General features: G+C 71.5%; 27 protein-coding genes (1 of these 27 only partly in view). 7 read left to right on the forward strand and 20 right to left on the reverse strand.

All coding sequences use genetic code 11. The features are described from left to right. From RM704_RS23895 to RM704_RS23920, 6 genes are all read right to left on the reverse strand, one after another. A protein-coding gene (locus tag RM704_RS23895; protein WP_078936948.1) for a serine/threonine-protein kinase crosses the window boundary here: on the reverse strand, positions 1 to 1,750 show its 5' portion. Its footprint begins 80 nt before the window's first position; 1,750 of the gene's 1,830 nt are visible here — the first part of the coding sequence; it begins with the start codon at positions 1,748 to 1,750; its stop codon lies off the left edge, out of view. A 60-nt stretch (positions 1,751 to 1,810) separates the two neighbouring features. Beyond that, positions 1,811 to 3,202, reverse strand: a complete 1,392-nt coding sequence (locus tag RM704_RS23900; RefSeq protein ID WP_033525365.1) for a diacylglycerol/lipid kinase family protein — start codon at positions 3,200 to 3,202, stop codon at positions 1,811 to 1,813. Between the two features lie 131 nt (positions 3,203 to 3,333). Continuing rightward, positions 3,334 to 3,645, reverse strand: coding sequence for an immunity 53 family protein (locus tag RM704_RS23905; protein WP_033525366.1), 312 nt, complete (start codon positions 3,643 to 3,645; stop codon positions 3,334 to 3,336). Beyond that, positions 3,632 to 10,450, reverse strand: a complete 6,819-nt coding sequence (locus RM704_RS23910) for an RHS repeat-associated core domain-containing protein (RefSeq protein WP_078936949.1) — start codon at positions 10,448 to 10,450, stop codon at positions 3,632 to 3,634. Before RM704_RS23910 ends, RM704_RS23905 begins: the two co-directional genes overlap by 14 nt. 236 nt (positions 10,451 to 10,686) lie before the next feature. Next, positions 10,687 to 14,319, reverse strand: coding sequence for a LamG-like jellyroll fold domain-containing protein (locus RM704_RS23915; protein ID WP_033525367.1), 3,633 nt, complete (start codon positions 14,317 to 14,319; stop codon positions 10,687 to 10,689). Positions 14,320 to 14,387: 68 nt separating this feature from the next. Continuing rightward, the gene (locus RM704_RS23920) at positions 14,388 to 15,887 is read right to left on the reverse strand and encodes an FG-GAP repeat domain-containing protein (RefSeq protein WP_033525368.1); all 1,500 of its coding nucleotides are present in this window, start codon (positions 15,885 to 15,887) and stop codon (positions 14,388 to 14,390) included. A gap of 398 nt (positions 15,888 to 16,285) precedes the next feature. Here RM704_RS23920 and RM704_RS23925 point away from each other — a divergent pair, with 398 nt between their 5' ends. Both RM704_RS23925 and RM704_RS23930 read left to right on the forward strand, forming a co-directional pair. Next, positions 16,286 to 17,191 (forward strand): alpha/beta hydrolase, encoded by a 906-nt coding sequence (locus RM704_RS23925; protein ID WP_033525369.1) that lies wholly within the window; start codon positions 16,286 to 16,288, stop codon positions 17,189 to 17,191. Positions 17,192 to 17,196: 5 nt separating this feature from the next. Further along, the gene (locus RM704_RS23930; protein ID WP_033525370.1) at positions 17,197 to 19,407 is read left to right on the forward strand and encodes a glycosyltransferase family 4 protein; all 2,211 of its coding nucleotides are present in this window, start codon (positions 17,197 to 17,199) and stop codon (positions 19,405 to 19,407) included. A gap of 12 nt (positions 19,408 to 19,419) precedes the next feature. Here the strand turns inward: RM704_RS23930 and RM704_RS23935 are convergent, their stop codons facing one another. The 6 genes from RM704_RS23935 to RM704_RS23960 all read right to left on the reverse strand — a co-directional run bounded on the left by RM704_RS23935 (position 19,420) and on the right by RM704_RS23960 (position 32,767). Continuing rightward, on the reverse strand, positions 19,420 to 21,171 hold the full coding sequence (locus RM704_RS23935; protein WP_033525371.1) for a serine/threonine-protein kinase: 1,752 nt from the start codon (positions 21,169 to 21,171) through the stop codon (positions 19,420 to 19,422). A gap of 92 nt (positions 21,172 to 21,263) precedes the next feature. After that, on the reverse strand, positions 21,264 to 23,141 hold the full coding sequence (locus RM704_RS23940) for a serine/threonine-protein kinase (protein WP_311591176.1): 1,878 nt from the start codon (positions 23,139 to 23,141) through the stop codon (positions 21,264 to 21,266). 171 nt (positions 23,142 to 23,312) lie between these two features. After that, positions 23,313 to 25,244: a serine/threonine-protein kinase gene (locus RM704_RS23945; protein ID WP_033527120.1), complete on the reverse strand. Its 1,932-nt coding sequence runs from the start codon at positions 25,242 to 25,244 to the stop codon at positions 23,313 to 23,315. A 200-nt stretch (positions 25,245 to 25,444) separates the two neighbouring features. Continuing rightward, positions 25,445 to 28,162 carry a serine/threonine kinase C-terminal domain-containing protein gene (locus tag RM704_RS23950; RefSeq protein WP_033527121.1) on the reverse strand — a complete coding sequence of 906 codons (2,718 nt, stop codon included), beginning with the start codon at positions 28,160 to 28,162 and terminating at the stop codon, positions 25,445 to 25,447. 399 nt (positions 28,163 to 28,561) lie between these two features. Further along, positions 28,562 to 30,748 carry a serine/threonine-protein kinase gene (locus RM704_RS23955; protein ID WP_033527122.1) on the reverse strand — a complete coding sequence of 729 codons (2,187 nt, stop codon included), beginning with the start codon at positions 30,746 to 30,748 and terminating at the stop codon, positions 28,562 to 28,564. Positions 30,749 to 31,060: 312 nt separating this feature from the next. After that, complete coding sequence (locus RM704_RS23960) at positions 31,061 to 32,767, reverse strand: glycerol-3-phosphate dehydrogenase/oxidase (protein WP_033527123.1); 1,707 nt, start codon at positions 32,765 to 32,767, stop codon at positions 31,061 to 31,063. A gap of 293 nt (positions 32,768 to 33,060) precedes the next feature. Between RM704_RS23960 and RM704_RS23965 the strand changes: the two genes are divergently transcribed. Then, a complete protein-coding gene (locus tag RM704_RS23965) occupies positions 33,061 to 34,269 on the forward strand; it encodes a nucleotide sugar dehydrogenase (protein ID WP_033527124.1) in 1,209 nt (402 codons plus the stop codon). Between the two features lie 557 nt (positions 34,270 to 34,826). Here the strand turns inward: RM704_RS23965 and RM704_RS23970 are convergent. From RM704_RS23970 to RM704_RS23985, 4 genes are all read right to left on the reverse strand, one after another. Continuing rightward, positions 34,827 to 35,951, reverse strand: coding sequence for a GuaB3 family IMP dehydrogenase-related protein (locus tag RM704_RS23970; protein ID WP_033527125.1), 1,125 nt, complete (start codon positions 35,949 to 35,951; stop codon positions 34,827 to 34,829). Positions 35,952 to 36,055: 104 nt separating this feature from the next. Beyond that, a complete protein-coding gene (guaB, locus tag RM704_RS23975; RefSeq protein ID WP_033527126.1) occupies positions 36,056 to 37,561 on the reverse strand; it encodes an IMP dehydrogenase in 1,506 nt (501 codons plus the stop codon). 190 nt (positions 37,562 to 37,751) lie between these two features. Next, positions 37,752 to 38,327 (reverse strand): sigma-70 family RNA polymerase sigma factor, encoded by a 576-nt coding sequence (locus RM704_RS23980; RefSeq protein ID WP_005481141.1) that lies wholly within the window; start codon positions 38,325 to 38,327, stop codon positions 37,752 to 37,754. A gap of 268 nt (positions 38,328 to 38,595) precedes the next feature. Further along, on the reverse strand, positions 38,596 to 39,207 hold the full coding sequence (locus RM704_RS23985; RefSeq protein WP_003948568.1) for a response regulator transcription factor: 612 nt from the start codon (positions 39,205 to 39,207) through the stop codon (positions 38,596 to 38,598). 392 nt (positions 39,208 to 39,599) lie between these two features. Here RM704_RS23985 and RM704_RS23990 point away from each other — a divergent pair, with 392 nt between their 5' ends. Continuing rightward, complete coding sequence (locus RM704_RS23990; RefSeq protein ID WP_033527127.1) at positions 39,600 to 39,929, forward strand: WhiB family transcriptional regulator; 330 nt, start codon at positions 39,600 to 39,602, stop codon at positions 39,927 to 39,929. 86 nt (positions 39,930 to 40,015) lie between these two features. Here the strand turns inward: RM704_RS23990 and RM704_RS23995 are convergent, their stop codons facing one another. After that, complete coding sequence (locus RM704_RS23995; RefSeq protein WP_033527132.1) at positions 40,016 to 40,912, reverse strand: LysR family transcriptional regulator; 897 nt, start codon at positions 40,910 to 40,912, stop codon at positions 40,016 to 40,018. Positions 40,913 to 40,992: 80 nt separating this feature from the next. On the opposite strand from RM704_RS23995, the gene RM704_RS24000 reads away from it, so the two are divergent. From RM704_RS24000 to RM704_RS24010, 3 genes are all read left to right on the forward strand, one after another. Further along, on the forward strand, positions 40,993 to 41,658 hold the full coding sequence (locus RM704_RS24000; protein ID WP_192829648.1) for an MOSC domain-containing protein: 666 nt from the start codon (positions 40,993 to 40,995) through the stop codon (positions 41,656 to 41,658). 134 nt (positions 41,659 to 41,792) lie between these two features. Then, positions 41,793 to 42,569 carry an SDR family NAD(P)-dependent oxidoreductase gene (locus RM704_RS24005; RefSeq protein ID WP_033527128.1) on the forward strand — a complete coding sequence of 259 codons (777 nt, stop codon included), beginning with the start codon at positions 41,793 to 41,795 and terminating at the stop codon, positions 42,567 to 42,569. A gap of 102 nt (positions 42,570 to 42,671) precedes the next feature. Next, positions 42,672 to 43,379 (forward strand): ester cyclase, encoded by a 708-nt coding sequence (locus RM704_RS24010; RefSeq protein ID WP_033527129.1) that lies wholly within the window; start codon positions 42,672 to 42,674, stop codon positions 43,377 to 43,379. A gap of 95 nt (positions 43,380 to 43,474) precedes the next feature. On the opposite strand, the gene groL is transcribed toward RM704_RS24010, so the two are convergent. From groL to RM704_RS24025, 3 genes are all read right to left on the reverse strand, one after another. After that, positions 43,475 to 45,103 (reverse strand): chaperonin GroEL, encoded by a 1,629-nt coding sequence (gene groL, locus RM704_RS24015; protein ID WP_033527130.1) that lies wholly within the window; start codon positions 45,101 to 45,103, stop codon positions 43,475 to 43,477. Positions 45,104 to 45,233: 130 nt separating this feature from the next. Continuing rightward, positions 45,234 to 45,542: a co-chaperone GroES gene (groES, locus tag RM704_RS24020; RefSeq protein ID WP_033527131.1), complete on the reverse strand. Its 309-nt coding sequence runs from the start codon at positions 45,540 to 45,542 to the stop codon at positions 45,234 to 45,236. Between the two features lie 262 nt (positions 45,543 to 45,804). Next, positions 45,805 to 46,517: polysaccharide deacetylase family protein (locus RM704_RS24025; RefSeq protein ID WP_311591181.1), on the reverse strand; the 713-nt coding region annotated here is incomplete at its 5' end.

Genomic DNA, 46,517 nt, shown 5'->3' on the forward strand with positions numbered 1-46,517 from the left:
TGTCCACCCGCAGTTCGTACATCCGGTCGTCGTCGGTGCGGACGATCAGTTCCAGGACGCGGGTGGGGGTGCCGTCCAGGTAGTGGGTGGTGTCGGCGAGGACGGCCTCCTGGTCGTGGAAGCTCGTGGTGGTGTAGTTGGCGGTCGACTTCACGTCGCCCGCCACGATGTCCGTGGAGTCCTTGGCCTGTTCCATGGGTGAGGCGGGCGCCTCGTCCCACTGCGTCAGCCGCACCCGGACGACCTTCTCGCCCCCGTAGGTGACCGCACGGGGCTGCTCGCCGTCGCCGCCCTCCGCGCGGATCCGTTCGTAGGGCCCGGGGAGGGTGAGGACGGCGTCCATGGCCTCCTCGCGGTGGGCCACCCAGCGGGTGCCGGAGGTGGCGCCGGGGGTGGCGCCGGGACTGGGGGACGCGACACGGGCGTCCACCCACCCGACCTTGGGCTCGGCGACCTCGGTGACATCGTCGCCCGTGTCGAACGCGACCCCGGCCCAGGCTCCCCCACCGGCCAGCAGGAGCCCGGCGGCGGTCGCGACGGCGAGGCGGCCGGCACGCGCCCTGCCCCGGGGGCGCACGGTCCCGGACCGCACGACCTCGGTTTCCTGAGCGCCGTGGGTCTCCTCATCCCGTACGGCCTCGCGCTCCGCACGCCGTACGGCCCCGGACCCCACATCCCGTACGCTCGCGGGCTCTGACTCCGCCACGGCGGCACCGTGCGGCTTTCCGCCGAGCCGTAACGTCCCCGCGTCCTCGCCCAACTCACGCAACCCCGACGGGGTCTGGGTCTCGGGTGTCCGGTCCTCCGCCACGTCGCGCAGGAACCGGGCGGTCTCCTCGGCGTCCGGGCGCAGCGCCGGGTCCTTGGCCAGCAGCCGTACGAGCAGGGGGCCGAGGGGTCCCGCCCGCTCCGGCTCGGGGGGCTCGGCGGCGAGGATCGCGGCGAGCGTGGACTCCAGGGTGGTGCGGCGGAAGGGGGACCAGCCCTCGACGGCGGCGTAGAGGAGGACGCCGAGCGACCAGAGGTCGGAGGGCGGGCCGGCGGCTCCGGGACCGGCCATCCGCTCGGGGGCGACGCATTCGAGCGATCCGACGAACTCCCCTGTCACAGTGAGCGATTCCTCGCCCTGGACGTGGGCGATGCCGAAGTCGGTGAGGACGACCTGGCCGTGCGGCCCGAGGAGGACGTTGGCGGGTTTGACGTCCCGGTGCACGATGCCGACGCCGTGCGCGGCGTGCAGCGCGCCGACGACGGCGAGGCCGATGCGTGCGGACTCCACGGGGGTGAGGGCGCCTCGCTTGAGCACCTCGTGGAGCGACTCGCCCCGGACCAACTCCATGACGATCCACGGGGCCCCGTCCTCGACCACGACGTCGTGGATGGTGACGGCGGACGGGTGGTCGACGCGGGCGGCGGCGCGGGCCTCGCGGTAGAGCCGGTTGGCGGCCCGCCGGCGGGCGTCGTGCTCCGGGCCGTCGGGCCCCCCGTCCGGGTCGTCCGCACTGTCGGGGCCGTCAGGGCTGTTCAGGGCGTGCGGGTCACCGGGCAGCCTGGGCTGCTTGACGGCGACTTCGCGGTCGACGAGTTCGTCGACCGCCCTCCACACGGTGCCCATGCCGCCCGATCCGACGCGTTCCGCGAGACGGTAACGGCCGCCGACCAGACGCCCGGTGGCCGGACGCCCGGTGGCCCGGTACGTCCTGACACCGGACGGGAGTTCGTCGCGCGGATGCTCGCCCTCGTCGCTCATGCCCCATCAGTACCGTGCGGGGGCGGAACTTGTCGACGCGGATCCGGCGGACCGGCGGTGCTAACGCCGCCGGTTCCACAACTCATGGGCCCAGCCGTACCGTTCGCGGTGCTTGGGCAGGGCGGTACGGCCGACGGCGGCGGCGAGTTTGCGCAACCGGCGCCAGTCCAGCGGCGGTTTGGGCTCGGGGACGCCCGGGCGGTCACGGGGCACCCGGACGCGGACGGCCTTCGGCGAGACCCGGCAGTGGACGGGGGTGGGCAGGACGAGCGCCTCGCCGTCGACGCCGACCTCGATCTCCGGCCGGTCGGCCTCGACGACGATCTCGTCGGCGACGAGGAGGCTCAGGCCGGGGGCGTTCGGGCCGAGGACCAGTCCGGCGGCCTCGGCGGCGCTGTCGACGCGGATGCCGACGACGCCGAGCACCCCGGCGTCCAGCCGTTCGCGGCGGCCGAGGCCGACGAGGTCGTCGCTGCGGTAGACGTTGTTGCTGACGAGGACGGCCTGGGGCGCGTCGATGACGGCGTCCCCGATGCGGGCCGTGAGCCGTGGGCCCCGCTGGTGCGTGAGCAGTTCGGGCAGCAGTTCCAGGGTGGTGCGGACCTTGTCGTCGCGGTAGGCGGGGCTCTGCACGACGGCCGCGTACGCGCCGAACGAGGCGTTGTTGACGAAGGGGTGGCCGCTGGCGTAGCCGAGGTCGACGTGGAGTTCGACGCCCTTGTCGGTGAGGGCGTCGAGGCAGGCGGCGGGATTGTCGCGGTCGAGGCCGAGGTCCATGGCGAAGTGGTTGCGGGTGCCGGCGGAGATGACGAGCAGCGGGACGTCGTACGCGGCGGCGATGGCGGCGACCTGGGCCTGGGTGCCGTCGCCGCCGGCGACGCCGAGGAGATCGGCGCCGTTCCTGACGGCGTCGCGGGCCAGGACGGCGACGTCCTCGTGGCGCGCGGGGTCGAGCAGGTGGACGGTGGCGCCGAGCCGTTCGGCGCGCTCCTTCAGCCGGAAGCGTTCGACCTTTCCGCCACCGGACTTGGGGTTCATGATGAGGAAGGGGCGCATGGGGGCGGGGACGCGGTGCTCGGGGACATGCATCTGGTGCGACTTGGTGCTGCTGAGGGCGAACTTGCCGGACCAGACGGCGACGCCCCACAGGGCGGCGGAGACGATCACGACCCAGAGCAGGTTGACGACGGCGAACCACCAGACGACGCCGACCGGCGCGGCCACGGCCAGCGTTCCCGCCGCGATCCGGGCGGCGCCGCGCCGGGTCAGTACCCACCAGAGGGCGGCCACGGTGAGGCCGGCGCCCAGCACGACACCGGCGACGAGCAGGAGGCTCGCCCCGCGCGCGTAGCCGAGGGGCAGCAGCACGGCGAGGACCGCGCAGCCGAGGGCGGCCCTGGCCGCCCAGCGTTGTCTCGCGTGTGCCCGTACGTCCAGGTGTTCGATGCCCACGCTCGCTCGCCCTTCGCGCCGATCATGCACTTGACACGGCATGTTAGGGGCTGCGGGCGGCCCAGAGCGACGATCCCCGGGGAGTCGGACTCCCCGGGGACCATGGCCACCCCTACACCTGCCGACTGCGCTCACGCCTGCCGGGAGACGAACTCCTGGAACTGGGCCAGCGCTTCCACCAGTGACTCCGGGTCGCACGTGACACGGAACACCTCACCGTCGGACGAGGCGATGAGCCAGCGCCCCTGGCCGTCGTCCGTGTGTCGCTTGGGCATGGTCCGCCCCTCGACAGGTGTCTCGGCGAGGTCCACCTGAAGGTGCCAGCCGGGATTGTCCAGGGTGGCGATCTGCACCCCGAACTCGTGCTCCCAGTCGCCGTCGCACTGCGACCGGTACCACCGCACGAGGGCGTCGAGCGGTCCCTTCTCGTCACGGGCAACCATCGGGCTTCTCCCAGTCGTCCAAGGGCCTGGCGCTGCCGTCGGCCTCGTTGATGTGAGGCGTCGGAACCACCGTGCCGTCGGCGTTCGTGTGCGCGGGCCCGAACCGGTCGAACCGCTTTTGGAGCGACCACGGCGCCGGGTCACGCGGATTCGTCTGCTCCACCCAGGTGGCGTACTTCTTGATCGCGCCGCTGGATCCGTCCCGCATGAAGGTGGTGTGGGGTCCCTCGGCGTCCGGGTGGGGGCGCTGCCGCTTGGGCCTGGCGTTGTGCACCAGGACGTCGCCCGCGGCGCCGGCCACATAGTACGTGTGGATGTTGGCGACGGTGATGTTGTGGACCGTGGTCCGCTGGTCCCAGCGCTCGACGGCGGCGATGCGCACCCGGTCGCCCTCGCCGTTGGTGAGCCACTGGCCGGCCTTCAGGTCGGTGGCGTCGGACCAGAGGCCCAGTTCCTCGACCCAGAAGGGGTGGCCCGCCGTGGCCGTGACGGTCGCGGTCCTGCCGCCCTTCTCGCCGTCGGATTCGAGGGTGAGCCTGACCAGGTGCTTGAGGCCGGTGCCCTTGATCTCCGCCGCCACCGTCTCGATCCTGGTCACTCCCGACTCCGGGTCGGTCGCCACGACTTCGTCACCGATGTCGACGTCGTCGATCCGTTTGGTCGAACCGTCGGCCATCAGGACCCTGGTCTCGGCGGTGAAACTGTTGATCTTGCAGGTCGCGCCGACCTCGTCCGCCGCCTCCTGAGCCTCCTCCGCGGCCTTCTTGTTCTTGCGCCAGCCCTTGAACGAGCCCCACAGCTTCTTGCCCAGGCCGACGATCCGCTTGCCGAGGGCGTAGGCCTTGTCGACGCGGTACCAGTACTTGGAGACCAGTCGACCGACGGGGCCGCCGCCGATGAGCGAGGTGACGACGTTCGCGGCGGTCGCCCCGCAGGAGCCGAGGCTTCCCGTGGTGAAGCAGTCCAGCGCGTCCGTGATGCCCAGCTCGTCGGCGATGATCTTGCCGAGCTCCTTGGCGATGGCGATGGCGCGCTGCTTGGCCGCCTCCTCCTCCGCCCGTGCGTGGTCCGCCTTCGCCTGGGCGGCCGTGTAGGCGTTGCCGGCGGGGGCGACACCACCCGTGCCGTCGGCGTTGGCGGCCACCGCGCCGCGCTTGTAGCCGGTCGGCCACGGGCCGCACTCCTGCCAGCCGCCCACACACTCCGCGAGCCGCAGACCCGACGCGTCGCTGTAGGTGACGGGACTGTTGTTGGCGTAGGCGTAGCCGTTGATCTGCTGGGGGTCGCTGTAGTCGATGACCGGGTCCGCCGAGACGAAGCGGCCCGTGTCGGCGTCGTACTCGCGCGCCCCCAGCGTGATCAGGCCCGTGGACTCCTGGATCGTGCCGCCCACGAAGCCCTTGTCGTTCACCCAGCCCGTCGAGGTCGACGCGGACTCGTCGCGGGTGATGCCGAACGGATCCGTACGGCGCCGTGTCGTCTGCCCCGTCGAGGCTTCCACGGCCAGTTCGGCCGTGCCCTGGTGGTCGGAGAGCAGGAAGTGGACACCGGCCGCCTCGCGCATGGCCACCGTCGTGCCGGCGAACGTGTAGTAGCGGGTCGCCGTCACCTTCGCGGTCGACTTGTCCAGGTGCAGTTCCGTGCCCGGCAGGTAGAGCGTCTTCTCGGCGGGGGTGTCCCGCACGATCCGCTCGCCGGCGGCGTCGTACTTGTACGACGTGACCTCGCCGTCGGCGTTGGTGACCTTGGTCAGCTCGCCCTGCTTGTCCCACTCCATCGTCTGCGTGTCGCCGGAGAGGACCCGGGTCCTGGTGTTGCCCGACGCGTCGTAGGTGTATCTGTCCTCGGCCGTGACCGCCGGCGTGGTGGCCGTCGCCTCGGTCTTCTCCACCACCGACGACACGGTGTGCGGGCCGGAGTCCGCACCGCCCGGGCCTGATCCGTCCCCATAGGTGTAGGTGCGGGTCGAGGTGCCCTTGCCGTTCACCCCGTGGCGGACCTCGCTCGTGCGGTTGCCCGCGGCGTCGTAGCCGTACTCGACCCAGTACGGGGCCGCACCTCCCACCGTGGAGGCCGAGGCACCCGAGGAACAGGCCGCGTCGGTGCCGCCTGTGCCCGACGCCCCGTCCGGAGTCACCGACGACGTCCACATGTCCGTCAGACGACGCAGTCCGTCGTAGGTGAAGCACTGGACGTCGTTCGTCCCACCGCTCGGGGTCTCGGCGAGGGAGAGGACGTTGCCGGCGGCGTCATAGGTGTAGTCCGCGTCGTACGCGACGGCGGCGGCACCCTCCACGTGCACGCGGGACCGGGTCAGACGGTCCGTACCCGGCTCGAAGGTGTTCGTGAGCCATGTCTTGGGCGCGGAGGTGTTCCCGGTGGACAGCTCCAGCTGCTCCAGCTGGGAGGTGGGCGAGTAGGTGACGTCGGTGACGTAACTGCCTCCCGCCAGGGAGGTGTTGAGCGCCGTCGGCCGCTGCAGTTCGTCGTGGACGTACGAGAGCGCCTCCGCGCCGAGGTCGCCCACCGCCGGCAGGCCCTGACCCTGCACCGTGCCGTCGTCGTTGTACTGGGTCGTGAACTCGTAGGTACCGCCGAGTTCCGGTTCGGCCGTCTTCGACACGAAGTACTTGGTCGAGACCGGCTTGTAGTCGTTCTCCGGGTCCAGCGTCGGGTAGGTGACGGACGAGTAGACCGCGCCGTCCTTGTAGGTGTAGGTGCCGTACAGCTCACCCTTGGCGACGGTGTCGTAGCGAGTGAGGGAGAGCCTGGTGCCGCTGTCGACGTCGCCCTGCCAGGTGGAGATCTCGCGGCCGAGTTCGTCGTACTTCGTCGACGTCTTGTTGCCGCGGTTGTCGGTGACCGAGATCTGGCGGTCCATCGCGTCGTAGGCGAACGTCGAGGTACCGGTGTCGGGGTCCACAGCCCGGTCCTTGCGGCCCAGCTGGTCGTAGGAGTACGTCCACACGTTCCCGGAGTGGTCGGTGACCTTCGACAGCAGGCCCGCGTCCGTGTAGCCGTAGGTGGTGGTGACCGTCTCGCCGCCCGCCGGGTACTGGATCATCGACGTCGTCCGGTCCCTGGCGTCCTTCACGACCGTCGTCCTGGTGCCACCGGACGGCGGGATCGTGGTGACGCGGTCGCCGCCGTACGTGTACGACGTGCGGTACTTCTCACTGCCCGCGACCTTGAGGATCGAGGCCGTGGCACGGCCGACGCCGTCGTACTCCGTCACCGTCTGCGCGTCGAGATCGGCGTTGACGGGCTCGAAGAGCGTGGAGGTCGGGGCGCCCGAGGCGTAGTAGGTGTCGTTGACCTTCACCACACGGCCGGAGCCGTCGTGGAGGGTGTCCGCGATGAGCCGTCCGCCGTCGGCGCCCTCGGTCTGTTCCTGACGGGGCCTGAGCAGGCCGTCGTACAGGGTCCACTCGCTGCCGTACGAGGTGCCGTCGTTCTCGATCTTGCGGGTCTGGACGGCGGTCGGGCCGTCGTCGCCCCGGACCAGGTAGGTGTACTTGATGGAGGGAGTCAGTCCGATGCGGTCCGGGAGCCACACCGAAGTGAGCCTGCCCAGGCCGTCGTAAGCCAGCTCGGTCCGCTTGCCGTTCTGATCGACCTTGGCGGTCGGCACGCCACGCTGCGGCGCGTACTCGGTGGAGGTCGTCCAGCCCAGCGCGTTGGTGACCGTGGACTTCGTCGCGAGCCCGTAGGCGTCCACGTAGTCGGTCTTGGTGGTGCGGGACTCGGCGTCCGTCGCCGTGAGCGGGCGGCCGTAGTCGTCGTACGTCGTGACGGCGGTCGTCCGGTACGTCGCCGTCGTGCCGTTGTGCGCCGACAGCTTCTTGGTCATGGTCGCGTTGCCCTTGGTGGGGGCCACGCCCAGGGTGGTCGAACCGTCGTAGTGGGTCAGCTCGTCGGAGATGACGTCCGTCTTGCGGTTCGGGGTCGTCGAGCAGTCGACGCCGACCTTCTCCACACGCGAGACGTACGAGTAGAGGTGGAGGCTCGCGTTGTCGGCGTACTCCGTGCGGGTGCACTCGTTGTCGGCGACGCCCACCTCGCCGGCGTCGTCCACCCGCACGGCGCGCCCGGTCTTGTCGTCGTAGGACGTCGTGGACCTCAGGTGCCGCCAGTTGCCGGAGCCGAGGGAGATGTAGGTGTCGACGGAGCCCTTGTCGAGGTAGCGCGCCCGGCGGGTGCCCCAGTCCTCGACGCGGGTGGCCGTGACATGGGTCCAGGGCAGGGTGACCGCGCGCTGGGTGATGTCGGAGCCGTTGTAGGTGATCGTCTCCAGCTCCTGGCCGGCCTTCCAGTCGGAGTCCTCGTAGGAGGTGCCGGCGGAGTCCTTGACCGTGGCCGAGCGGGAGTCCCCGTCGGCGTCGACGTCACCGTCGAGCCCTCGGAAGAAGATGTGCTCGGACCTGGTGTTCGAGGCGGAGTTGGTGCCGTCGGAGGTCTCGACACGGACCCGGCCGTAGCCGCGCCAGTCGCCCCAGGTGCGGAACTCGGCGGTGGTGATGCCGTCGGGCCTGACCTTCCGCCAGCCGGCGTCGCCGAGGTAGGTGTACGAGGTGATCTTCTCGGCGTTGCCGCCGGTGAGGTCCTGCTCCACGACGGAGGCGACGACGTACTTGTGGAACCAGTCGACGATCGGCTCCTCGGCGCCCGGCGGACTCCACTTGACCGGGAAGCAGCGCTTGGTGGAGGAGTCCTCGGCGGGCAGGGTGCTCGACGTGCACTGCGTGTCCGCGTAGTTGACGCTGAGGACCCCGCCGGTCTCGTTCTTCACCGCCGACAGACGGAAGCGGTGGAAGGGCTGGAGGTTGTCGCCGGACACGTCGACCCGGCTGGCGAGCTGCTGGCCGTAGAGCTCCACGGACGGCATCGGGACGTCGGTGCCCACCTTGCCGGTGTGGTTGATGGCCTTCAGCCACAGCGACTTGGAGCCGTCACCGTTGTCGGTGAAGTCGTGGGAGAGGGCCCATTCGTCGACCGCCGCGTACGTGGCGTCGCCCGTGCGGATCTGCGTGGTGATCTTCGTGAGCTTCTTGCGGGTCCAGAACGTCGGCGAGTTCTGGCCCGCGCACTTGGTGTCGGCCTTGCAGTTCTGGTCCCACGGCACGTCCGGCCAGTCGGCGGCCGTGGCGTCCGTCAGGTCGCCGGGCTCGCAGTCGGTCAGGTCGCCGATGCAGCGCTCGGCGGTGGTGAAGACGACCCGGGCGGACGGCTCCGTCGAGTAGACCTTGCCGGCGCGCTGCCCGTAGTCGATCCGCTTGAGGTACCCGCCGCGGACGTACGCCTTGCCGTTCTCTCCGGTCTTCAGACCCTGCGTGTAGTGGTTCGTCTCCTTGCCGTAGAAGTACGACATGACGTTGCCGTGCGGGTCGATGACGTGGTCGAGGTTCCAGCGCCAGGCCTGCGCGCAGTGGGCGTTGGCGAACGTCGCGTCGTAGCAGGGCTCGCCCGAGTCGTCGCCGTACACGGGGACGGTCCAGGTGGAGCCGGTCTCCTCCTTGCCGCTGCTGTGACCGGGGAGGCGGTTGAGACCGAAGAAGTACTGGGTGCCGTCGGTCGTGGTGACCTTCCAGTGCTCACCGTTGTTGTCGCCGTTGGTGGCGTCGGTCAGCTTCTCGACCTTGGAGTTGTCGTCACCGCTGACCCGCCACTCACCGGTGGTGTCGTCCTTGACGATCTCGCCGGAGGTGCCGCCGGCGAGGGAGAGCGTGGCGTTGTCGTACGCCCAGCACTGGTCGCCGTACGTGTCCTCGTGACCGTCGTCGGCGCAGGCCTTGTAGCTGCGCTCGATGAAGCCGGGCTCGTAGGTGAAGCCCTGGCCGATCCACGAACCCTGGTTGTTGGTGGCCGCGGTCTGACCGTCCACCGACTGGGAGTTGTAGGAGAGGCCGACCTTGGGTTGCGAGCCACCGGGGACGGGCGGCGTGGTGAGCGGGTACGACCAGGTGAAGGCGCCGGACGAGGTGTCGACGCCCCACTCGGAGGACGCCTTCAGGCTCGTCGCCTTGTAGTCGCCGCCGTCGCCCTCCGCGCCGGCGGTGACCGCCAGCACGGTCGCCGAGGAGGTGCTCGCGGTCGCGGCCCGCATCAGCTGGGTTCCGGTGCCGGCCGTGTCGCCGGCCGCCGTGACCTTGGCGGTGAGGGTCTGCTTCGCCGCGTTGTTGGTGCTCTTCAGGAACGTCGGCGTCGAGCAGCTCTTCTTCTCCGGCGTGGTCAGCACGCACTCCGGGTACTGCGCGAGGCGCAGCCGGGAGCCGTAGCCGCCGCCGAACGCGTCCGCGAAGGCCGAGTAGTCCAGGGCGACCTGGGCGGTTCCCCTGCCGTCCTCGCCGTCGGCGCGGGCGACCGTGAAGAGGACGCCGTCGATTCCGGCCGCGGTGGTGGCCTTGCGGCCGAGGACCTCGACGCGGAGGGAGTCGGCGGCGTTCTTGCCGCCGGTGGCCCTGGCGGTCAGGGGGAGGCCCTCGGCCCGGGTGGCCTTGTCGCTCGTGAGGGCGACTTCGGCGGTGGCCGCCTTGGGCCAGGTGGTCTTCTCGGCGTCCCTGACCGCGGCCTTCGCGGCGTCGTCGCTCTGCTTGAACTTGTCGGGCTTGGCGTTCTTGCCACGGACCGGGTCGTCGAGGTTGGTCTGGGTCCCGGGCTTGGTGAGGCCTTCGTCTGCGGCCAGGGCTTGAGGGGAGTACTGGGGCAGCAGGCCGATCGACAGCGCGAGGCCGAGCACGAGCGCGGCGCGGCGTCGGCCGGTGCGCCAGGCCGGTCTCGGGGACCGGTACCAGGGGGGCGAGGACATGACGTCTCCCGTCAGGAGGGGATCGGGAAGGAGAGGGGGTGGGGCCGAAGCGCTCTGCGGGAGGGGCGTTCGGTCGGGGGCGCGGCCGACGGCCGGTGGGGGGCTCGCGCAGTTCCCCGCGCCCCTGAGAGGCAGGGGCTGCGCCCCGTGGCTCTCGGCCCTCAGGGGCGTGTCCTTTGGGGCGCGGGGAACTGCGCGATCAGCCACGGACGGTCAGCGGACGAAGAACGACCTGGTCACCCTTCGCTGATGCTGGAGCCCGACGGCATGACCGCCACCAGCGTCACCAGGGAGGCGTCCAACGGCCCCTGGTACATGCGGACTTCGTCGACGGCCCCCGAGAAGTACTCGCTTGCCGCCGTACCGTTCAGCGTCCGGCCGACCTGGAGGGACGTCGTCGTGAAGTCCCACGTGTTGTCCCAGGGGGCCTCCGCCACCGCGATGCCGTTGACGTAGAGCAGCACGTCGCCGAAGACCGCGTTGTGGACGAGCGCCAGATGGTCGCCGTCGCCCTCAGCGCTCGGCAGGTCGCCGTTGTCGAGGACCGTGGTGACCACCGGGGCCGTCGCGTCCGCGTCGGTCACCTTCAGCTGCCAGCGGTTGCTCGCGGCCAGGTACTTGACCGTGATCGCGCTGCCCCTGGCGCCGGACAGCGAGAGCACCGTCTGGTCCGCGGTGGAGCCGGGCGAGGCGAGCCGGGCGCGGGCGGTGAGGGTGAAGCTGTCCTCCGCGGAGAGCACGCCGGCGGCCCGGGCCGCGTAGGCGTTGGTGCCGTTCAGCGCCAGGTGCCCGTCGCCCCACAGCGGCTCGGCCGGGGGTACGCACTCCGGGTCGGCCTCGGGGTCGCAGGAGTCGTCGGGCAGGTAGACGGAGGCTCCGCCGCCCAGGGTCAGACCGGTGCCGCCGTCGACCTCCGGGGAGATGCCGGACGCGGACGCGTCGAGCGGCCAGTAGGCGAGCTGGTGGGGCTGGATGCCGCCCAGCTCCTGGCCCTCGGCGGGCGGGATCACCCGGTCGTGGATCTTGACGTCGGCGACCGTGCCCTTGAGATGCCCGAGGTAGCCGTCGAGGGCCAGCTTGCGGCCGATCTGTACGGCGCCGCCCGCGTTCCAGGTGGTGCGGCGGGCCTGGACGTCGTCGGCGACCAGGACGCCGTTGACGTACAGCATCATCTTGCGCTGCTCGGCGTCGTAGACCCCGATGAGGTGCGTCCAGCTGCCGGGGACGGCGGCGGCGCCCGAGACCTTCCAGGTGCCGAGCGACTCGATGTCTCCGTAGGGGATGCGGAAGGTCCACGACGCGGAGTCCACGTCGTAGCCGAGCTCGAAGCCGGGCTGGGCGGTGCCGTCCTGACTGACGACGGTCATGTTCTCCTTCGGCAGCGAGGGCAGCATCACCCAGGCGCCGACGGAGAAGGTCCTGCCGGTGTCGACGGCGGGCTCGCCCGCGTCGAGCCAGGCGTTCTCGGTGCCGTCGAGGGAGACGGCGGTGTCGGCGGAGCCGAGCGGTCCCCCGGCGCCGAAGGTCACCCCGGAGCCGGCGGTGGCGTCGGGCGCGTCACCGCTGCCGGCGGCCTTCGTGGAGCCCCTGGCGTCACCGAGGGTCCAGGCCGCGGCCGGGGCCCGGCCGTCGCTGACGAGGAAGACGTGCACCGTCGGGGTCTTCTGGGCGTTGCCCGCCCCGTCGACGGCCGTGACCTGCAGCGCGTACGTGCCCTCGCTCGGCGGCATCCAGCGGATGGTCGCCGGACCGCCGACGGACTCGGCGGCCACCGTCCTCGGGGTGTTCACCGCGTGCGGGCCGGTGAAGCGGTACGTGTACTTGGTGACGTCGGCGGAGGGCGAGTCCATGGTGAAGCTGCCGTAGTCGCCGGTGCCGACGTGCCAGGCCTCGTCGTCCGGGTACGCGGCCGAGGTGACGGTCGCCGACTTCGGCTGCGTGGTGTCGTAGATGAACTCGCAGCGGGTCTGCGTGCCGTCGGAGGACCAGGCGCCGTAGGTCTCCTGGTCGTGGCCGCGCACGGCCCAGCCGATGACGGTGTTCTTCGGGAGGGTGAAACCGGCCTCGCCGTCGTCCTTGACGTCGCTGCCGATGGTGTAGAAGAACGTCGCCTGACCGGTCTGGGTGATCTTTTTGCTGACGTTGGTGGTGGCGCGCTGACCCGTCGTGGCGTAGTGCGTGACCGTCTGGCCGTCCTTCTCCCAGAAGACCTTGAACTGGGCTTGCAGCTTCTCGGAGTTGGAGCCGGTGTCGTTGTGGTCGTAGTCCTTGAGCACGACGCTCACGCGAGGCGCCTCGGTGACGTAGTGCTCGGTGGGCGCGCCGAACTCGCAGGAACCACCCGGCTTCATCTGCAGGGCGTCCTGGTCCGGCTGCAACGGCGGCCGGTTGTAGGTCACTTCGAGGTGGGCGTTGCCGCAGAAGCGCTTCCAGTACGAGACGTCCGACTCGTTGGTGGCCTTGAGGCGGAACGTGGTGGTGTCCCAGCCCTTGTCGGCTGCCGTCCGGATGGTGCCCGTCACGCCGAAGCGCACGTTCTGGTTGGTCGAGGTGCACGAACCGGCGGTGTCGGTGGGCGACTTGGCGGTGATCGTGTCCTTCGAGGAAGGCTGGTTGGACCAGTTCGTTCTCGAACTGATCGCGCTCGCGCCGGTGCTGTTGACGCGGGCCAGCTGCACCTCACGCGCGGAGTCGCTGTAGGAGTGGACCAGCGTCACGGCGAACTGCGCCTCGACGATGTCCTTGCCCTCGAACGTCCCGGTCGGGATGGCGAAGAACTGCCGCTTCTTGTCGCTGCTGCTGGAGCAGCGGAACGAGACGTTGGACGGGCAGAGGCCCACACCCTCGTCGTCGTCGAACTTCCAGAAGGAGTCGGACGGGGAGTCGGAGGACACCATGGTCCAGCCGGTGCGGTTGGCGGTGCGGAACACGGGGTCGATGTAGACCGGGTACACCGTGTCGTCGCCGGTGAGCAGGTCCGCGTCGGGGGTGAGGGTGACGCTGTCGGAGTCGACGGCCACCCGCACGTCCTCGACGGTGGCGCCGTCGGGTGGCGTGATGCCCTCGCCGGGGGCAGCGGGGGCCGCGGGGGCGTCGGCCGGTTCGCCGGTGCCCTCGCTGGAGTCCCACATCAACGGCTTCGGCGCCTCGAAGACCGCGCCGCCGGAGCCGCTGTCGGTGGCGGTCAGACCGCCGCCGGCGCTCTCCGTCAGCTCCACCGAGGTGGTGTCGACGGGGAGTTCGAGGGTGGCGAGGTCGGGGTGGGCGGCGGCCTCGGCGCTCTTGACCACGAGGACGTGGGAGAAGCCCTCGGCGTTCGCGGTGACCTTGAGGTCGACGCCGGGCAGGACGTCGCGGTAGGTCGCGGTGGAACCGTCGATCCTGGGCTCGGGCAGTGTGCCGGGCCAGTCGAGGGAGAGGGCGCGGCCGTCCTTCTCGATCTCGGCGAAGGTGCGGTCGCCGCCGCCGGAGAAGGCCATCGCGGTGACGGCGGCCCTGGGGGCGTACGTCCCGTTGTCCCGCTTGACCAGCGTGGTGTCGATCTCGGTCCAGGCACCGTTCTTGCGGGTGCGGACCGGCTGCACGTACTCGGTGACGGTGAAGGTGCCGTCCGGGTTGGCGACCGTCGTGCTGCGCTCGTCGCGCAGGCTGGTGATCTCGACCTTCTTCCCGGTCTTCGCGGCCCGGTCCTGGGCGGCGTCCTCGGTGAGCGCCGTGCCGGAACCCTTGCCCGGCTTCTCGGCGGCCTTGCCCGTGGCGGCGGTCGCGGCCGTGGGCTCGGGGGTGGGGGCGTTGCCGAGTGCCGTCACCAGCAGGGCCGTCAGCGCGGCGGCGACGGTGAGCGAGCGGACCGGACGTCTGCCGCCCACCCCTTCTCCCGCACTTCTGTTCGAACGGAACGTCATCGCGGTGTACTTCCTTCTCTCCATGCCGTCCGTCACCCGACCACGCCGAACGAGGCACCGCTGTCGGGCAGTCCGCCCGACCCCGGCTGGTACGTGGTGGCACCCGTGCTGGTGGTGCCGTCGAGGTCCGCCCACGTCACGACGTGCAGGACCCCCTTGGTGGTGCCGGACGCCTTGCTGAAGGGCACCCCGATGTAGAGGTTGTTCGCGCCACCGGTCAGCGACATGCCGAGGTGGTCCCGCCTGGTCGCCGTGCCCGGCAGACCCGAGCCGCGGGTGACCAGCCGGTCGGCCGCGCCGATCGTGCCCAGTGGCCGGAAGACCTGGACGGCGCCCGCGTCGGTGGCGGTGCCGACATCCTTGCCGGGGATGCCGACGGCAAGCCGCACGGTGTCGGCGGTGGTGACGACACTCGTGTTGGTGTTGGAGATGGCCACGCGCTGGCCCAGGAAGTCGCCCGCCACGGGGTCGCCCTCGACGTCCGCCACCGCGGCGTCGATGGCCGCCGTCTCGGTGTACGCGCCGGAGGGCTGGATCCGGAAGACCGCCGCGCCGCCCGCCTCGGTCACCGTGCCGATGTCCTCGCCCGGCGTGCCGACGGCGAGCAGGACGTCGGAGTTGTACGTCTGGTCGCTCGGCCGGTGGCCGGTCATGGCGATCGAGGTGCCGAAGCCGTCGTCGGTCTCGGCCGTGCCGGTCACCCCGGCGGCGTCCTGGTCGAAGCCGGCCAGGGCGGTGGGAACGCCGTTCGCGAGGGTGTGGTTGAAGACCGCGACACCTCCGGCGAAGGTCTTGTCCTCGATGGCCTCGCCCGGGATGCCGACGCCGAAGTAGCGGTTGGTGCCGGCCACGGAGTAGCCGAAGCGGTCGTGGGCCTCGACGGTTCCGGGCACCCCCGGGTCGTTCTGGTTGACGGTCGTCCTGGTGCTGCCCTGGATGTAGTGCACGCAGCCGGCGTCCGCGTAGTCGGTGCCGCCGGTGACGACGTTCTCGCCGGGCACGCCGACGACCAGGTAGGGCGAACCGGTCGCGGTCTCCCCTGCCTTGACGGACTGTCCGAACCAGTCGTACGCCTCGGTGGTGGTGTCGGCGTCGAGCCCCGACTGGCTGTAGCCCTCGATCACCGAGCCCTCGCCGATGCCGGTGGGCGTGCCGTGGACGATGTAGATCGCCCCGGCGTCGACGAGCTTCACCCCGTCCTTGGTGACGTCCTCGTACGGCACCCCGACGACGAGGTCGGTGCAGCCGTCGCCGTCGGCGTCGTAGGTCGTGCGGGAGGTGCCGAAGCCGTCACCGGGCTCGGGAGCGGCGTTCATGCCGGTGGTGGCCTGCGAGATCTCGAAGACCCCCTTGCCGCCGCCGAGGATCACCCGCACCAGACCGGCGCCCTTGACGCCGCTCACCGTGGCGTTCGGGTCCGCGACGACCGTGTCGACGACGCTGTCGCCGTTGAAGTCGGTAGATGTCCCGGCCGTGCAGGTGGCCGCCGCTGCCACCCCGGCGACGCTGGAGGGCAGAAGCCCCGATGACATGACGACGGAAGCCAGCAGGGCCCACCCCGCTGTGCGTGTGCGTATTCGCACAACTCACCCCTATATCCCCGTTGAGTGACCACATCCACACCCCTGGCCACGTAAGGGGAAGCTAAATGTCCACGTCATCTGCATGTCAACCCCCCTTCCTTCATAGGCCATCCACAGAAATGCAGATGTTTGCATATGTCACCCCCGACCCCCGCCAAGCTGTTCAGGCCGGAAATTTCAGGCCAACTACCGTGCCCCGATTGACGGTTGTTCGTGAAGGCCGCCTATAGTCCGGTTGCTCACGCAAGCAGGCCGCGTGGGCGCCCCCATGCCGTGGATGTTTCGGTCGGATCCCGTGCCCGGGGACGACATCGCCTGCCGTCAGGTCACTCGAAGGGCAGGTAGCCGTGCCTCGGCTCTGGGGTTGTCTCATTCTTTGCGTTGCGACCGTTGCCGCGTTACTCGTCCACGACACCCGCGACAGCGCGGCGGCCGACCGCAACGAGAGCTCCCACGCCTATGGTTCGCACCCCCGGCAGACCCTCGACGCCTACTGGAACGCCGCCGGTGAGGAGCGTGGCGGGAAGCAGCCGGGCCTCGTGATCCTGCATGGCGGCCACTGGTACGAGGACACCGGCTGGGCCACCTGGTCGCGCACCTTCGCGGACGCCGGGTACGCCGTCTTCGCCGTCGACCACCGGCTGAATTTCGACGCTCCCTGGCCGGCCCAGCGGACCGACGCGCTGGCCGCGCTGGACTGGATCCGCGACCACGCCGCCGACTTCGACGTCGATTCCGGCCGGTTGGCCCTGCTGGGTTCCTCCTCGGGCGGCCAGATCGCCACGGCCGTCGCCACCTACGGCTCCGGCGTCTTCCGCGTCGACGGCGTGGTGGCCCTCTCCCCCGTGAACGACCCGTACCGCGCATGGCGCGACGGCAACGCCGGCGACGCGACCGCCAGGCAGCGCAAGCTGCGCGACAACGCCACGCTGCTGGCCCGCTGCCACCCCGCCCCGTCGGACAATTCCGCCTCCGCGCACCCCGGTTGCCGTGACACCTGGAGGGACATGGTCGTCAGGAACCGTGCCTCCGGCGGCGACGACGCCCCCATGTTCCTGCTCCACTCCGAGGACGACTTCGTGCCCGTCCGGCACTCGCTCGACCTCGAAGCCGCCGAGGAGAACGCCCACAACATGCCCGCCAACGGGGTCACGGTCGAGACGGTGGCCGGTTCCGCGCACGGCGGAGCACTGCTGAAGGAGCCGGGAGTGGCCGACCGGGTCCTGGGCTGGATCGCCGAGAGGACGCACTGAGCGCCATGAAGATCACCTTCCTGCTCCACAACGCGTACGCCATCGGCGGCACCGTCCGCTCGACACTGAACCTCGCCGGAGCCCTGGCGGCCCGTCATGACGTGGAGGTCGTCTCCGTCTTACGCACCGAGGACCGCCCCCTGCTCGGCGTGAGCGGCAAGGTCCGCCTGGTCCCGCTCGTCGACGAGCGCCCCGACGCCGCCACCTACGACGGCGGCCACGAGCTGATGTCGCGGCCCTCCACCGTGATCCCGCCCACCGAGGTACTCGCCCACCGCTACACCGCGCTCACCGACGAACGCCTGCGTGCCTTCCTCGACACCACCGACGCCGATGTCGTCGTCGCGACCCGCCCGGCGCTCGTGGTCGCCCTGGCCGGACACGGCGCCGTCGGCTCGCGCCGCCCACCCGGCGCGTCCCGCGCGTCCGGCGCTTCCGGTGCTTACGGTGCGACCGGCGCTTCCCGCCGGGGCCCGCTGCTCATCGGCCAGGAGCACCTGTCGTACGACAACCACGTGCCCGGCGTGCGCGAGGCGCAGAACGAGGCCATCAAGCGCCTGGACGCCTTCGTCACCGTCTCCGCACGGGACGCCGCCGACCACCGTCTGCACCTGCCCGGCCTGCGCACCCGCATCACGAACATCGCCAACGCCGCGCCCCGGCCCAAGGCCGAACCCTCCGACCTGCGCGCGTCGTTGGTGGTCGCCGCCGGACGCCTGTTCCCGGTCAAGCGGTACGACCTGCTCGTCGAGGCCTTCGCCAAGGTCGTCGCCGAACGCCCCGAGTGGCGGCTGCGGATCTACGGCAAGGGACCGGAGCGCGCGAACCTGCGCGCCGCGATCGACAGACTCGGGCTGGGCGACCACGTCTTCCTCATGGGCGCCCAGGCCACGCTGGAGACCGAGTGGGCGAAGGCCTCCGTCGCGGCGGTCAGCTCCGAGTGGGAGTCCTTCGGCATGACCATCCTGGAGGCCATGCACGCCGGTGTCCCCGTGGTGGCCACCGACTGCCCGCACGGCCCCGGTGAGATCGTCACCGACGGCACCGACGGCCTCCTCGTCACCCCGGGCGACCCGAACGCCCTGGCCACGGGCCTGCTCCGGCTCATCGACGACCCGGCGCTACGGCAGCGCCTCGGCACCGGCGGCCGCACGACCGTCCAGCGGTACGCGCCCCGCGCGATCGCCGCGGAGTACGAACAGCTGATCGCCGACCTCCAGGAGGCCCGCACCCCGGCGACGGTGAAGCTGGGACGACGCTTACGCCGGGCGCTGGGGTGGCTCCCTTCCCCGGCGGACGCGAAGCCCGGGGCGGCGGCCGGGTCGACCACCCCGAACGCGAAGCCCGCACAGGCCCTTCCCCCGCGCGCCGCCGCCGAGAGCGCCGCGCCGAAACCGTTACGTCCGAAGGCCGGCTGTCGCGTCGGCGGGCGCGGCGAAGTGCGGGTCTCCGTGGCCGCGTCCGGAGTGTCGGGGGCGGACCTGACACTCGTGCTGCGCCGACGCCACGCCGGCGACGAGGTGCGCGTCCCCCTGCGACAGGACACGCCGGACGACCCCAGGAGCCCGTGGACCGCCACACTGCGCCGCGACGGGCTGGACCTCGCGGAGGGCCGCTGGGACCTGCACGTCGAGCGCGGCGGGGACGGGTCTCGTCGTCGGCTGCGGGCCGGACTGGTCGAGCAGCGGGGTCTGTTGACCGCCGAGCTCCCGGACCGGTCGCCGGTCGCCTGGTGGATCCCGTACGCCACCAAGGACGGCTACCTGGCGCTGCGCGCCTTCCACCGCACCGCGCACGCCGAGGTCACCGCACTGCCCGTGGGCGACGGCTCGATCACCGTGGAGGGCATCCTGCACGGGGCCGTGCTCGGCGAGGGCGCGACGCTGGTGGGTGTCGCCCGGGGCGAAGCCGCGGCGGACTTCGAGGCACCGGCGACACGCGTCGAGCAAGGACGGGCGACCGGACGACCCGGATTCCGCGCACGGCTGACGTCCCTCCCGGACCCCGCCGGCCCGGACAAGGTGATCTGGGACCTGTTCCTGCGCCCCTCCCCCGACGCCGAACCCATCCGGCTCGGCCGGTTGTTCGATGACATCGTGGACCGCAAGGACACCGACAAGTACCCGGCGGTCACCCTGACCACACCGGGCGGATCCGTGCCACAGGCCCGCTTCTTCTTCACCGTCACCAACGACCTGGCCGTGGCCCTCTCCTGAGGCGCACGACTCCTACATCTTGTCGATCTTCAGGTTCGCGATGACCGTACGGGCGATCTCGCGACCCTGCTCGGTGAAGTGCCCCTTGCCCGGATAGTCGATCCACAGCCGGTACATGTCACCGTTGCCGGCCCGGTAGTACAGGACCCGCGCCTCACGCAGGCGCGGGGCCTGGGTGTCCGTGGTCGTGTATCTGATCGTGTTCTCGGCGGCCTCGTGGTCCTGGAACTTCGCCTCCTGCGGCCGCCCCTTCGGCGCGGGCTCGTCGGCCACGTCCAGCGTGTACTCGCCGTCCTTCACCAGCTCCCAGTCGGCGTACGCCCTGTCCAGCGCGACCCCCGGGATCTCGTTCTCCGTGTCGTCCTTCTTGACGTCCCGGTCGAGGTTGATCCGGATCAGCCCGCTCGGGTCGCTGTACTGCGCGAACGTGCCGTCGGTCTCGTCCGGCTCGAACCGGTCCTTCACGAAGTCGCCGGGCACGCCCACGCTCGCGGCGACCTTCGTACCGAGGTCCCGCTGCTTCCAGCCGTCCGGGAGCGGCCCCGCGAAGGGGTCGGCGATCACCAGGTAGGCCGTCACCGCCGCCGCGACGACCACCGCGCCGAGCCCGGCGAGCGTCCCCACGCCGACCCGGATGCCCTTGCCGTCACCGGCAGGGGGCGCGGCGATCTGCTGGACCACCTGGGTGGGCGCGGGCGCCGGCGGGTTGGCGGCCGCCTCCAGCAGCTCGCGGACCCGGGCGGCGCTCGGGCGGCGCGCCGGGTCCTTCTGCAGCAGGCCGTTGATGGCCTCGGCGAGCGGGCCGGTGGCCGAGGCGGGCGCCGCGGGCGTGGCGTTGAGCACGGACTGCAGGGTCGCGGGCGTGTTGCTGCGCCGGAAGGGCGACACGCCCTCCGTGGCCGCGTAGAGGACGACGCCGAGCGACCAGAGGTCCGACGCGGGGCCGGGACGCTGGCCGAGCACCCGCTCGGGGGCGATGTACTCGGGGGAGCCGACGAAGCCGCCGGTGTCCGTCAGATTGGTCTCGCCCTCGATCTGGGCGATACCGAAGTCGGTGAGGACGACCCGGTCGTGACGGCCGAGGAGGACGTTGTCCGGCTTGACGTCGCGATGCAGGATGCCCGCCGCGTGCGCCGCCTCCAGCGCGCCGAGCACGTCGAGGCCGATTCTCGCCGCCTCCCGGGCGCCGAGGGTGCCCTCCTGGAGCACGTCGCCCAGCGAACGCCCCCGCACCAGCTCCATGACGATCCACGGCCGGTCGTCCACGACCGCCACATCGTGCACGTTCACGACGGACGGATGATCGAGCCGGGCCGCCGCGCGCGCCTCGCGACGCATCCGCTCGAAGACGTTGGCCCGTTCGCGCTCGGGAAGGTGGTCGGGTACGCGCGGCTCCTTGACGGCGACCTCCCGGTCCACCGTCTCGTCCTGCGCCCGCCACACCGTGCCCATACCGCCGTGCCCGAGCTTGGCGAGCAACCGGTAACGGCCGGCGATCAACCGCCCGGTGCCGGGTTCCTGCGAGGACGGCGCAGGCTGTACCCCCTGCGGGGGCGGTGCGGGCCGCGCCTCCCCCGGGGGCTGCGACTGCGGGGCCGGGGAAACAGGCGCGGGCTGGTCCGCGACCCGGGTCGGCTGCGCGTACGGGTTCCCCGGGTACGGCGCACTCGGCTGCGGCGGTTGCAGTCCGAAACTCGTCGGCTCGTCGGCTCCGTAGCCGGGCCCAGGCCCTGATCCGTAAGGGGCGCCCCCGTTGCTGCTCATACGTTCATCTGTATCGCGGCAAGCGCTTCGGCAGCCACCCCCGTCGCTTTCCGGTCACAGACCCGTGACGCGGAACACCACTTATCTCCGCTTTAGTGACGAACGAACGTGTCGACCGCCACGTCGAAGTACTCCCTCGCCTCGCTCACCCTTCCGACCGGCGCCGACACCCACACGTCGTACAGCCGCCCGTCCCGCTCCCAGCAGAGGTCGTACGTGTGCCGGGGGCCCTCCGCCGCGCTGAACCCGTCCCAGGTGAACTCCCAGAGCGCGGCCGACCGTCCGTCGTGCGTGGTCTCGGTGACCCGGCCGTCGCGGTAACCGGGGTTCGTGGAGGGCCCCTTCGCGTGGGCGCGCCGCATCACCCCGGCCGGCCCGCCCTCCTCCGGCTCGTCGATCTTGACTCCGATCCGGATCACCTGCCCCGGCGACATGTAGAAGACCCGCTCCCCCTGCGGCTGCCGGGTGAAGTCGTCGGGCACGGCGAGGCTGAAGCCCCGCTCGTCGTCGGCCAGCCGGTACCCGGAGGGCACGGTCGGCGCGGTGGCCGCCCGCGAGCGCGTCACGGTGGGCGTGGCGTCCCCCGACGTACCGGAGGTGCCACCGGTCCCACCGATCTCACCGATCCCACCGGCACCACCCGACCCATCGGTCTCGCCCGAGGCGCTCGACTCACCCGACGTGTGCGAGGTGCTCGGTGTGCCGGACCGTCCCGACTCGCCCGGCGATCCCGACTGACCCGGCTGACCCGACTCGCCCGACGTGCTCGACCCGCCCGGCGTCCGCGGTGCCGACGTGCCCGGGGTGCCACCCCCGCCGCCCCCCTCCCGCATCAGCAGGGCCGCCGCCGAGACCCCGGCCCCGGCCATCGCCGCCACCAGCGCGGCCGCGACCAGCACGCTCCGGGTGGTGTGCGGCGGGCGCCGCTGCTCGGGCTGGTCCCGCAACGCCGCGACCCCGGCTCCGCCCGCGTCCGACGGTGACTGTCCGCCCCCGGCCGCCGGCGCGTCCTCGGCGGCGGCGCCGGCGGCCCCGGCTGCGGCCGCGCGCCGCGCGTCCCGGCCCGGTCGCGGCAGGTCCCGCCGGGTCGGGGTGTAACCGGGCGACGTCCTCGGGTTCCTCGTCGTCCGCGGCGTCCGGCCGGTCTCCCGGAACGCCCGCAGCAGCCGCTCGGCCTCGGCCGCGTCGAGCCGCCGGTCCGGATCACGCTCCAGCAGCCCCCGTACGACGGGCAGCAGCGGCGCGGCCTGCGCGGGCGGCCGGATCTCATCGACGACGACCGCGTGCAGGATGCCGCCCAACGAGTCACGCCGGAACGGCGATTCCCCGCTGAGCACGGCGCACAGCAGCGCGCCCAGCGACCACAGGTCGGACTCCGGCCCGGTACGGACCCCGGACATCCGCTCCGGGGCGGTGTACTCGGGCGACCCGACGAAGGACCCGCTCTCGGTGAGCGTGGTCGCACCGGCGACCTGGGCGATGCCGAAGTCGGTGAGGACGACCCGGTCGGTACCGTTCTCCAGCAGGACGTTCGCCGGCTTGAGGTCGCGGTGCAGGACCCCGGCGTCGTGCGCCCTCCGCAGCGCGCCCAGCAGATCGATCCCGATCCGCGCGGCCTCCCGCGCGTCGACGGGCCCCCGTTCCTCGATCCGCTCCGCGAGCGAGTCGCCGTCGATCAACTCCATGACGATGTACGGTCGTTCGTCCTGCTCGACGACGTCGTGCACGACGATGATGTGGGGGTGGCCGAGCCGGGCGACCGCCCGTGCCTCCCGCAGGGTGCGCTCACGCCGTTGTCGGGACCGCTCCTCCGGGAGCGAGTCGTCCAGGGCGAGTTCCTTGACCGCCACCTGCCGACCGAGGAGCTGGTCGGTGGCCCGCCACACGATCCCCATACCGCCGCGGCCGATCCTGGCCTCCAGCCGGTAACGCCCGGCTATGACACGGACGTTCTCCCCCTCGGTCCCCATACGCCACATCATGCCGCACCGGACCCGAACCCTCCGGTGCCGTGCGACCGGCTGGCCGACAAGCACCGCACACACGTCTCACGAGCGCCTCGCGAGCGCCTCGCGGGCGCCTTGCGGGCGCCGCGTGGGAGGCCCACCTCGGCTGTACCGGCGGGGCGTCACCGGCGGGGCTCACCGCTCCGCCGGCCTCCAGCTGCGCAGTACCGCGTAGAACTGCTCCTCGGCCGTCTCCCAGTCCGCCGCCGGTGCGGACATGTAGATCGTGTACTCGACGCCGTCCCGGGAGAGGTACATCTGCTCGATCGCCCGGCGCGGCCCCGGGAACTCCGTGTCCTTGGCCAGCGCGGTCCAGGTGAAGTCCCACAGCGCGCCGGGCCGGTCGCGGTAGATGTTCTCCTCCAGGCTCACCCGCTGGTACCGGGAGCGCGTCCGCACCTGCTCCTCCAGGTCGAGCTGGTGGTGGTACGGGCTGTCGAAGTCCGGCGAGTCGTCCACGGCGACCCGGAGGAAGTGCTCACCGCCGTCGGGCGTGTAGTCGATCTGCGAGCCCTCCACCTGCCGCTTCCACCCCTTGGGCAGCGCGAGGCTGAAACCCTCCGGGTCCTCGACCCGCTCCCACCCCTCGGGCACCCCGTCGGCCGACTGGTCCCCGTCCTGCGACCCGCCCGACCCGTCCGTCCCGGCCGAGGAGGAGCCGCTCCCCGCCCACCACCCGTCCGCGTAGTGCGCCACGACGGCCCCACCACCACCGACCAGCACGGCCAGCGCCAGCACGAGCGCGACCGTACGGCCTCGTCGGCGCCGCCTGCCGGTGGACGCGGCGGGCGGCACGGCGGAGCCCGGCGGATAGGCCCCGGCACCCGCGGCGCCCGGCGTCCCCGGACCACCGAACCCGCCGGACCCGTCGCCCCAGCCGACAACGGCACCGGTGGAGTACTCCGCCCCCCGCGCCCCGCTCCCGTAGGCACCCGACGCGACCTCTACGCCGTAGGGACGCGCCCCGGCGACGCCGACGCCCGCGCCTCCCTGAACCCCCTGAGCTCCCCGAGCTCCTTGTCCACCGTGCACGCCCTGCATGCCCTGCGCGCCCTGTTCACCGGGTGTGCCGTTCGTGCCGTGCGCGCCCACCTCAGCCGCGGCATCCGTTCCACCGGCACCACCCGCTCCACCGGCACCGCCCAAGCCGCCCAAGCCGCCCGAGCCACCCGAGCCACCCGAGTCCCCCAACCCGGCCCCCGCGCCCCCCGTCTGCTCCCGAGTCGCCAGATATGCCTGTGCCTCCCGGGGCCGCCGCCCCTCCGCCGCCTCGGCGAGCATCTGCTCGGCCTCGTCGGAGCCGGGCCGTACGGCGGGGTCCTTGCACAGCAGCGCGGCGATGACGGGCCCCAACGCCCCGGCGTCCGCCGGTTCCGCGGCCTCCTCGCTCACCACGGCCTGCATGGTGGTGAGCGGAGTGGTGCGCCGGAACGGCGACTTGCCCGCCACCGCCGTGTACAAGGTGGCGCCCAGGGACCACAGGTCGGAGGCGGGCCCGGGCTCTTGCCCGCGCACCCGCTCGGGGGCGATGTAGTCGACGGAACCGACGATCTCGCCGGTGCGGGTGATGGTCGTGTCGCCCTCGACCTGCGCGATACCGAAGTCGGTCAGCATGACCCGGCCGTCCTCGGCGAGCAGCACGTTCCCCGGCTTGACGTCGCGGTGCAGCACACCGGCCCGGTGGGCGGCCCGCAGCGCGCGCAGCACCCACACACCGATGCGCGCCGTCTCGCGCGCCTCCAGCCGCCCCCGGTCCCGCACGGCGTCGGCCAGCGACACGCCCTCGACCAACTCCATGACGATCCATGGGCGGTTGTCGTGCTCCAGCACGTCGTGCACGGTGACGACGGCCGAGTGGTTGATCCGCGCGGCCGCGCGCGCCTCGGCCCGGGTCCGCTGCAACAGGATGGCCTGCTCGCTCTCCGAGACGTAGAGCGCGGCCGTCAACTCCTTGACCGCGACCGCCCGGTGCAGCACCTCATCGTGCGCACGCCAGACCCGTCCCATGCCACCGCTGCCGATCGTGTCGACCAGCCGGTAGCGCTCCGCGAGGAGCTGGCCCTGCATCTGATTCACGTTGCCCCGCAATGTTCTTGACAGGGTCACAGTAAGGAGCGGCCCGCAGCCCGGGGAACCGGGCTGGCCGCACAGAGACCGCACTGTGACGGTTCTCGCTTCGACGACCGGAGCGCAACCTTCCGCCGCCGTGCCGAACAGCCACCGAGAGCCACCGAACAGTCACGAACACCCGCCGCCCGACCGGCGGCTCAGCCGGTCGCCTTGTACGTGGCCGCCGCCTGCTCGTACAGCCGGGTGACCTCGTCCCGCTCCGCCTCCGGTCCGCGCACCTGCACCACGTGGTACCGCCCGTCGAGGAGGATCACCAGGTTCCGTACGAAGACGCCGCGCCCCTCGGAGTCCTGCCAGGTGAACTGCCCCTCGGCCGAGGTCACCCCGCCCACCTCGATCAGACGCATGCCCGTGGAGGTGGCCCAGGACGAGTCACGGAAGGGCTGCAACTCGCGCTCGTCCTCCCGCTGGTACTTCAGCGGATCGCTGCCGTAGGTCGCCGTGCTGTCCCGCCCGGGGACGAGGATCAGCTCGAAGCCGCCCTGGGAGTAGACGATCTGACCGCGCCCGTTCCTGCCGCTGCGGTCCCAGCCGGTGGCGACGGCGACCTGGAACCCCTCGGGGTCCTTGCGCAGGGTGAAACCCTGGGCCACCTCGGGATCGCCGGTCTGTGTCTGAGTGGAACCGGACGACTCCGACGGCGAGGGACTCGCGCCGCTCTGGCCCTCCTCGCCGCCGTCGGGCGAACTGGAGTTCTGGTCGGGCCGGGAGTCGCCGCTCGCCTCCGGCGCCGAACTCGGCTGCCCGACACTGTCCGTACGACTGCCGGTGTCACCGCCCTCGCTGCTCGGTGCGGCCTTCGGCATGAACACCATGGCGTACGTGATGGCGGCGGCCAGCGCGAGCAGGATCAGCAGGAGCAGGTTCCGGCCCAGCTTGCGGGGCTGGGGCCGCCTGTCCTGCCGGGTGCGCTTGTGGCGGGCGTGCGCGCTGGTCGCGGGCAGCCCGGCCCGTCGTCTGCGGACGAGTTCGCCCCGTCGCCGTACGATCGGCAGCCGGCTCGCGTCGACGGGCGGCGCGGGCACGACGTGCGTGCCTGCCTCGGGTTCGGGCGCCGACCGCACCAGGGAGCGCAGCCAGCCGCGCAGTTCCTCGAAGTCCAGCCGCTCGGTGGGGTCCTGACGCAGCAGCGACTCCACGACCGGCCGCAGCGGCCCGCACTCCTCGGCGAACGCGGGCGGCTCCGCGCACACCATCTGGACCAGCTCGGCGGTGTTCTCCTCCGGGTACGGCGCATGCCCCTGCACCGCCCTGAACAGCAGCGCTCCGAGCGCCCACAGATCCGTGGCCGGCCCGATGGGCGCGGCCAACTGCCAGTTCTCGTGCACCGGTCCGGCCTGCTCCGGAGCCCATCGCTCCGTGACCGGTCCCACCACGGCCATCCGTGCCTGCCGGGCGCGCTCGGCCGCGAGCGCGGTGGCGGGCCCCCGCCGAGGAGCGGCCCCGGCGCCCGCGCCGTCCCAGGGGACGGCGTCCGTCACACCGGCGGGGACGGGGGTGTCGGGCGCGGCGTCGGCGTACACGCCGCCGGGTCCCCCGCCGCCACGGGTGCCGGGGGCACCGTGGACACCGGGAGCGCCGCTGTCGGTCGTACTGCCGTCGCCCGCGCCGGGGGTGGCCGTTCCCGCGCGCGGCAGGGCTCCGTGCCAGGCGCTCGTGACGCCGCCGTTCGCGAGGACACCGTAGGGGTCGGCGATCTGGTGGAGCGGCACCGGGCGCGTCGCCGCACCGGACGTCGGGCCGCTGTCCCGTCCCGTCCCCGGCGTCGCGTCCTGCGGCGCCGGGCGCTGCGCGGGCAACCCCGTCCCCGGACCGCCGTGTTGGTCGTCCTGCACGCGGGCCGCGGCCCGCGCACCCGCCCGGTACGCCGCGATGGCACCCGCTCGCGCCGCGCGGGCGTCCCCGCCGACCTCCAGCGCGCGCTGCCCCCCGGAGGGATCCGCCCCCGGAGCCGCGGTCCCCGCCCGTGCCTCTATCGCGGCCCGCCGAGCTGCCTCGGGATCCTCGACCGCGCCGCCGGGCCCACCACCGCGGGACCCGCCGAACGTACCGCCGCCTCCCGGAAGCGCACCGCCGCGGGCGCCGGGCACACCGCCGAGCGGCGCCTGGTCACGCCGAGCGTCCCGCATCCCGCCGGGCGGCACCGGGACCTGCCGCGGCCCCCGGCCTCCGCCCGGCCCCGCGGCAGACGCCGCCGCGCCACCGCCGGGTGCCGCGGGCGGCCTGTCCTCGAACTCCCGCGCGGGCACCGGGTCGTATCCGCACAACGCCTCTTCCGCCGCCCCGGCGGCCAGCCCGGTCAGCATCACCCGGCCGTCGTCGCAGACCAGCACCGTGCGGGCGGTGATGTTCCGGTGCACCCAGCCGTGCGCGTGCAACGCCCGCAGCGCGGTGAGCACGTCGGAGGCGACCTCCGCCGCGCGGTACGGCGTCAGCGGCTGCTCGGCGAGCAGTGCCTCCAGCGTCCGGGCGGACACCAGTTCGCTCACTATCCACAACGAGCCGCCTTCGGCGAACACGTCGAAGACCTGGTCGAGCCGGGGGTGGTCGGGGATCTGCGCGGCGGCCTGCGCGGCTTCGACGGCCCGCCGCACGGCGGGGTCGGTGGACCCGCGCGTGGTCCGGGCCGCACCCCGGCGCGCCCCGGCGTCCCGCGCGACGTACCCCTCGGGCAGACCGTCCGAGTCGAGCACCTCCGCCTCGACCACCTCGGGCAGCGGCACCTGCCGTACCAGGACTTCCTGACCGCTGTAGGTGTCGAAGGCCCGTATCTCGGCAGCCGGTTCGTACTCGTCGGAGGGCGGCAGCGGCAGGCGATAGCGGTCGGCGAGCACTCGCCCCGCGTATTCGTCCACAATGCCCTCCCCCGGCCGGCCGGTTGGTCAATTCCGCTCGCCCAGCGACCCGTTCCGTTCTGGATGCGTACGGACCGCAGCCCTTCACGATACGTGCCGGAGGCAACTCTCATTGACTCGATGCGATATCTCGTTCGTCTCGAATGCGCTCGAACGCATCCGATCTTCCCCGGAAGACCCGTCCCCGAACTCACCCGGCGGGCACAACTCCCGCAGCCGAGCTCATAGGGAAGCGACTCGCCCCCGCCCACGCACCCGCACGCCCCCGTGCGGTCACGCGAATCGAGGCACGGGTCCGCACAGAGCCACTGCCCCTAACGCACCGGCGCACAAAACCCCGCCACACGCGCCCCTGCGCACACCGTCACGGGCGGGGCCGAGAGCGAGGCGCCCGGCCCCTCACGACTTCGGCTCGAAGGTCTTGGTGAACGTCCGCCAGGTGTCCTTGCGCAGCGCACCGCTCCACTTCGCGGCCTTCGCGGTGTACATCAGCGCGTATCCCTGCTGCGAGTCGACGACGAACCCGCGGTCGATCGACCGGTTCTTCGTGCCGCTCTCCACGTAGGTGAACTCCCAGTCGGCCGCGTTCCAGCCCCGGTAGTCCACCGCCTCTATTCGGATCCGCTCGTACTGCGAACGCGTCATGAAGCGTTCCTGGTTCTTCCAGTCCGCGACCGGGTCGCTCTTCGGCGTGGTCGTCCACCCGACGAGCAGCCGCTGACCTTCGGGGCCGGAGAACCGGGCTCCCGCGGCGTCCGTGGACTGGTACTTCCATCCGGCGGGCAGCCCGATCGAGAACCCCTGCGCGCTCTTGTACGTCTCGGTCGCGATGTCCCCCGAGCCGGAGTCGTCGCCGTTCACCGACCCGTTCGACCCGCCCGAAGGACTGGGTGAACCCCCGGCGCCGCTCGAACCGGCGGCCTGCTCCGTCGTCTCCCCGTCCGGGCTGGGGTCGGACCCCTTGTCCTTGTCGGCGCCCTCGTCCGTGTTCTTGTCCGCGTCCTTGCTGTCGGCGTCGCTCCCCGACGCCGTCCCGCTGGACGCGGCCGTCTTGGTGTCGGCCCCCTTGCTGCCGGTCGAACTGCCGTCGTCACCACCGAGGGTGAGCGCCAAGACGGTCCCGAGGACGGCCAGGACGACGGCCACCGCGATGACCGCCAGCGTCCGCCGTGAGACCACGTCGGTGATCGGCGCCCTGGGCACCGGCCGCGGCGGCAGATCCGGCGGCACCATCTCGGGCCACCCCGAAGTCCGCCCCGCCGAAACGGAGTTCCCCGAGCCCGCGCCCTGACCGGCACCCGCGGCACGCGGTCCGGGCACCCCGGCGGCCGGCTTGCCTGCCGCCTGCGCGGCGCCCCCGCCGGAGGCCTTGGCTCTGTCGGCACCGGACGACACCCCGACGGAGGCGGACCGCGTCGTCACGGTCGCCGGAGTCGAGGTCGAGGACTTCGCACCGGCCCCACCGGAAACCGCACCCGAGGCACCGCCCGAAGCCCCACCGGACGCACCCCGCGCGGCACCGGTGCCGGTGCCCGTGCCGACAGCCGCCCCGGCCGCGGCCCCAGCCGGCCCCTTCCGCATGGACCACCGTGGCGCGCGAGCCCGCTCGCCACCGCCGTTCTTGGCCCCGGACCCGGCCCCACCGCCACCACCCTTCTTCGAGCGCTCCTCAGGCACCGGCGGCAGCGGCACGACCCGCGTGGCGTCCGCCGGCTCGACGTCCTTCGGATCCGGCGCGTGGATCACCCTGTTGAGCATGGCCCGTGCGCCGGCGTCGTCGAGGCGCCGCTCGGGGTCCTTGGTGAGCAGGCCGAAGATGACGTCCTTCAGGGCCCCGGCGCGCTTCGGCTGCGGCACCGGCTCGGTCATCACCGCGGTCAGCGTCGCTATGGCCGAACCCTTGTCGTAGGGCGGCACCCCCTCGACCGCCGCGTAGAGCAGACCGCCGAGCGACCACAGGTCGGCGGCGGGCCCGGGCTTGTGCCCGCGTGCCCGCTCCGGCGAGATGTACGAGGGAGCGCCCACGAGCATGCCGGTCGAGGTGATGGAGGGGTCGCCCTCGACCTGTGCGATGCCGAAGTCGGTGAGGACGACCCGCCCGTCGTGCTTGTCGATGAGCACGTTCGACGGCTTCACGTCCCGGTGCAGGATGCCCTCGCGGTGCGCGGCGCGCAGCACGTCGAGGATGGCGAGCCCCACCTCGGCGGCCCGCCTCGGTTCGAGGACGCCGTCCTCACGGATGACCTCGGCGAGCGACTTGCCCTCGACGAGTTCCATCACGATCCACGGCCGGTCGTCCTCGTGGACGACGTCGAACACCGTCACCGCGGCGTTGTTGCGGATCCGCGCGATCGCCTTGGCCTCGCGCAACGTGCGCGTGATCAGCCGCCGTTTCTCGTCCTCGTCGATGCTCGACGGGAACCTCAGCTCCTTGACGGCGACCGTACGGCCCAACGTCTCGTCCATGGCACGCCACACCGTGCCCATGCCGCCGCGACCGAGCACCCCTCCCAGCCGGTACCGCCCGGCGAGGAGACGTGCGTCCTTGTCCTGACGGGATTCCCCAGCCCGCTCCGCCTCCGACATGCGTCCCCTCATGCAACCCGCCCTGACAGAGCCTCCATTGTCACCCACCCGCCAACCGCCCCACGCCCTGGGCCCCCCTCAACCAGCCACCCGGTCTCCAAGCCCCTCACCGCGCCCATCCACACTTCACAGCCGGTGCCCGATTTCTGAGGGACCCCCAGAAGCGGGCCCGCCCCCTTCAGCCCGTCCGGCACCCAGGACGAGCCCGAAGGGCGGCAGGGGGATCGGGGGCCGCAGCCCCATGAACGGCCGGGCGCGCGAAGGAGCAGCGCCCTCGGGACGGACGGTCGAGGACGGCGGGGGCCGCCCGAACTACAGCGGCACGATGTCCGGCGCCCCCAATCGCGCCGCATCCGCCGTCAGGTCGTCCGGCTGCCGCTGCGACTCCCGCTCCGCCTCCACCCTCTTCTCGTAGTGCTGGACCTCCCGCTCGATCTGGTCCTTGTCCCACCCGAGCACAGGAGCCATCAGCTCCGCCGCCTCGCGCGCACTGCGCGTCCCCCGGTCGAACGTCTCGATCGAGATCCGCGTCCGCCGAGTGAGCACGTCGTCGAGATGCCGCGCCCCCTCGTGCGAGGCCGCGTACACCACCTCGGCCCGCAGATAGTCGTCGGCCGCGTGCAACGGCTCCCCCATCGACGGATCGGAGGCGATGAGATCGAGCAGTTCCTCGGTCGCCGACCCGTACCGGTTCAGCAGATGCTCCACCCGCACCACATGCAGCCCGGTGCTCGCCGCGATCCGTGCCCGCGCGTTCCACAGGGCCCGGTATCCTTCCGCGCCCAGCAGCGGCACATCCTCGGTGACACACTCAGCGACCCGCTGGTCGAGCCCGTGCACGGCGGCGTCCACCGCGTCCTTGGCCATGACCCGGTACGTCGTGTACTTGCCCCCGGCCACGACCACCAGCCCCGGCACCGGATGTGCCACGATGTGCTCGCGCGAGAGCTTGCTGGTGGCGTCCGACTCCCCCGCGAGCAACGGCCGCAGCCCCGCGTACACCCCCTGCACGTCGTCCCGCGTCAGCGGCACCGCCAGGACCGAGTTCACGTGCTCCAGCAGATAGTCGATGTCCGCGCTGGACGCCGCCGGGTGCGCCTTGTCGAGGTCCCAGTCGGTGTCCGTCGTGCCCACGATCCAGTGCCGCCCCCAGGGGATGACGAACAGCACGGACTTCTCGGTCCGCAGGATCAGCCCGGTCGTGGAGTGGATCCGGTCCTTCGGTACGACCAGATGGATGCCTTTGGAGGCCCGGACGTGGAACTGCCCGCGCTCGCCCACCATCGCCTGGGTGTCGTCGGTCCACACCCCGGTCGCGTTGACGACCTGCCGGGCGCGGATCTCGTACTCCCCGCCGCCCTCGACGTCCTGCACCTTGGCCCCGACGACCCGCTCGCCCTCCCGCAGGAACCCGCTCACCCGCGCGCGGTTGGCGACCTTCGCCCCGTACGACGCGGCCGTGCGCACCATGGTGGCCACATACCGGGCGTCGTCCATCTGGGCGTCGTAGTACTGCAGCGCCCCGACGAGGGCGTCCTTCTTCAGGCAGGGCGCGATGCGCAGGGCGTGGTGGCGGGTCAGATGACGGTGGATCGGCAGCCCCCGCCCGTGTCCGCGCGCCATCGACATCCCGTCGTACAAGGCGACGCCCGAGCCCGCGTACCACCGCTCCCAGCCCTTGTGCTGCAAGGGATAGAGGAAGGGCACGGGCTTCACCAGATGAGGGGCCAGGCGCTCCAGCAGCAGCCCACGTTCCTTCAGGGCCTCGCGGACGAGGGCGAAGTCGAGCATCTCCAGATAGCGCAGCCCACCGTGGATCAGTTTGCTGGACCGACTGGAGGTGCCCGACGCCCAGTCACGCGCCTCGACCAGGCCCGTGGACAGACCGCGGGTCACGGCGTCCAGGGCCGTGCCCGCACCGACGACTCCACCACCCACGACCAGCACGTCCAGCTCGCGCTCGGCCATACCCGCCAGTGACTCGGCGCGCTGCGCCGGTCCCAGTGCCGCTGTCCTCATCGCTGCCTCCCGCTGTCCGTCGCGTCGGCCTCATCCCTGCATGCCCGTCAGGCGAGACCCAGCTCTTTCGTCCCACTCGCATCCCCTGCCCGAAATTCTGACCGCCTTGCCCGACTTCGGCCACCACCGGCCGTCAGCCTGTGGATAACTCCGCAGGACGCGCACAGAAAAACAACGTCCCAATCCCGCATATCGGTCATATTTCCGCCTAATGTGACATTGCGCTCGCTCATCCAGACCACCGGGCTTGCGCGTCTGTCCCGCTTCGGTTACTGGGAAGGACGGCCCTCGCCATGCCCGCAGATCTCGCCGTGATCGGACTCGGCCAGTTGGGGCTGCCGCTGGCCCAGGCCGCCGTCGCCGCCGGCATCGCCACGCTCGGTTACCGCACCGGTCCCGACTCCGGCTCGCTCACCCCCGGCGAACTGCGCCGCATGCTGGCCCGCGGCTTCAAGCCCACCACCAGCCCCGCCGAACTCGGTCGCGTCCGCACGGCGGTCATCTGCGCACCCACCCCCCTCGGCGCAGACGGCTCGCTCGACCTCACCCAGGTCGAGGAGGCCGCCCGCACCCTGGCCGCCCGGCTGCGCCCGCACACCACGGTCATCCTGGAGTCCCCGGTCCCCCCGGGCACGACCGAGGGACTCCTGCGCCCCCTCCTCGAAGAGGGCTCCGGCCTACGGGCCGGCCGCGACTTCCACCTCGCCTACTCCCCCGCGCGCGTGGACCCGGGCAACCGCGACTTCGGCCCCGCCAACACCCCCAAGGTGATCGGCGGCCTCACCCCCGCCTGCACGGAATCGGCGGCCGCCTTCTACGGCCGTCTCACCGACAAGGTGGTACGCGCGCGTGGCCTGCGCGAGGCGGAGACGGTCCACCTCCTGGAGACCAACTACCGCCACGTCAACATCGCCCTGGTCAACGAGATGGCCGCCCTCTGCAACGACCTGAACGTCGACCTCTGGGACGTCATCCGCTGCGCCGAGACGAAACCCTTCGGCTTCCAGGCCTTCCGCCCCGGCCCCGGCGTCGGCGGCCACGCCCTCCCCCAGGACCTGTCGGGCCACGCCCCCCGCTCGCTCCGCATGGTCGAACTGGCCCAGCGCGTCAACAACCGCATGCCCCAGTACGTCGTCCAGCGCGCCGCCACCCTCCTCAACGAGCACGGCAAGTCGGCCCGGGGCGCCCGCGTCCTCCTCCTGGGCATCACCTACAAGCCCGACGTACCCGACCAACAGGGCACCCCCGCCGACGAGATCGCCCGCCGCCTCATCGAACTCGGCGCCCACGTCAGCTACCACGACCCGCACATCCCCACCTGGAGCGTCCTCGACCGCCCCATCCCCCGCGCCGACTCCCTCTACGAGGCCACCGCCGACGCCGACCTGACGATCCTCCTCCAGCAGCACCGCACGTACGACCTCCAGGGCCTGTCGGTGAAGGCCCAACTCCTGCTGGACACCCGGGGGGCCACACCTACGGGGGCGGCGCACAGGTTGTGAGAGGGGGCGCACGGCACAGCCCTGACCTCCGGGGCCGCTGGCAGCCGACCGCGTCCACCGGTACCGTACGGATACAGGTGGAGCCCGCCGCAGAGGGCACTGCGACGAGCTCCTGGATGGTTCACGGAGTGTCCGCCCCTAGCTTGTGTGGGGGCGGCCGCTCACCATCCGTAGATCCGCAAGATCCACCTCCTCCGGCACTTCACCATCCGCAGACGGATCCGGTCCCAGCGAGTGGGCTTGCGGTGACGTCCCATGGGCGCCCCCTTCCACGACACCGCCCAGTGCCCGGTGGACGGTCCGTCGGAATCGGGCCGGGCCCCGAGGGCGGGGTCCGGACCATGTCCTTGGAAGGGGGCTCCCAGCCAAGCCGGGGCGCCGGACACGAACGCTATCGCCCGACTACGCCCGTTCGGCCCACATTCGCCCCGAACACCACCACGCGCCCCCACCCCGCAACTCACGCCCCCACCACCCCACTTGAGCACGCAAAAGGGCCCGGTCACCCCGAGGCGACCGAGCCCTCAAGCCCCGCTCAAGCCGAGCGCGGCGTCATCTCACCGCATGTGCTGCGAGTCCGCCACCGTCACCTCGACGCGCTGGAACTCCTTCAGCTCGCTGTACCCGGTGGTGGCCATCGCCCGTCGCAGCGCACCGAAGAGGTTCATGGAGCCGTCGGGGGTGTGGGACGGCCCGGTAAGGACCTCCTCGATCGTGCCCACGGTCCCGAGGTCGACCTTCTTGCCGCGCGGCAGCTCCTCGTTCACCGCCTCCATGCCCCAGTGGTTGCCCTTGCCGGGCGCGTCCGTGGCGCGCGCCAGCGGCGAACCCATCATCACGGCGTCCGCGCCGCAGGCGATCGCCTTCGGGATGTCGCCGGACCAGCCGACACCGCCGTCCGCGATGACGTGCACGTACCGGCCGCCGGACTCGTCCATGTAGTCGCGGCGGGCGGCGGCGACGTCGGCGACCGCCGTGGCCATCGGGACCCGGATGCCGAGCACGTTGCGCGTGGTGTGGGCCGCGCCGCCGCCGAAGCCGACGAGGACGCCGGCCGCGCCGGTGCGCATCAGGTGCAGGGCGGCCGTGTAGGTGGCGCAGCCGCCGACGATCACGGGAACGTCCAGCTCGTAGATGAACTGCTTCAGGTTCAGCGGCTCGTGCGAACCGGAGACGTGCTCCGCCGACACGGTCGTACCGCGGATGACGAAGATGTCGACGCCCGCGTCCACGACGGCCTTGGAGAACTGGGCGGTGCGCTGCGGGGAGAGCGCGGCGGCGGTCACGACACCGGAGTCGCGCACCTCCTTGATGCGCTGCCCGATCAGCTCCTCCTTGATGGGAGCGGCGTAGATCTCCTGGAGGCGGCGGGTCGCGGCCTCGTCCGGCATGCCGGTGATCTCGTCCAGCAGCGGCTGCGGGTCCTCGTACCGCGTCCAGAGGCCTTCGAGGTTGAGGACGCCGAGGCCGCCCATCTCACCGATGCGGATCGCGGTGGCCGGGGAGACGACCGAGTCCATGGGAGCGGCCAGGAAGGGCAGCTCGAAGCGGTAGGCGTCGATCTGCCAGGCGATCGAGACCTCCTTCGGGTCCCGCGTACGGCGGCTGGGGACGACGGCGATGTCGTCGAAGGCGTACGCCCGGCGGCCGCGCTTGCCGCGCCCGATCTCGATCTCAGTCACGTCTGTGGCCTTTCCCTGATGCGTTCAGCGTCTACCAGTATCGCCGACGGGCACGACGAGGGCGGCCCCGGATGCTCCGAGGCCGCCCTCACCAGGTCCGCCGTCTACTTACGGCTGTAGTTCGGCGCCTCGACCGTCATCTGGATGTCGTGCGGGTGGCTCTCCTTGAGGCCCGCGGAGGTGATCCGGACGAACCGGCCGTTCGCCTGGAGGTCCGGGACGGTACGTCCGCCGACGTAGAACATCGACTGGCGCAGGCCGCCGACCAGCTGGTGGACGACCGAGGAGAGCGGGCCGCGGTAGGGCACCTGGCCCTCGATGCCCTCGGGGACGAGCTGCTCGTCGGAGGCGACGCCCTCCTGGAAGTAGCGGTCCTTGGAGAACGACTTGCGGTCACCGCGGGACTGCATGGCCCCGAGAGAGCCCATGCCGCGGTACGACTTGAACTGCTTGCCGTTGATGAACAGCAGCTCGCCCGGCGACTCGGCGCAGCCCGCGAGCAGGGAACCGAGCATCACGGTGTCGGCGCCCGCGACCAGGGCCTTGGCGATGTCACCGGAGTACTGCAGGCCACCGTCGCCGATGACCGGGATACCGGCCTCCTTGGCGGCGAGGGAGGCCTCGTAGATGGCGGTGACCTGCGGGACGCCGATGCCGGCGACGACGCGGGTCGTACAGATGGAACCGGGGCCGACGCCGACCTTGATGCCGTCCACGCCGGAGTCGATGAGGGCCTGGGCGCCGTCACGCGTGGCGATGTTGCCGCCGATGACGTCGACGCCGGAGGAGTTCGACTTGATCTTGGCGACCATGTCGCCGACCAGGCGGGAGTGGCCGTGGGCGGTGTCGACGACGATGAAGTCGACGCCGTTCTCGATGAGGGCCTGGGCGCGCTCGAAGGCGTCGCCGGCGACACCGACGGCCGCTCCGACGAGGAGGCGGCCCTCGCCGTCCTTCGCCGCGTGCGGGTACTTCTCGGCCTTGACGAAGTCCTTGACCGTGATGAGGCCCTTGAGGATGCCCGCGTCGTCGACCAGCGGAAGCTTCTCGATCTTGTGCTTGCGCAGCAGCTCCATGGCCTCGACGCCGGAGATGCCGACCTTGCCGGTGACCAGCGGCATCGGCGTCATGACCTCGCGGACCCGCTGCGAGCGGTCGGTCTCGAAGGCCATGTCGCGGTTGGTGACGATGCCGAGCAGCTTCTTGTTGCCGTCCGTCACCGGGACGCCGCTGATGCGGAACTTGGCGCAGAGCGCGTCGGCCTCGGCGAGCGTGGCGTCCGGGTGCACGGTGATCGGGTCGGCCACCATGCCGGACTCGGAGCGCTTCACCAGGTCGACCTGGTTGGCCTGGTCCTCGATGGAGAGGTTGCGGTGCAGCACGCCGACGCCGCCCTGGCGGGCCATGGCGATGGCCATGCGGGACTCGGTGACCTTGTCCATCGCGGCCGAGAGCAGCGGGATGTTCACCCGGACGTTCTTGGAGACGTACGAGGCGGTGTCGATCTCGTCGGGTGACATGTCCGACGCGCCCGGCAGCAGCAGCACGTCGTCGTAGGTCAGCCCGAGCGTCGCGAATTTATCGGGCACTCCGTCGACGTTGGCAGTCATGACACCTTCCCCAAATGGCCTTGATCGGTGCGGATGTCCATGCTAACGGGAAGCGCGGAGCACACATTCCACGGTACGAAGTCCTGCCGGGCTTCGTATGTTCGTACGGAAAAGGCGCCCCGCGTGTTCATCGCGGGCGCCTTCGACCCGTCGCCGGACGCCGGTGCCAGCGGCTCACCGGAGGCCGCCCCTACTGCTCCGCCAGCGCCCGGAGTCTGCTCAGCGCCCGGTGCTGGGCCACCCGGACCGCGCCCGGTGACATCCCCAGCATCTGTCCGGTCTCCTCGGCCGTGAGCCCCACCGCGATCCTCAGCAGCAGCAGCTCCCGCTGGTTCTCGGGGAGGTTGGCCAGGAGCTTCTTGGCCCACTCGGCGTCGCTGCTGAGCAGGGCGCGCTCCTCGGGGCCGAGGGAGTCGTCGGGGCGCTCCGGCATCTCGTCCGAGGGGACGGCCGTCGACCCGGGGTGGCGCATCGCCGCCCGTTGCAGGTCGGCGACCTTGTGGCCGGCGATGGCGAAGACGAACGCCTCGAACGGCCTTCCGGTGTCCTTGTAGCGCGGCAGCGCGAGGAGGACGGCGACACAGACCTCCTGCGCCAGGTCCTCCACGAAGTGCCGCGCGTCGCCCGGCAGCCGGGACAGACGGGTGCGGCAGTAGCGCAGCGCCAAGGGGTGGACATGGGCGAGCAGATCGTGCGTTGCCTGCTCGTCCCCGTCGACCGCGCGATGCACGAGCGCACCGATCACTGTCGTCTCGTCGTCGCGCATCGGTCCATGGTGCCTTGCGGCCGTCCGGTCCGTGGCGCCACGTCCATGGTTGTGCACCGAAGCGTTATGAGCAGGCGCGCCGGAACTCATCTCCTGCGCCCTCCCCTCCCGCTCGTTCGACTGCTCCCCTAGGAACTCCACACCTCAAGGATGCGGCATCCGCGGCGAAACGAGCAGCGGGCACCCGGCGGATCGTCTCGTCACCCCCGCCCGCCGTGCGGCAGGCGGGGCTCCTCCCTCGTGGGGGACTGCCCCCGGCACGGTCCACTCAGCGGACCAGACCCCAGCGGAAGCCGAGCGCCACCGCGTGCGCGCGGTCGGAGGCGCCGAGCTTCTTGAACAGGCGCCTGGCGTGGGTCTTGACGGTGTCCTCGGAGAGGAAGAGCTCGCGACCGATCTCGGCGTTGGACCGGCCGTGGCTCATGCCCTCCAGGACCTGGATCTCGCGCGCCGTCAGTGTCGGCGCGGCGCCCATCTCGGCGGAGCGCAGTCGACGCGGGGCGAGCCGCCAGGTCGGGTCGGCGAGGGCCTGGGTCACCGTGGCGCGCAGCTCCGCGCGGGAGGCGTCCTTGTGCAGATAGCCCCGTGCGCCGGCGGCGACCGCGAGGGCCACGCCGTCCAGGTCCTCGGCGACGGTGAGCATGATGATGCGCGCCCCGGGGTCGGCGGACAGCAGCCGCCGCACTGTCTCGACGCCGCCCAGACCGGGCATGCGTACGTCCATCAGAATCAGATCCGAGCGGTCGGCCCCCCAGCGGCGGAGGACTTCCTCGCCGTTGGCCGCCGTGGTCACGCGCTCGACGCCGGGCACGGTCGCCACCGCGCGGCGCAGCGCCTCTCGGGCAAGCGGGGAGTCGTCGCAGACGAGGACGGATGTCATGACCGTCCTCCGCAGCTGATGCGCGTCACCTTGAGCCTCCAGGCTGGTACGAAATCGTCACCTGTGCGGTCGACACTCACGAGCGGACACGAACGCCTGCCCGAGCGCTTGTTCCTTCAACCGCCTCCGCCCGTCTCAACGACGGTCACTCGAAAGAGTTACGGGATGGCTGGCCACCTTCGGCACTCTACGTGAGGGGCTGGACACGGTGCAGACATGCGCGAGGGACCCTCAACGTTTCATCACAACCTATGCCCCATTCAGACGTTTTTGTTCCCATTTATTGGTGTCTGAGGCTAGATTCGCAATGAGTCATATTTTCATCTCCTTAGATAGTCGATGTACGGTCATGGGCAACATCTCCTCCCAGAACGGCAACAAGGGGACACGCAATGGCAGATTTCTCCCGCCTTCCCGGACCGAACGCTGATCTGTGGGACTGGCAGCTCCTCGCGGCTTGCCGCGGGGTCGACAGCTCACTCTTCTTCCACCCCGAAGGAGAACGCGGTGCGGCACGGAGCGCTCGTGAGAACTCGGCCAAAGAGGTCTGCATGCGATGCCCGGTGCGCGCGCAGTGCGCGGCCCACGCCCTCGCGGTGCGCGAGCCGTACGGCGTGTGGGGCGGGCTGACCGAGGACGAGCGCGAGGAGCTCATGGGCAGGGCGCGCCACCGGCTGGTGACGGCGTCCGCACCCGGCTCCGACACAGGTTCGAACACCTGAAGGAACGTTTTTGCAAGATCCCGGCGCCGGTCGTACGGCAGGTGCGCCGGGGACGGTCCGGCGCTACGCCGGAACCCTCGCGGGCGCTAGCGCGCGGCCGCTCCGGCCAGCCGGTCCAGCGTCACCGCGACCGTGGGTACCAGGGCCAGATCCGGCAGGGTGAGCGCCACGATCTCCCGGTGCACCACCGGCTCGACCGACACCGTCCGCACCCCCTTCGGACGTACGGACTCCACGGCCAGCTCCGGCAGCACGGCGACCCCCAGCCCCGCGCCCACCAGACCGACCACCGCCGGGTAGTCGTCGGTCGCGAAGTCGATCCGGGGCGTGAAGCCCGCGCTCTCGCAGACCCGTACCAGCTGCCCCCGGCAGCGCGGGCAGCCGGCGATCCAGGGTTCCTCGGCGAGCTCCCCGATGCCGATGGAGCGTGCACGGGCCAGCCGGTGCCCCTGCGGGACGAGCCCGACGAGCCGGTCCGTGAGCAGGGGGCGCACGACCAGGTCGTCCCACTCCCCCTCCTCCGCCGCGCCCTCGTAGCGGAAGGCGAGCGCGATGTCGCAGTCGCCGTCGCGGAGCATCTCGACCGAGCGCGGCGGTTCGGCCTCCTCCAGGGAGACCCGGGTGCCGGGGTGGGCCGCGCGCAGGGCCGCCAGGGCGGTGGGCACGAGGGTGGAACTGCCGCTGGGGAAGGAGACCAGGCGGACCCGGCCGGCGCGCAGCCCGGCGATGGCGGCGACCTCCTCCTCGGCCGCGGTGAGCCCGGCGAGGATGCCGGCCGCGTGCCGTACCAGCGCCTCGCCCGCCTGGGTCAGCCGCATCTCGCGGCCGGTGCGGACCAGCAGCGGGGTGCCGACGGAGGATTCGAGCGCCTTCATCTGCTGGCTGACGGCGGGCTGGGTGCAGCCGAGTTCCCGTCCGGCCGCCGAGAAGGAACCGGTGGCGGCGACGGCGCGCAGGACACGGAGATGGCGGGCCTCGATCACGCCGTCGAGCATAAGCGGGGCTTGGACCGCGTACTGAATATCGCGTCGACGCTTTGACCGTCACCGCCTACGGTGCCGGTATGAAGCTTCTGTCACTGAATGTGGGGCGCCCCAAGGCCGTCGACGTCGTGGAGGAGTCGAAGAAGGTCTCGGGCATCGACAAGCGGCCGGTGGACGGGCCGGTGCGGGTGGCGGCGCCCGGACCCAAGGGGGTCGGCGCCAGCGGAGTGGCCGGCGACGCGGTGTGCAACACCGAGCACCACGGCGGCGACGACCAGGCGGTCTACGCCTTCGCCCGCGAGGACCTGGACGGCTGGGAGCGCGAACTGGGCCGCACCCTGCCCAGCGGGGTCTTCGGCGAGAACCTCACCACGGAGGGCCTCGACGTCTCGGGCGCCCTCATCGGCGAACGCTGGCGGATCGGCCCGGACGTGGTCCTGGAGGTCACGTCCGGCCGCGTCCCCTGCCTCAACTTCCAGCGCCACCTGGGCGAGCGGGGCTGGGTCAAGCGCTTCACGCGCCAGGGTGCGCCCGGCGCGTATCTGCGGGTGATCCGGCCGGGCGAGATCAGCGCGGGCGACCCGATCGAGATCGTCCACCGCCCGGACCACGACGTCACCGTGGCCCTCACCTTCCGCGCCACGATGAACGAACACGAGCTGCTGCCACGGCTGTTGGCGGCGGGTGAGGCACTGCATCCGGAGCTGCGGGAGGTGGCGCGGAAGTACGTGGCGAAGCAAGGGTGACGGGCCGGTCGGGGACAGGGGGCCGGTGAAGCCGCCACGCCGGTGCGGGTGTTCGCCGGGGTGCCGGCGAACTGGCTGGTGAACGTGCGGTGGAGCAATCGGACGCCCACCCTCCCGGTCACTACGCTTGCGCCATGACAACGGCTCTGATTACGGGATCGACCGCGGGGATCGGTGCCGCCTTCGCGCGGCGGCTGGCGGCGGACGGGCACAACCTCGTGCTGGTGGCGCGTGACACCAAGCGGCTGCGGGAGCAGGCGACCGAGTTGCACGACCGGCACGGCATCGAGGCGGAGGTGCTGACGGCGGACCTCGCGACGGACGACGGCATCGAGACGGTGGCGCGGCGCCTGGCGGACCGGAAGAACCCGGTCGACCTGCTGATCAACAACGCCGGCTTCGGCAACAAGGGCCGTTACCTCGACGTCGCCATGGCCGACGAGCTGCGGATGCTCAAGGTCCACTGCGAGGCGGTCCTGCGCCTCACCTCGGCGGCCACCGAGGCCATGCGTGAGCGCGGCCGGGGCGGTGTGGTGAACGTGGCGTCGGTCGCGGCCTTCGTGCCGCGCGGCACGTACGGGGCGTCGAAGGCGTGGGTCGTGCAGTTCACCCAGGGTGCCGCGCGCGATCTGGCCGGGAGCGGGGTGCGGCTGATGGCCCTCTGCCCCGGCTTCGTCCGTACCGAGTTCCACGACCGGGCCGGCATGGGCACCGACAACATCCCCTCCTGGATGTGGCTCGACGCCGACAAGCTCGTCACCGCCGCCCTCGCCGACCTCGCCCGCGGCAGGTCCGTCTCCATCCCGGACCCCCGCTACAAGGCCCTGATGGGTGTCGTGAAGGTGGTGCCTCGCGGGCTGCTGGGCGGGATCACCTCGAAGACGGGACGGAAGTACGGGCCGCAGCAGTAGCGGTCCGGGCCCCGGGAACGCTCCAGCGGGTGAGAGGGCGGCGTCCCGGCGCGACAATGGAGCTGTTCATCCGGACCCAGGGGGGTCGGGAGGCGGTGTGTCATGACATTCGTGCAGCTCATCGATTGCAGGACCAGCCGGTTCGACGAGATGAACCGGCTGATGGACACCTGGGTGGAGCAGACCAAGGGAAAGCGGACCGCTACGCACAGCGTGATCGGGAAGGACCGCTCGGACGGGTCGCACCTCGTGGAGATCGTGGAGTTCCCCTCGTACGAGGAGGCGATGCGGAACTCCGGGCTGCCGGAGACGGAGCGGATCTTCCAGGAGATGGTGGCGCTGTGCGACGAGATGCCCACCTTCACCGATCTGGACGTGGTGCGCGACGAGCAGTTGTACGGGGCCACCACGCGGCGGTTCCTCACGACGATCGCCGCGAAGGGCGAACTGCCGCCGCTCCACGATCTGCTCATGGAGGACTACCACGACCACGTTCCCTCAGGGGAGCCCGACGCCATCGGGATGGACGCGTTCAGGCGGACCTGCGAGGAGTGGCGGCGCGGCTTCGACTTCGAGTTCACCGTGGAGGACCAGATCGCGCAGGGTGACCGGGTGTGCACCCGGTGGACCTGGGACGCGACCCACAAGGGGGACTTCCTCGGGATTCCGGCCAGTGGGCGGAGGGTCCGCATGACGGGGACGGTCATTCACCGGTTCGCGTCCGACGGGAAGATCGCCGAGGGTTGGTGGGAGTACGACCGGCTCGGGCTGATGGGTCAGTTGGGCGCGCTCGACGACCTGGAGAAGTGACCTGGAGGACCAGCCCTATGGGGGCGGTGACGCGGCGAGGCCCGGCACCCCTCGGGGGTGCCGGGCCTCGCCCACGGCTTCACCGACGTCGTACGTCAGTGGGAGTGGCTGTGACCGTGGCCGTGGCCCGCGTCGGCCGACTCCTCTTCCTTCTTCTCGACGACCAGGGTCTCGGTCGTGAGGAGGAGGGAGGCGATGGAGGCGGCGTTCTCCAGGGCGGAGCGGGTGACCTTGACCGGGTCGATGACGCCCTGCTTGACCAGGTCGCCGTACTCGCCGGTGGCGGCGTTGAAGCCCTGGCCCTTGTCGAGCTCGGCGACCTTGGAGGTGATGACGTAGCCCTCCAGGCCGGCGTTCTCGGCGATCCAGCGCAGCGGCTCGACGGCGGCCTTGCGGACGACCGCGACACCCGTGGCCTCGTCGCCGGTCTTGCCGAGGTTGCCCTCCAGGACCTTCACGGCGTGGACGAGCGCGGAGCCACCACCGGAGACGATGCCCTCCTCGACCGCGGCGCGGGTCGCGGAGATGGCGTCCTCCAGACGGTGCTTCTTCTCCTTCAGCTCCACCTCGGTGGCGGCGCCGACCTTGATGACGCACACGCCGCCGGCCAGCTTGGCGAGGCGCTCCTGGAGCTTCTCGCGGTCCCAGTCGGAGTCCGTGTTCTCGATCTCGGCCTTGATCTGGGCGACGCGGCCCTGGACCGCACCGGATTCACCGGCACCGTCGACGATCGTGGTGTCGTCCTTGGTGACGGTGACGCGGCGGGCGGAGCCGAGCACGTCGAGACCGACCTGGTCGAGCTTGAGGCCGACCTCCTCGGAGATGACCTCGGCGCCGGTCAGCGTCGCCATGTCCTGCAGCATCGCCTTGCGACGGTCGCCGAAGCCGGGGGCCTTGACGGCGACCGCGTTGAAGGTGCCGCGGATCTTGTTGACGACCAGGGTCGACAGGGCCTCGCCCTCGACGTCCTCGGCGATGATCAGCAGCGGCTTGGAGGCGTTGGCCTGGATGACCTTCTCCAGCAGCGGCAGCAGGTCGGCGATGGAACCGATCTTGCCCTGGTGGATGAGGATGTACGGGTCGTCGAGGACGGCCTCCATACGCTCCTGGTCCGTCACGAAGTACGGCGACAGGTAGCCCTTGTCGAAGGCCATGCCCTCGGTGAAGTCCAGCTCCAGACCGAAGGTGTTGGACTCCTCGACGGTGATGACACCGTCCTTGCCGACCTTGTCCATCGCCTCGGCGATGAGCTCGCCGACCTGGACGTCCTGGGCGGACAGACCGGCGACGGCGGCGATGTCGGACTTCTCGTCGATCGGGCGGGCGGTCGCGAGGAGCTCCTCGGAGACCGCGGCGACGGCGGCGTCGATGCCCTTCTTCAGGGCGGCCGGGGAGGCACCGGCGGCGACGTTCTTCAGGCCCTCGCGCACCAGCGCCTGGGCGAGCACGGTGGCGGTGGTGGTGCCGTCACCAGCGATGTCGTTGGTCTTGGTCGCCACCTCCTTCACCAGCTGGGCACCGAGGTTCTCGTACGGGTCCTCGACCTCGACCTCGCGGGCGATGGTCACACCGTCGTTGGTGATGGTGGGGGCGCCGAACTTCTTGTCGATGACGACGTTGCGGCCCTTGGGGCCGATCGTCACCTTGACCGTGTCGGCAAGCTTGTTGACGCCGCGCTCGAGGGCGCGACGGGCGTCCTCGTCGAACTTCAGGATCTTCGCCATGGGAGCGGTTCAGCCCTCTCGGAAAACGTGGGTGAAACGAACTGCGCCCCCGACGCCCGGCTGATTAGTGGTCGCGGGGGGCCAAGGGCGCAGCTCAAAAGCAGGGTGCTTCGGTGAGGAAGCGGGCGAACTACTTCTCGACGATCGCGAGCACGTCGCGAGCCGAGAGGACGAGGTACTCCTCGCCGTTGTACTTCACCTCGGTGCCGCCGTACTTGCTGTACAGCACGATGTCGCCGACGGAGACGTCGAGCGGCAGCCGCTGGCCGTCCTCGAAGCGGCCCGGACCCACGGCAAGGACGACGCCCTCCTGGGGCTTCTCCTTCGCGGTGTCCGGGATGACCAGGCCAGAGGCGGTGGTCTGCTCGGCGTCGAGCGGCTGGACCACAATGCGGTCCTCGAGCGGCTTGATGGCAACCTTGGAGCTGGTGGTCGTCACGATCCGACCTCCCCCTTCGGAGATCTCACGGGGTTAACTGTCTGAGGTGGCGACCAGGTGGATCCGTCGTCGCGGGTGCCGGACCTGCCCGTCGCGTTGTTGGCACTCTCCAGGGGGGAGTGCCAGACCTGAGACTATGACCGCGATTAGCACTCGGTCAAGCGGACTGCTAATCGAGCGGGTTGCGGCGGGTCGTCGGGCGGGGTGCGGGCGGGCCGTCGAGCGGGTGCGGGAGGGTCGCCGTTCCGGGGGTGGCGGGGCGTCAGAGGTAGTCCTCCAGGCGGCCGACCGTCAGGCCCTGCTCCTGGACGCGGCGCAGCAACCGGGTCGTCATCTCCGTGAGGGTGGTGCCCTTCAACTGGTCCGGGCCCCGGAACCCGGCGAGAACGATGTCGCCCGGGCGGAGGCGGTCGCCGACGGCGTAGCGGAGGTCGTGGATCTGCATGGACGCGCGCCACAGGACCACCGCGGAGAGGCCGCAGTCGGCGCCCGCGCGGAGCGTGGTGGTGTCGTAGACGCCGTAGGGCGGGCGGAAGAGGGTCGGGCGGACGCCGAAGCGCTGCTTGAGCTTGTTCTGCTGGCCGCAGATCTCGGCGCGCTGTCCGGCGTACGGCAGGCCGCGCAGGGCGGTGTGGTCGAGCGTGTGGTTCTGCACGGTCGCGCCGACCGCCCGCAGCCGTGCGAAGTGGCCGTATCCGGGTCCCACGACGCTGTCCGTCAGGAACATGCTCACCGGCAGCCGCAGCTCACGCACCATGTCGACGAACCGGGGGTCCTTCTCGGCCCCGTCGTCGTACGTGAGGAAGACGACCTTGTCCCGGGTGGGGACGCGATCGACGACGGGCAGCAGGCCCGGCCCGGCCGCGCGGGGCAGGGGCCGTCGATCGGGGTGCTCGGGCGCGGGGGCGAGGGGGGCGGGGAGGCCCCAGCGGCGGTGCGGGGGTGGCGATGCGTGCGGGCGGGGGTGCGGAGGGG

This window comes from Streptomyces gottesmaniae (genome assembly GCF_031845845.1).
Lineage (GTDB): Bacteria > Actinomycetota > Actinomycetes > Streptomycetales > Streptomycetaceae > Streptomyces > Streptomyces akebiae.

Coding starts and splice junctions, on each gene's coding strand:
- RM704_RS23905 (WP_033525366.1), bottom strand. CDS start 3,645: ATGGTTGCCCGTGACGAGAAGGGACCGCTCGACGCCCTCGTGCGGTGG.
- RM704_RS23910 (WP_078936949.1), bottom strand. CDS start 10,450: ATGTCCTCGCCCCCCTGGTACCGGTCCCCGAGACCGGCCTGGCGCACC.
- RM704_RS23920 (WP_033525368.1), bottom strand. CDS start 15,887: ATGTCATCGGGGCTTCTGCCCTCCAGCGTCGCCGGGGTGGCAGCGGCG.
- RM704_RS23930 (WP_033525370.1), top strand. CDS start 17,197: ATGAAGATCACCTTCCTGCTCCACAACGCGTACGCCATCGGCGGCACC.
- RM704_RS23935 (WP_033525371.1), bottom strand. CDS start 21,171: ATGAGCAGCAACGGGGGCGCCCCTTACGGATCAGGGCCTGGGCCCGGC.
- RM704_RS23940 (WP_311591176.1), bottom strand. CDS start 23,141: ATGGGGACCGAGGGGGAGAACGTCCGTGTCATAGCCGGGCGTTACCGG.
- RM704_RS23945 (WP_033527120.1), bottom strand. CDS start 25,244: ATGCAGGGCCAGCTCCTCGCGGAGCGCTACCGGCTGGTCGACACGATC.
- RM704_RS23955 (WP_033527122.1), bottom strand. CDS start 30,748: ATGTCGGAGGCGGAGCGGGCTGGGGAATCCCGTCAGGACAAGGACGCA.
- RM704_RS23960 (WP_033527123.1), bottom strand. CDS start 32,767: ATGAGGACAGCGGCACTGGGACCGGCGCAGCGCGCCGAGTCACTGGCG.
- RM704_RS23965 (WP_033527124.1), top strand. CDS start 33,061: ATGCCCGCAGATCTCGCCGTGATCGGACTCGGCCAGTTGGGGCTGCCG.
- guaB (WP_033527126.1), bottom strand. CDS start 37,561: ATGACTGCCAACGTCGACGGAGTGCCCGATAAATTCGCGACGCTCGGG.
- RM704_RS23980 (WP_005481141.1), bottom strand. CDS start 38,327: ATGCGCGACGACGAGACGACAGTGATCGGTGCGCTCGTGCATCGCGCG.
- RM704_RS23985 (WP_003948568.1), bottom strand. CDS start 39,207: ATGACATCCGTCCTCGTCTGCGACGACTCCCCGCTTGCCCGAGAGGCG.
- RM704_RS23990 (WP_033527127.1), top strand. CDS start 39,600: ATGGCAGATTTCTCCCGCCTTCCCGGACCGAACGCTGATCTGTGGGAC.
- RM704_RS24000 (WP_192829648.1), top strand. CDS start 40,993: ATGAAGCTTCTGTCACTGAATGTGGGGCGCCCCAAGGCCGTCGACGTC.
- RM704_RS24005 (WP_033527128.1), top strand. CDS start 41,793: ATGACAACGGCTCTGATTACGGGATCGACCGCGGGGATCGGTGCCGCC.
- RM704_RS24010 (WP_033527129.1), top strand. CDS start 42,672: ATGACATTCGTGCAGCTCATCGATTGCAGGACCAGCCGGTTCGACGAG.
- groL (WP_033527130.1), bottom strand. CDS start 45,103: ATGGCGAAGATCCTGAAGTTCGACGAGGACGCCCGTCGCGCCCTCGAG.